Here is a 46,549-nt window from a genome sequence, read left to right as displayed (position 1 = left end):
CTCTTTGCGATGTCTCATGCCTCTATCGTGGACATAGCCAAACTTAGATTCAAGGGGGTTTTGTTAGCGGCTCTTAGGCGAAGGATCCGCCCATTCGTTGGCTGATCGCCTCGGCGGTTTCAAGCAACCGTTGTGCAGCCAAACTACCGGGCTCGGCAGAAAAGCTTTGTGCCGCCCCTACGATGGTCAATACACCTACAAGCCGATTCCCCGCGGCAAACACCGGTGCCGAAAGCGCATTGACTCCCTCCATGAGCAGGCCATGAATCGAGTGCAGTCGATGAGCACGGATAGACGCCATAGTGTCAGTCAGCACTTTTTGAGTGGGTGCGCCCGCCTGACGTAGCGCCTGCTTTCTTAACGGAGCCGTTTCGCTATCCGGCAGGAACGCATTAAAGACCAGCCCCGTAGAAGAACTCAGCAATGGAAGTACGGATCCCACCTGGGTTACCAACGTTACTGCACGGACGGCCTGCTCCACATGCACCACTGCCGGACCGTGGTTGCCCCACACCGCTAGAAAGCATGTTTCATTGACTGCATCACGTAGTGTGGCCAGCCTTGGAACACTCACTTTCACGACATCCAGACGCCCCAGGGCTGCCATGCCAACATACAACGCCGCCGGGCCGAGACCATAATGATTGGTAGCCTCGTCCTGCTCGGCAAACCCACTGGCAATCAGTGCCTGCAAGTAGCGGTGCACCTTGCTGGCGGGCATTTCAAGATGTTCTGCGAGTTTGGATAACGACGTCGCTGGCGCCAGATCAGCCAGACCCTTGAGAATATCGGTTCCGACTTCAGCCGACTGAACCTTTTGGCGTCGGGACGACTCAGGAGCCTTCGATTCGCTTGCCATTTCTATAACCGCTACTGTGGGGAGGCGGTGTTATAGCGTGACCGCCTTCAGGATTCAATTTACAAGCAAGCAACGCTTACAGAATCCTTGATGTACAAGGCAACCCTTTAGTCATGAATGTCTGCCTGGCTTGACAAGCCACAAGGTCTTGGCGCACATTCCACTAAACGTAACTGATTTACGCATTATAAAAGACTCACGGGAGTCGCTAATAAAAGCGGTGTAAGTCATGGATCTCTTTACCTATTACCGTTCCACTTCGTCCTATCGCGTGCGCATTGCCCTGGCGCTCAAGGGGCTGCCTTACGAGGCGATACCGGTAAACCTCATCAAGGATGGCGGTGAACATCGGCGTTCGGACTACCTTGCGCTCAATCCACAAGGTCGTGTCCCGCTGCTGCGCACGGATGAAGACATCCTGATTCCTCAATCGCCCGCTATCCTGGAATACCTGGAAGAGCGCTACCCCGAAACGCCTCTGCTGCCAGAAGACATACTCGCACGCGCCCGACATCGGAGCGTAGCGGCCATCATTGGCTGCGATATCCATCCCCTGCATAACGTGTCGGTACTGAACCGCCTGCGCCAGTTGAACATTGCCGAGGCAGACGTATCCGCCTGGATTGCGCACTGGATCAATGAGGGACTTAGCGCTGTAGAGGCGTTGATAGGCGATGAAGGCTTCTGCTTTGGTGAAGTAGGCCTTGCCGATGTATATCTGCTGCCACAGCTTTATGCTGCGCACCGTTTCAACGTGTCGCTGGAATCGTTGCCTCGAATTGCCCGGATTGAACGCCTGGCGTTAGAACATCCGGCGTTCCAGCAGGCTCACCCCGACGCTCAGGCGGATCGACCGCTATGAAATCCTTTGGCTTCAAGCTTCTGATGGGCGACCACTTGGCTCGCAGCACCCGTGGCCTCTCCTGCGCGCCGCCATGGTCTGGGTACTGATTTTCCTTACCTAATCCGTTTGTTTATGCAGGAGCCTGTCATGGCCGATCTATTTGAAAACCCCATGGGCCTCATGGGTTTCGAGTTCATTGAATTCGCCTCCCCGACCCCTAACGTCATCGAGCCTGTACTGGAAAGTATTGGTTTTACCCACGTAGCCAACCACCGTTCCAAGGACGTTGCGCTGTATCGTCAGGGTGATATCAATGCCATTGTCAACCGTGAACCCAAGAGCCATGCGGCCTATTTTGCTGCTGAACATGGCCCTTCCGTGTGCGGTATGGCCTTTCGTGTGCGTGATGCTCACCAGGCTTACTACAAGGCACTGGAAATCGGCGCTCAAGCCGTAGACATTCCTACCGGTCCGATGGAGCTTCGCTTGCCAGCCATCAAGGGCATCGGTGGCGCACCGCTGTACCTGATCGATCGTTTCGAGGAAGGCAGTTCAATCTATGACATCGACTTCGTTTTCCTCGACGGTGTTGATCGCAAGCCGGTCGGGGCTGGTTTAAAGATCATCGACCACCTGACCCATAACGTGTATCGGGGCCGTATGGCCTATTGGGCAGACTTCTACGAGAAGCTGTTCAACTTCCGCGAGATTCGTTACTTCGACATCAAGGGTGAATACACCGGTCTGACCTCCAAGGCCATGACTGCGCCAGACGGCATGGTACGGATTCCGCTGAACGAAGAGTCTTCCAAGGGGGCGGGTCAGATCGAAGAGTTTCTCATGCAGTTCAACGGCGAAGGTATCCAGCATGTTGCCTTTCTGACCGATGATCTCATCAAGACCTGGGATGCGCTCAAGGCCTGCGGCACCCGCTTCATGACTGCACCACCAGAGACCTACTACGAGATGCTTGAAGGTCGCGTGCCCAACCATGGAGAGCCGACTGGAGAGCTGCGCTCGAGGGGCATCCTGCTGGATGGTACTTCCGAAGGGGGTGAGCGTCGCCTGCTGCTGCAGATCTTCTCCGAGACGCTGTTGGGCCCGGTGTTCTTCGAATTTATCCAGCGTAAGGGTGACAGTGGTTTTGGCGAGGGCAACTTCAAGGCACTGTTCGAGTCGATCGAGCGCGACCAGATCCGCCGTGGCGTGCTAACTACCGAGTAAGGTCATGGGCGGCCGGTACGCCGGCTGCCCTGTCGGACATGCCCAGAATGAGAATCAAGCCATGAATGTACATGCACAGGGCCTGGAAACCCTTCCCTATCAGTCCGGCTTTGGTAACGAATTTGCCAGCGAAGCGCTTCCAGGGGCACTGCCGGTTGGGCAGAACTCACCGCAAAAGGTCCCGTACGGTCTTTATACCGAACTGCTATCGGGGACTGCCTTCACTGTTCCGCGCACGGAAGCCCGGCGTACCTGGCTCTACCGGATTCGCCCGTCGGCTAACCATTCAAAATACAAGCGCCTTGACCGGCAGCTGGCGCATGGCGGCCTCGGTGAAGTAACACCCAATCGCCTGCGCTGGAATCCAATCGCGCAGCCGCAGATCCAGACCGATTTCATCGACGGGCTGGAATGCCTGACGGCTACTCACGATGCGGCGCAGACTACGGGCGTAAGCGTCTACCGCTATGCAGCCAACAGCTCAATGTCTCGGGTCTTCTTCAATGCCGATGGCGAGTGGTTGGTGGTTCCCCAGGCCGGGCGACTGCGTCTGGCAACTGAGCTAGGCATTCTACAGATCGGACCACTGGAGATTGCGGTTATACCCCGAGGCATGCGCTTTCGCGTCGAACTGCTCGATGGCGCGGCCAGCGGGTATGTCTGTGAAAACCACGGACAGGCGCTTCGTCTGCCGGACCTGGGACCCATTGGCAGTAATGGTCTGGCCAATCCACGCGATTTTATGGCTCCAGTGGCCTCTTACGAAGAGCGTGATGAGGCAACCGAACTGGTACAGAAATACCTGGGTGAACTGTGGTCAACCACGCTGGATCACTCACCTCTGGACGTTGTGGCCTGGCACGGCAACAACGTACCCTACAAGTATGATCTACGCCGCTTCAATACTATCGGTACCGTCAGTTTTGATCACCCCGATCCGTCCATTTTTACAGTCCTGACCTCACCGAGCAGCACTCACGGAATGGCAAATATCGATTTCGTGATTTTCCCGCCACGCTGGATGGTGGCCGAAAACACCTTCCGGCCACCCTGGTTCCATCGCAACCTGATGAATGAATTCATGGGACTTATCCAGGGTGCCTATGATGCAAAGGCCGACGGCTTCTCACCGGGCGGAGCCTCCTTGCACAGCTGCATGAGTGCTCATGGGCCGGATCATGTATCGACGACCCAGGCGATCAACGCCGAGCTGAAGCCACACAAAATCGATAACACCATGGCCTTCATGTTTGAGACCGGGCCGGTATTAAGACCCACCCGCCATGCTCTGGAAACCGCAACCTTACAGGCTGACTATGACGCGTGCTGGTCAGGGTTGGGCAAGACGTTTCACCGGGAGGACCCTCTATGAGAACCGAGAATCCACGTCTGAGTTGGGTAGCCTCTGCCAACAGCCATATCGATTTTCCCTTGCAGAATCTGCCCCACGGCGTGTTCAGCCCTCCTGGCGAGACACCCAGGGGCGGTGTCGCGATTGGGGACTATATTCTGGACATGCGTGTTGCCTGCGAGGCGGGTCTGTTCAGCAGCGCGGCGCAGTGTGCCGCCGAATACGCAGCAGGTACCACGCTAAACGCCTTTTTCGCGTTGGATGCAACCGAGCGCCGTGCTTTACGCGAAGAGCTACTGGCATTACTGGACGAATCGAGCCTGCACCGCACGCGCATGCACGCGCTGGGCGATACGTTATTGCGCCCGATGAAGAGCTGCCAGTTGCATATGCCAGCCAAGGTCGGTGACTACACCGATTTTTATGTAGGAATCCATCACGCCACGAACGTGGGCAAACTGTTTCGTCCGGACAATCCACTGCTCCCCAATTACAAATATGTTCCCATCGGCTATCACGGGCGGGCATCCACCATTGACGTATCCGGAGCGCCGGTCATAAGGCCGAAAGGACAAATACTTCCACCAGGGCAGAGCGAGCCGGTGTTCGGTCCCTGCAAGCGCCTGGACTATGAGTTGGAGCTCGGCGTCTGGATAGGCCGAGGCAATGCTCGGGGCGAGGCCATCTCAATTGGCAATGCCAAGGACCATATTGCCGGGCTATGCCTGCTCAATGACTGGTCGGCTCGTGATATCCAAGCGTGGGAATACCAACCGCTGGGCCCGTTCCTGTCCAAAAGTTTTGCTACGACGGTTTCCCCTTGGGTGGTTACCGCCGAAGCCCTGGATCCGTTCCGCTGCGCGCAACCGTCCCGGCCGGCTGGTGATCCTCAGCCGCTCTCCTATCTGCTTGATCCAACCGACCAGGAAACGGGCGCGCTGAACATTGAGCTGGAAGTATTACTGCGCACGGCAGCCATGCGTGAGCAGAATCTGCCGGCTCAACGCGTGGCCTTGAGCAATAGCCTGAACATGTACTGGACTCTATCGCAGCTTGTTACTCACCATACTGTGAATGGATGTAGCTTGCAGCCGGGGGATCTTTTCGGTTCCGGTACGCTTTCAGGGGAACAACCGGACAGCTATGGAAGCCTGCTGGAAACAACCGTAGGAGGCAAGCAGCCGCTAACGCTACCCAACGGTGAAACCCGCACGTTCCTGGAGGATGGTGACGAGGTTATCCTGCGGGCCCGTTGCCACCGTGAAGGTTATGCCTCGATCGGATTTGGCGAGTGCTCCGGTATCATTCAACCGGCACGCTGAGACCAAAGGGCACTATACGGTGCCCTTCTTTTCCTAAAGCAGAGAATCCATCAGTGCCTTCAGCGCCTCGATTCGCATCGGACGAGCAAGGTAGTAACCCTGCGCCTGGTTACACTTCAACCGGGCCAGTACATCCATCTGCCGTTGGGTTTCCACCCCCTCAGCCGTGACAGTCAATGACAATGCACGGCCCAATCCGATAATGGCCTCGATGACCGCCTCCCCATTCGAGGAAGTATCCAACCCGGCGATAAAGCTGCGGTCGATCTTGATTCCATCGAAAGGATAGGTATGCAGATAGCTCAGCGATGAATAGCCGGTTCCAAAGTCGTCCATGGCCAAACGAACGCCCAAGGCCTTAAGCCGGTGCATGACTTCGCGCGCCGAATTGGCGTTATCCAAGACGACGCCTTCGGTGATTTCCAGCTCAAGCTGATGAGGCGGCAGCCCTGTTTCTTTCAGAACAGCCATGACCCGGGCAACTACATCACTGCGCTTGAACTCCAGGGGTGAAAGATTCACCGAGACAAATGTATCCGGCGCCCACTGCAACGCCTCAAGGCAGGCTTTGCGCATCACCCAGTCACTCAAGGAGACAATCAGGCCAGTCTCCTCCGCAACGGTAATGAAGTGGTAAGGCCCCAGGTAGCCCCGAATGGGATGTTCCCAGCGCACCAGAGCCTCTGCCCCTAACATTCGTTTTTGCGCTGTGTCGAAGCGGGGCTGGAACTCCAGGCGCAACTCGTCCCGTTGCAAGGCCAGCTTCAGATCACTTTCTATTTGGCGCCGGGCCAAAATACGGGTATTCATCTCCTCGGAATAGAATTGCCAGGTGTTCCGGCCGGCAGCCTTGGCTTCATACAAGGCGATATCGCCAAGCCTGAGCAGTTCATCGGTCCGCTGACCATCCTGTGGCGCACACACGATACCGATACTGCTGCCAATGATGACTTCCTGATCACCAATCTGCACGGGCTCGATAATAGCGGCTAGAATTTTTTCACAGAGCTGCTCGATAGCGGAGCGTCCGGTCACTCCTCGCAGGAGGATAACGAACTCGTCTCCTCCCATGCGTGCAACGAATGTCTCACGTCCCAGACTGCTCGTTAATCGATGCGCGATTTCCATAAGGACCCGATCACCGGCCGCGTGACCCAGCGTGTCGTTTACCGGCTTGAAATTATCAAGGTCCATGCAGAGCAGTAAGAGGGGATTGGCCAGCGTAGGCTTGGCGCCAAGCTGACTTTTCAATCGTTTGTACAAGGCACGCCGGTTTGGTAGCCCCGTCAGGCTGTCTTCCAGCGCTTCGCGTTCCCGGCGCTCCTGCTCGGCTCGGCGTTCAGAGATGTCATGCAGAAAAGCGCTGTAAAGCTTATGGTCTAGAGCATCAACAGCTGTCACCTTGAGCTCTACAGGGATACGTGCGCCGTTACGGTGGTGCACCATGATTTCAAGTGCAGCCCCCTCGCCCAGGTCCAATTCCCCCGAAAGATAACGGCTAAGACCGGCCTGGTAGTGATCACCAATGGATGAGGTCATGATGAGCCGGTCTACCGGCTGCCCGACGGCATCCTCACGGCTCCAGCCGAACAGTGCCTCCGCCTTGCGGTTCCAGTCTACGATACGGCCGGCTTCGTTCATGCTGACATAGGCATCACTGCTATTCTCAAGCACTGCACTCAGCTCGGCTTCACGCTTGCGAAGGGCCTGCTCGGACTGCTCCTTCTGTTCGAGTGTTTCGGTCAGTCGCTCATTGGCCTGCTGAAGATCCTGGGTTCGGACATTGATACGCTGCTCCAGATCATGGTGCAGTGCCGCCAGTGACAACTCAGCCTCTTTGCGGGCTTGAATATCCTGTCCAACACGAACGTAATAATCCAGCTCACCCTGCTCATTGACATGCCGGGTACACGTCAACCGCACCCAACGGTGCTCTCCGTTCTTGTGCCGGTAACGCTTCTCGATTTCGTACCGGTCGATCTCTCCGTTACGCAACTGATTCAGCAGCTCAAGGTCTTGAGCCATGTCATCAGCATGGCTGAGCTCGGCAAAATTCATGCTCAGCACTTCATCACGTTGAAATCCCAGCATGGCGCAAAACGTCTCGTTGATATCGAGCCACTGCCCTGTCGGCGTCAATAGCGAGATCCCCACGCCTGCCCGCTCGAAGATCGTGCGAAACCTGGCCTCGCTGGCCTTGAGTTGGGCAGTGGACTGCTGTAATTGCTGCCAGGTCTGAACAGCCGTTTCACGCCGCTGAATTTCTCGACTGATGACTCCGGCCAGGGCCTCAAGGGTCTCCAGCTGCTGGTCCGTCAAGACTCGCGGATAGGTATCAATCGCGCAGAGCGTACCCAGTGGATGACCGTCGATACTGTTGACCGGAACGCCTGCATAGAACCGAATATAAGGCTCTCCGATGACCAGGGGATTGTGGGAAAAGCGAGGATCTTCCAGCGCATTGTTTACAACGAGCGGGCCGCGTCGCTGGATGGCATAGGAGCAAAAGGCCCTCTCGCGAGGCATTTCGTTAATGGAAACGCCTAGTTTGGATTTGAACCATAGCCGCTCCGCATCTACCAGCGAAACAAGCGTAATGGGCAGATCAAGCGCATCAGAGAGCAGCTGCGTCACCTGATCGAATACAGCTTCGGCCTCGGTATCGAGTATTCCAAGCGCTTTGAGAACGGCGATTCGCTCAGCCTCGGCCATCAAGTCGCTGGTGTATAAATCACTCATGAGCCAATTACTCTCATCAGACGGCAAGCTCGTAGTCAGCAGCAACAGCGGCGCATTGAGCCGGAGGTATTGCTAGCGAAGTCACCACTTGGCGGTACAAATAGAAGATAGGATTGCGTCAGGTTATCGACCGCCACCGTGATAGCTTTATGCCATTCGTCCGCAAACGTCCGGCTTCTATCCATACAGGGGGTTATGACCGTGAACTCATGCCTTAAGTCCAACACAGGCGACAGATTGCAACCACTCTGTTTTAATTATCGCAATAATAGTAAAGTGCGATAAAGTTCACGTATTGATAGGTGCAATACGTGCTGGACAGACGTAGGCTAGAATAAGAATGCACCGACTGGCTCCACACGGTGCTCTATAAAGATACGGCTCGACCAGCGGTCTGATCGTACTGCGTTCAGACTGGCTCACTGTTATGCTCATCAAAGCGGCTCTAAGGAACTTGCTCACTCACGCAGCGCCTTATCCCGTTCTCCTAACCACTGATCTTTCTTTACGTGTTTTTCACGTGCAACGTGTCAAATTAAACGTTTGTTCTAGGAGGCTCTCGTCTGTGAGTGAGTCGTACCAGCCCGTATCCGAGGGCGTGGATTTAAGCGTCTGTGAGCGTGAACCTATCCATGTTCCTGGTTCTATTCAGCCACATGGATTTCTTTTGGGATGCACCCTGCCTGATTGGAAAATCATTCAGGCTTCAGCCAACACGGCTGACTACCTCAAAGGATACTCACCCGATTATCTGCTTGGGCTTGATCTTGAGCAGGTACTGCCTTTGGAAGCCGTTCACTCGCTACGTAACCTCCTGCAGACGACGATGCTGTCCGGCACGGCAGAGCGCCTGAACCGCATGTCGCTGGACAACAGCGACGTATTTTACGATATGGCCGTTCATGTCTCGGGCGGGATAGCCATCATCGAGGGCACGCCAAGTCTGGATAACACCGCGGCGGCTGACCCTGTCACGCTCGTCAAAGGCCTGATCGGGCGGCTCAAGCGCGCTCCGACCCTTGACCGCTTCCTGAAACAGGCGGCTCAGCAGATCAGGGCATTCACCGGCTACGACCGGGTCATGATCTACAAGTTTTTACACGATAACTCCGGCCAGGTCATTGCCGAGGCGGTAAGGCCCGGCATGGATGCTTTTCTCGGGCTGCATTATCCCGCCTCGGATATTCCGGCTCAGGCCCGAGCGCTCTACAAGCGTCAATGGCTACGTGTAATTACCGATACAGCTTATATGCCCGTTCCATTGGTGCCAGGCTTTGGACCGGATGGCCTGCCTATGGACCTCAGCCTTGCTACCTTGCGCAGCGTCTCGCCCGTACACATCGAGTATCTGCACAACATGAACGTGCGAGCCACGATGACCGTTTCCATTATGCGGGGGGAAGAGCTATGGGGCTTGATTGCCTGCCACCATAGCGAGCCTTATCGCTTGAGCGGTCCCATGAGCGCTGCCGCGGAACTGTTTGGGCAGGTGCTGTCGCTTCAGTTGGAAGCGAGGGAGCATCAGGATGAGCTGCGCCTGGTCAGCAGCGCGCATGAGGCGCATGACCGGCTGATCGCCAGCATGTCACCCCGTGAGACCTTATTCGATAATCTGGCCGCCTATGCCGGAAACTTGAATGACATCATCCCCTGTGACGGCATCGGGGTATGGTCGGACAGCCGTTTCACCGGCTTTGGTATCACGCCTCCACCTGAGATGGTAGAGCCGCTGATTCAGTTTCTGAGTATGGGCAGTTCCAATGCGGTACTCGCCACCCACGAACTGAGCAAACTTTTTCCTCCCGCACGGGCTTATGCGCAGGCCGTCAGCGGGGTACTGGCGATACCCTTCTCTCGCTCCCCCCGAGACTATTTGCTGTTTTTCCGTCGTGAATTCGTGCAGACCATCACCTGGGGAGGCAATCCAGACAAACCGGTCACGCCGGGCGAGCGCATCAGCCCACGTAAAAGCTTTGAGGCATGGAAACAAACAGTTGGGGGGCAGTCACTACCCTGGCGCTCCGATGAAAAACAGATTGCCGAGACCTTGCGCATCTCGCTTCTGGAAGTGATTCTTCGGCGTGCCGAATTGATTGCGCAGGAGCGGCAGGTTGCCCAGGAAAGCCAATCGCTGCTCATTGCCGAGCTCAACCATCGGGTCAAGAATATTCTTAGCCTGATTCGGGCAGTGGTCCGTCAGAGTGGTCAGCAGACCACATCCGTCAAAGACTTTACTGCAGATCTTGAGCATCGCATCAACGCCCTCGCTCAGGCGCATGACCAGATGAATCAGGTCAGTTGGGCCTCGGCGCCATTGCTTCACTTGCTGGAAGCCGAAGCCCAAGCCTGGGCTTACGGTGCGCAGGATCGTGTGATGTTTTCCGGTCCCTCGGTCATCCTGGATGCACGGGCCTATCAGACGCTAGCACTGGTTTTCCATGAAATGATGACCAATGCGGTTAAGTATGGCGCCTTGAGCCGCCCGACCGGGCATCTGCTGGTGTCCTGGTTCCTGGTAAGTGATCAGGACCTTCGGATCGAGTGGTGTGAAAGCGGAGGGCCGATAGTAAGCGCGCCTTCCCGCCGAGGATTTGGATCGGTCGTTATCGAGCGGACCATTCCCTTCGAGCTGCAAGGTGAGGCCCGGATCGAATACCGAATCGAAGGTGTCCAGGGCAGTTTTTTGATCCCGGCACGCCATGTGAGTGTGGGGAATGTTACTGAGCTGAAAACGGCGCCTACGCTGGTCACGGCGCAATCGTTGGCAGAGAAAAAACTGTTGCTGGTAGAGGACAGCATGATGATCGCGCTGGATGCACAGGCAATGCTCCAGGAAGCTGGCGCTGATGTGGAGATTGCCGGAACGGTCAACGAAGCACGCCGCGCTTTGGGCTTTACTCATTTCGACGTAGTCGTACTGGATGTGAATCTGTCGGGGGAGACCAGTCTGGCTATTGCAGACGAGCTGGCTGATGCCAAACATCCCTTCATTTTCGCAACAGGCTATGGCGAAAACACGGTGATTCCTGATCGCTTCAAGGATATCCCACTCATTTCCAAGCCTTACAGCGCCGGGTCGCTTACCCATGCGATCAATCGGTTTGATATCACCCAAGAGCTTGATCGCTTGTAATGACCAGCGCTGCGTAAGCAGGCCCCAACGTTACGGAGCCTGCTTACATCATTTAGTGATGCTGCCTGGTTGCGCTTGCAGTCAAAGCGGTTTCGATCAGATCCACCTCCCTCACCAGCTTTTGTAGCGTACTGTCATTGATATGATGACGGCTACGCAGCTTGTAATATTCAGTGCGCTCCGCCTTGAGCGCCTGCAGACGCGTTTCCCGCTCAAGATCGCGGCGCGCTTCGAGAAGCGGGGTCGGCAACTCGTGGTTATTGATCTCCATACGCTTGTGATAGTAGTCCATCAGATGGAGGGTGATCTCGTTGAACGCGACGATAATCTCTTCATCCCCTTGGTGGTCCGCCAGTACCTTCGCTTTTTCTTGGTGATAGTTTTCAATGTGCCGGATTGCCGCCTCGGCCCCACGAATACGCGCATGGCGCTCCTCTTCATATTCGCGGCTGTCTTCAGGCAGATCCAGCCCGCGCAACACCAGAGGAAGACCTACGCTTCCGGTAATCAAGGTGAACAGAATGACGCCGGTCGCCAGGAAGATCAGCAGCTCACGGGCCGGAAACGGCGTACCGTCATTCAGCATCTCTGGCAGCGACAAGGCAGCCGCCAAGGTAATGGTGCCTCGAATACCTGCCAATGTCCCGGCCAACATGACGCGAGCGGAGACAGACCGCGCTGGCTTGCGACGCAACAGCCGAGGCATATGTGCGGCACCAAATATCCAGAGAAACCGCATCCCTAGAAGCGCAATCGAAATCAGCGCGACGAAACCCAGCAACTCAATAAACGGCAGCGTAGTGCCTGCACTGGTCGTTGCGTTAAGCGCGCCGCCAATGATTTCGGGCAATTGGAAACCGAGTAGCAGAAATACCAATGCGTTAAGCACAAACTCCAGCATTTCCCAGACACTGCGCGTCTGGATACGGGACGTGGTCTGATCCTGGCGTTTTAGGTCAAGCCGGTTGATGACCATACCCGCTGCCACAGCGGAGAGAATACCGGACAGATGAAAATGCTCCGCCAGCAGAAACGCCGCAAAGGGTAGCAGCAGGAGCAGCAGTACGATCTGAATCGTCGAAGCTTCGCCAAGGTGCCGCTCGATCAGACGGGTCCGCACCACATTAAAGGCCAGCGCCAGTAAGGCGCCCACCAGTAGCCCACCCAGGGAAATCAGCAGAAATCCTACTGTTGCCTGTGCCAGAGAGAACGCACCGGTCAATGCTGCGGCTACCGCGAACTTGAATGCCACAAGACCGGACGCATCATTCATGAGCGACTCGCCCTCAAGAATGTGCATCAGCCTCGGTGGTACCGGAAGTCGACCGGAAATAGCCGATACCGCGACGGCATCCGTAGGTGAAAGAATCGCCGTCAGTGCAAAGCAGACAGGCAAAGGCAAACCGGGGAATAACCAGTGAACCACATATCCCACACCAATTACGGTTACCAGTACAAGGCCCAGCGCCAATGCCAGAATAGGCCCACGAAGCAGCATGAATTCGCGCTGCGGGAACCGTCGCGCATCGGCAAATAGAAGTGGGGCAATGAATAGGAGCATGAACAGCTCAGGCTGAAGCTCCACATGCAGCCCGCTGGCAGGCCAGGCCAGTAGCGCACCAAAAGCAATCTGTACAAGCGGTGTGGGCAGTGATGGTAGAAAGCGAGCCGCCACCCCAGTAGCCGAGGCGACAAGTAAAAGCATTAAAACAAGATAAACCGTATCCATGAATCTTTAGAAAAATCCCTGTCAATGAAGAACCATAAAGCGCTTTAGCGCTATGGAATAAGCGTTGCCGATCCCCCTCAGGCGTGTCTTCCGATGTCCCTCGGATAATGGTGTTGATTTAGCTTCTGAGGCCTTTTCAGCGTAGGTGAGGTGAGCGTTGACACCGATAACATAATCGCGACTAGGCGCTATACAGCGGCGTACCCCGTCATCACCTTCTTTTCCTGAGTCGGCCTGAAAGCATGAGGAATTCGGATACAGCCTTGAATCGCCAATATGTGTAAAAATGTTTCTGAAAGGACTGGGAAATCGACAGAAGCAGTCAGGGCTTCATGCCGTTTGATAGAAAAGCTTTCCGTGCCAGTCTCCTTATTAAAGCCGATTGGTTTTCTTACGACTGGATCAACTTGATAACGTTAGCCACTACCAAGCAGAGTGACTCTAAACAGCCACTTATATTGGCAAACTATTCTTGTTGCCAGCGATAGCGATAGCGATAGCGATAGCGATGTCTAGTCGTAAAAGGCCAGTGCTACGAACATTTTCCTGGCGACCCTGACTGTTATGAGTCCCTGTTGTGTCTTGAAACGTGGTGCATCCCTCTTTTCCAGTCATCCATTGGCAGTTGACCGAACTATCACGCTCGTTCGCCGTCCATTCTGCGTCGAGGCAAAGCGCCACGCTCTAAACGAGCGAGCCGGTCATGCATCGGATCAAGCGCTGCAGTCTGCCTTTCTATGAGCTGACCGTTGATGAGCATCTGTGTAGCTTTCTGCGCATGTCCAGTTCAACTTGTCGTGGCTGCCATACTGAGCGCCGTAAATGACTTTCTGAGAGAAGTCATCCAGTAATCGATTGCCGATTACCTCAGCTCAGGTCGCTCTTGCAGCAAGACGACAATCATTTCCCCTGCCGAGCAAACGGCGTGACAACAGGTGCCTTTTTTCACATCCATCTGGGCTAAGCACATGGTTGAGTTACTGCCCGAGCGATTTTCCGATAAGTACTCTAAAGTAGTCCTGTAACTATAGTCCGCTGTCCATTAGCCCTGATCTATCCCCGCCTGCAGCCAACAAGGAGAACATGCATGGCCCGTCTTACCGCAAAAGATTTCGCGCCCGAACTGCTTGAGCTGTATGACTATTACGTGCATGGGCGAATCAATCGTCGAGAATTTCTCGACCGTGCAGGTAAATTCGCCGTAGGCGGATTAGCCGCCACGACACTCCTTGCTGCCTTGAGTCCAGATTACACTCTGGCGCAGCAAGTCGAATTTACCGATCCTGAAATCATCCCTGAATACATTTCCTACCCCTCGCCTAAAGGGCATGGACATGTCCGTGGCTATCTCGTGCGACCTGCGCAGACCAAGGGAAAAGTTGCGGGCATTGTTGTCGCTCATGAAAACCGTGGGCTCAATCCCTACATTGAGGACGTTGCGCGACGCTTGGCAAAGGCTGGATTCGTGGCGCTGGCCCCTGATGGCTTGAGTTCCGTAGGCGGCTACCCGGGAAATGACGACAAGGGGCGCGAGCTTCAGCAAACCGTTAATCCCGAAAAGCTGATGAACGATTTTTTTGCTGCCGTCGAATGGCTCATGGGGCATGAGCTCACAACTGGCAAGGTAGGAATCACCGGTTTCTGCTATGGCGGAGGCGTAGCCAATGCGGCAGCTGTCGCCTATCCCAAACTCGGCGCGGCCGTACCGTTTTATGGCAAGCAACCCAGAGTTGAAGATGTCCCTCGCATCAAGGCACCGTTACTCATTCATTATGCCGAGCGGGATGAGCGTATCAATGAAGGTTGGCCTGCCTATGAGAGCGCCTTGAAAGCCGCTGGCAAAACCTATGAAGCCTATATCTATCCCGGCACGAACCATGGTTTTCATAATGATTCGACGCCACGCTATGACGAGGCCGCCGCAACGCTGGCCTGGGAGCGAACACTGGGCTGGTTCCGCCGTTATCTGGCCTGAGTGCAGAGCTATTGAAATAGCCTCTGCAAAGCACTATCTCAATTATAGGTGAATGCGCTGCAAGCTATCTTAACCAGGATCAGATCGCGGATGGCTTTTTTGTGTCCGGTACGGCGGAGTGCATTCCTGAAGGCCCAACCACCGGACTTCACGAGAGCAAGGCGTATACTCGCCAAACGTTTGACCCATAACGATATTTGCAACCTCTGGCCGCAGAAGCGCTGATCGAAATAGCGTAGAGTAAGCACAAACCGATTGTTACGTGTTCCGCACAGGTTTGATCAGCCAGTCATCCCAACACCATGCTTTAGGAGAATTTTATGGCGACCGAATACATGACCGTTGCAGGAGGCTGCTTCTGGTGCGTAGAGGCAGTATTCAAGGATGTCATCGGAGTCGTTTCCGTCGAGAGTGGCTATACCGGCGGCAAAACGGTCAACCCTACGTATGAGCAGGTCTGTGAGGGTAATACCGACCATGCCGAAGCCATCCGTATTGGTTACGACCCTGACGTGATCAGCTATGGCGAGTTGCTCGATATTCACTTTGCAACCCATGACCCGACCCAGCTCAACCGACAGGGTAACGACATGGGTACGCAGTACCGTACTGCCCTGTTCCCGGCAAACTCCGAACAGGAAACCGAGGCCAGAGCGGCGATTGCACGTGCACAGGGAGGCCTCTCAGCGCCCATCGTGACCACGATCGAGCCACTGGGGCCTTGGTATCCGGCAGAAGGATATCATCAGAACTATTGGGAAGAGCGCGGGCGCGCCAATCAGTACTGCATGGCGGTAATCCCACCCAAGCTTCAAAAGCTGCGCAAGAGCTTTGCCCAACGGTCCAAAACCTCGACCGAGGGCTGAGTTGTCCGGGTAGCCCTTCTTGGGGCTACCTTCTCTGCACTGGATTTTCTGCACCCAAGCTACTACTATCTGCTTCCCTTTTCTTTCTATCTTGCAAGGAGCCTGATCATGCGACGCGCTTTCACTCTTTGCAGGTCCTGCCAGGCGTAAACGCTTTTCTGCGCACCTAAGCGCACGCTTTGCCCGGCTCCGGCCTGCCTCTCCCTGAATTATTGTTTACCCATCAGGAATTGGTTATGGGCAATTGCATTCGTACTTTATCGGAACGCGTCAACCTTATCGCATCCGATAATCTCTGGATCGAAGGTACTGCGATACAGCAGTTGGAAACTACTGCCAGATTGACTGGTATGGTCCGGGTCTCCGGCATGCTGGACCTTCACCCAGGCCGTGGCTACCCAGTAGGCGCCGCGTTCTTCTCTGAAAATGTTATCTATCCAGCCCTGGTTGGAAATGATATCGGCTGCGGCATGGCGCTTTGGCAGACTGATATCCGAGCTGGCAAGCTGAATCTCGACAAACTCGAACGGCGCCTGGGCAGTATCGACGGGCCACTGGACAACAGTTGGGCCGAAGACGTACAGGCCTTTTCTCTTTCCAGAACAGGCTATGAAGCCTCTCTGGGCACGATTGGCGGCGGCAATCACTTTGCCGAGCTTCAAGCCATCGATACCGTTCATGACGAAACGCTGGTCGCTTCGCTGGGACTGGATCGAAAAACCCTGCTTCTGCTTGTGCACAGCGGATCGCGAGGCTATGGCGAGTCGGTTTTACGTAGGCATGTCGAGGCGTTCGGGCATGCTGGTCTCGACCCTAGATCACCCGAAGGGCTCGAGTACCTAGCCTTGCATGATCAGGGCCTGCGCTATGCAGAAGCCAATCGCCAGCTCATCGCCAGACGACTCCTGGCGAATCTGCGTGCAGAGGGTCGTCAGGTGCTGGATATCAACCATAACCTTGTGTCCTCAGCCAGCATTGAGGGTGTGCAGGGCTGGCTGCATCGCAAGGGCGCCACTCCGGCCGACGCGGGACCTGTCATCATTCCGGGCTCTCGTGGGTCCTATAGCTGGCTGGTCAAACCGATCCCCTCGGCAACCAGTCTCTTTTCCCTAGCCCACGGTGCCGGCAGAAAATGGCTCAGGACAGAGTGCCGCGATCGGTTATCCAACCGCTTCTCGTTCGATCAATTGAAGCGCACGTCCCTGGGCAGCCGGGTCGTCTGCGAGGACAAGGCGTTGATGTATGAGGAAGCACCAGAAGCGTACAAGGACATCGACAGCATCATCGAAACCCTGCAAGGTGCTTCACTGGTCACGGTCATAGCCCGGCTTAAACCGGTACTGACCTACAAGCGACGGGGGTGCTGCCCGTGAGACTCCTGCAACTCTCATCGGCCCAAGGCCCGGCCGAGTGCGAGCTGGCCGTAACCAAGGCGCTTCGTCTTCTGGAAAAAGAAGCCGAACGCGAGGATGTGCTGCTGTCAGTGATTGAACAGACGGATGGCGAGCACCGCGGCACCGTTAGCTCTGTACTTCTGGTATTGGAAGGCGAGCGCAGCGAGCCACTGGCCAGCCGATGGAACGGCAGTCTGCTCTGGATATGCCAAAGTCCTTACCGGCCTCAGCATGGCAGAAAGAACTGGTATTTTGGCGCCAGGGTATTTATGCCGCCTGCGTCAGCCTCCTCGGGATCGATACGCTTCGAGTACGTGCGGGCCTCAGGGCCCGGCGGTCAGCACGTGAACAAGACGGACTCTGCCGTTCGGGCTACTCATGTGCAGAGCGGGCTTTCGGTCAAGGTGCAAAGCGAGCGCAGCCAGCATGCCAACAAGCGCCTGGCAATGGCATTGATTGAGCAAAAACTTGCGCAGTACACCGAGGACGCCCAGGCAGCTCAGCGACTGGATAGACGCTTGTTCCATCATGAGATTGAGCGCGGTAACCCGGTTCGTACATTTCGCGGAATGCGTTTTACTGAAAAGTGAGGGATTGAGCGGCAAGCGTATAGCTTGCCGCTCTTGTATGAGTCCTCAAATCAAACGCTAGCCCGCAGCATGTCGGACTTTGGCTGAATTTTGCCTAATCCGAACAATGGCCCATCATTATCAGTTGGAACGCAGAGGGATGCGCTGCCAAAGGATAACGGCTCAGCAATAGCTCTGGATACCCACGACAGAACGCATACAAGAAAAGCGCAAGCCGTTAAGATGGCGCTCTGCTTCATTGTTGGCCTCGAAGGTAATGGCAAGAAAATCATCGAAAACCGCCTCCGGGCCCTCTTCTGGTACTCCCGCCCTGACCTTGATTGATGTCGCCAAGGTGGCGGGTGTCTCACCCATTACGGTTTCCCGAGCACTCCATCGCCCAGAGATCGTAAGCGAGGCCGCCCGGGAAAAGGTCTTGGCCGCCGTCAAAGCCACCGGATATGTTCCCAATATGTTGGCGGGAGGCCTGGCTTCGAATAAAAGTCGGCTGGTCGCCATCTTCCTGCCGACAATTGCACACTCTATTTTTGCCGACACGGTACAGGCCTTGATCGATCAGCTAACCGCATCAGGATACCAGACGATGATAGGTCTGACCGGCTACTCCCCTGAACAGGAAGAGCAGCTTTTGGCAGCTGTGCTCGGTCGGCGGCCTGATGGGATTGTACTGACTGGCACACTTCATACCGAAGAAAGCCGTGAACGACTGTCCCGATCCTCCATTCCGGTAGTTGAAGCATGGGAGCTGGGCACCGAGCCCATCGACATGCAAATTGGCTTTTCCCATGAAGCCGTTGGGCGCGCTATGGCCGATTATCTCTATGGCAAAGGGTATCGTCAGTTTGGACTGGTTTCGGTCGACGACATACGAGCTCTAAAGCGTGGACGTGCCCTGCTGGACCAACTGGCGTCATTAGGCATTACGGATGTACCTGTCGAGATCATGCAAACGCCTGCCACGCTGTTAAGTGGTCGTGAAGGTTTGCGCCAGCTCAAGGGGCGTGGCTCGCTTCCTGAAGTGGTGGTATGCAGTTCCGATACAGTTGCCCAAGGCATTCTGGCAGAAGCGGCCAGTCAGGGGATCAAGGTACCTGAAGAACTAGCCGTTCTAGGATTTGGCGACCTATCCAGCGCGGCTCATGTATACCCTGCACTCTCGACTGTGAATGTTGATGGTGCCCGAATGGGCAAGCTCATTGCGAAGGCCCTGCTGGCGCGCTTTCAAAATCCTGACCAACATACCGAGCCGGTACAGTTGGACACTGGGTTCACAATTGTGGAACGCTCCACAACCTGATTCAACGGCAGGCGGCTATTCGTCAGCCTCTTACACTTTAATGATTGCGCAATCACATCAAGATCGGTTATCAATAGACACAACCGATTGGTGTGATAGTGCCTTTAATGATTGCGCAATCAGACAAGGCACCATCTGATCACTATAAAAAGGACAACAACCGTGAAACATATCGAACCGCGTACTCAGTTATCCCTTCCCTCTCACTTATTGCCTGTTACCTACTCAGGCGCATAGCTCCAGCTCGCTTCCTTTCTGCCACACCGCTCTACGGGGTGAGGCTAATCATCGACAACAATAAATATCGAGGTGAACGTTATGGGCGATACACGGCAAACCCGGGTCCGCTATCTGATTCTCCTGATGCTGTTCCTGGTAACAACGATCAACTATGCGGATAGAGCCACCATTTCGATTGGCGGCTCCAGTATGCAAAAGGATTTGGGAATCGATGCCGTCACGCTCGGCTACATCTTCTCTGCTTTTGGTTGGGCCTATGTGCTGGGCCAGATCCCCGGGGGCTGGCTACTTGACCGCTTCGGTTCAAAACGCGTTTACGCCACGGGTATTTTCATCTGGTCACTGTTTACTCTGCTTCAGGGCTTTGTTGGCATGATGCCTGTAGCCTGGGCCGTGGTTACGCTGTTCGTTCTACGTTTTCTGGTGGGATTTGCCGAAGCGCCTTCATTTCCGGGTAACGCCCGCATCGTTGCAGCCTGGTTCCCCACTGCAGAGCGCGGTACCGCTTCGGCCGTGTTCAACTCTGCACAATACTTCGCAACGGCATTGTTTGCACCGCTAATGGGCTGGATCGTTTACAGCTTCGGCTGGGAACATGTGTTTGTTGTCATGGGTGTATTGGGCATCATTTTCTCCGGCATCTGGATGAAAACGATCTATAACCCCAAGGATCATCCACGGGCGAATGCGGCGGAAATTGCACACATCGAAAAGAACGGTGGTCTGGTCGATATGGATCAGGCACGTGGCACTAACAATGGTCCGAAGTGGCACTACATCAGCCAATTGCTGACCAATCGCATGATGCTGGGCGTTTACCTCGGTCAGTATTGCATCAACGCCATCACTTACTTCTTCCTGACCTGGTTCCCGGTCTACCTCGTCCAAGAACGTGGGATGACCATCCTGAAGGCTGGTTTCATTGCGTCTTTGCCGGCAATCTGCGGCTTCATTGGAGGTGTACTGGGCGGCATCATCTCCGACTGGCTGCTGCGTCGCGGCAATACACTGACCTTCTCCCGTAAATTACCGATCGTATGCGGACTGCTGCTATCTACCACCATGGTGTTCTGTAACTATGTGGATGCCGAATGGATGGTAGTTGGCTTCATGACGCTGGCTTTCTTCGGAAAGGGATTGGGTGCACTGGGTTGGGCAGTTGTATCGGACACGTCACCTAAGCAGATTGCAGGCCTTTCAGGTGGTCTCTTCAACACGTTCGGTAACATCGCTTCTATTACCACGCCCATTATCATTGGCTACATCATTGCGGTAACAGGCTCGTTCCGCTGGGCGTTGGTGTATGTAGGTGCCAACGCGCTAGTCGCAGTCTTCAGCTACCTGTTCATCGTCGGCAAGATACAGCGTGTCGAGCTGCGCGATGAGAATGGCAAGCAATTGGCGGATACGTCGGTTCCTGCACCCGCCTCGGCCTGATCCAGCAAGGACCGGCTGAATAAGCCGGTCCTCCAATCAGATCGCTATATAGGCAAAGGGCGCCGTTGGGCGCCCTTTGCTGTCTTTAGTACTTATGCCGCTTCGTCATTCAATGCAGGACGCGCTTCACTGGCAATGGTAATGCGCTTTGGCTTTGCTTCTTCCGGCACCCGGCGAACCAGATCAATATTGAGCAAGCCATTCCTTAGGCTGGCGCCTTTGACCTCAATGTGCTCATCGAGCCGGAAGGACAGCCTGAAGGCACGCTGGACAATACCTTGGTGCAGGTACGTCACACCTTCAGCGGTGTGCTCACGCCGATCGGCACTTATTGTCAGCACACCACGCTCGACCTGAATATCCAGATCGTCTTCATGCAGGCCCGCTGCCGCAATCACGATGCGATAGTCGTTTTCGCCGTGCTTCTCGACATTGTAAGGCGGATAGCCTGGTACCGAACCACGCAGCGCCGACTCAAATAGATCATTGAAACGATCAAAGCCAACAGTGCTACGGAACAAAGGTGCAAGGGATAAACCAGTCATGATGAATCTCCTGAAGATCAGCAAGTTTCGATAACTCGGGACCCGATTTCGGCATCCCGCATGACCCTACATAAGGATAGTGAAAATACTTTCAAGCGGCCTTCCGACGAACGGAAAGCCCAGTAAGCCTTTGTTTTTCAACTGCTTATTTTTATCGTCCCATTGATGTCGCAGGTTTCAGCAAGGTCGAGCTACCCTTGAGTTTGCGAAATACCAGGATGTTGCCCAGCAGTACCAGCGCTAGCCCAAACAGTGCAGGCCATGTCCATTGGTATCCTTCCATCCATGCCGAGATGTTAAGGGCAACCACCGGAAACAGGACGGTGCAATAGGCCGCCCGCTCAGCACCCAGACGGCCAACCAGGGTCAGGTAGGCGGTAAATCCGATCACTGAGCCAGGAACGGCCAAATAAACCAGCGAACTGACGTAGCGTGTACTAAGGTCGACTGTAAAAGGCACCCCCTGTACAAGGCAGATCACCAATAGAATCAAGGCGCCGTACAACATGCCCCAGGCATTGCTCGTCAACGGGCGGATACCCACGCGCTGTTGCAGACTAGAAATCATGTTGCCCGCTGAAAAGCACAGTGTTCCTAACAAGGAGAGCCCAAGCCCTAGCCAAGTCTCATGGCTTGCCGTGTGGCTGCCCAGTTCCGGCCAGAACAACAGGGCGAGCCCCAGCAAACCCAATGCGCCCCCGGCCAAAACGTTGGCCGCGATGGTTTGCTTGAACCACAGGCGTGCGTTGAGGGCATTCCAGAGTGTGGCGGTTGAAAACACTACGGCAATCAGCCCACTGGCTATGTACTGGCTGGCCGAGTAAAAGCAGATGAAGTTCAGGCAGAACAGGCAAACACCTTGAGCCATGCAGAACAGCTGGCCGCGTTGATCCAATGGCTGTAGGCGACGGGTCGGTATCAGGATTAGAAACAGGACCAGCGCTGCAAGGGCGAAGCGATAGGCAATCGAAAGCGGAATGGCTACGGATTCGATCTGAAACTTGATGGCAATCCAGGTGGTGCCCCAGATCAGAACAGTCAACAGATAAAGCGTAAGGTTCATGGTGGTCTCCAGCGGTCAGGAAACCAGTGTGGTGAATCAGTCCGTTGAAGAGTTGCACATTCTTGCGCTTTTTATTCTGGCATGCGGTTCGCGCCTCTCATAAGCCTTATGATGTAAAACCAGGAGACGTGATCATGCAGCAAGCCGACGACTTTCAAGTGTTTCGTACCTTAGACCAGGCCTCCAATGCACACCGTCTACGTCATACTGCGCTGGGCAATGGCATGGCGTTGGCGCAGTGGTATCGCAGCGATGCCGACGTGCTGGGATACAGCAGCCCGGATCATCACACTTTGTCGCTCTATCTGGAAGGTGGCTGGCAGACGTTTCGCCTCGACCAGCCGGGCCACTATGGGGCGCCTGACCGATTCTGTGTTCTGCCAGCCGGACACGACTCTGACTGGTCAGTTACGCAAGGGCTGGGTTTCATGCATCTGTACGTCACCCCTGAGCAGTTGATGCTGGAAACCATCCGAGTTCTGGACAAGGAACCCCGGGCGATCCATCTGCAGGAACGCACATACATGGAGGATCCTGCACTCGTTGCCATCTGCCGTGCGCTGGAACGCAGTGACTGGCAGGAACCTGGAGAGCGCCTGCTGTGCTCGAGCCTGGCGCACGAAGCGGTCAGCCATCTGCTGCTCAATGGGTGCGGGCCGCGCCAGGAGGTCCACTGGCGCGGCGGCCTTTCACCATCGGTCAGACGACGCATCCGCGACTATATTGACACCCACCTGGATAAACCGCTTGAGCTGTCGACACTGGCTGAAGAAGCCGCCTTGTCGACTTTTCACTTCAGCCGCATGTTCACGCTTTCATTCGGTATGCCACCTCACCGCTATGTACTGGCACGACGGCTCGCCAGGGCTCGAGAGCTACTGATCAATACCACTTTGCCACTTGCCCAGATTACGCTGGACTGCGGCTTTTCCAGCGCCAGTCACCTGAGCCGCCGATTTGTTCAGGTACATGGTGCAACACCGGGACAATACCGTACCGCCCTCTCACGCGCAGGTTGAAGTGCTAGAGGTCAGCCGTCCTGCCCAAAGACTGATTTCAAAGCCGCTCTGGCAGGCGGTCCTCCATAAAGCAGCTATGCTTTAAGTAAACCTTGATTGGATCACATCAAATGGATGTACATAATGCTGAAACATCACAGCGTTACGCCCCCATTGCGCTTGTAGCGGAAGACGAAGTCATGCTTCGTGAGCTAATGAGTGATGTGCTACAGAACGAAGGCTTTGAAGTAGCAGCGTTTGGTACGGCTGACGAGGCCCTGAACTTTCTGGAGGGCAAAGCGCTATTGGTAAGTGTGGTCGTATCGAATGTGAGAATGCCCGGACACATCAACGGCATCGACCTGGCGCATATCGTCTCAAAACGCTGGCCTTTTCTTCCAATCGTCTTGATGTCTGGCTATACCGGTCTGGAAATACAACTACCTAAGGATGTGCCTTTTCTACGCAAGCCATGGACAATCGACCAGCTGGCCACTGCTGTCAAAGAGATGAGGCGCTAAGCTAAGCAGCGCTTTCTGATTACAGCCTTTCCTGAATGATGTCAGGCTTCTTCCAGTGCTGAGTACTGTTGGTATCTGACCTCCATCCTGACTAATAGATGATTGATCCTATGCCCCTCGGTTGACGCAACTTCTGCCTGGATCGTCTGAAGCGCTTTACCTACCTACCTAGCTAGCTAGCTTTTTAGATAGGTTTCGTTAGTCTGGTCAGCACTGAGTTTTATATGCGCTTCAACAGCCTCAAAAACGGTAAAGCAAGCCGGCAAGCGGCTAACTCTTCGGGTGTAGATTGCTACCTTGGATGCTATGGGCAGCCTGGTAACGCAAGGCATAGGAATATGCCATAGCGCCTGAAGCAACATATCTCTATAGTTAGCTGAAAAGAAGCCCTCAATGGTTAAGCCTGGGCGACCCGGTTATTGTATTTATGTACCCACTGCTTTGATATCCTCTCTCCATACGCAGCCGAGCTGGCGAAGCACATTCTACTGAGCGGTAAGTCTTTCCATTGGCCAGTTTGTTACTGGCTAATGGGTCTGAGGATGACGCTCAACAATCAAGTTGGGTTATGAACGAAGCCAGGAGCGGCTCAACAATAGCAGCTGCTTTACCAAGCACTTGGGCGCCAGACAGGTAACATCCACCAAGCCCTCTTAGCGATTCACGTTGACGACAAGCCGCCCGCGTATCTTGCCCTGAAGCAAATCAGTGGACGCAGTAATAGCCTCCCCTAGCGTAATTTCGCGTGTTATTTCAGACAGCATAGATAAATCGAGATCTGTCTGCAGGCGGTTCCAGGCCTCCACACGCCGCTCGTAGACCTGGGTGACGCTATTGATACCTAGCAGACTTACCCCGCGAAGAATGAAAGGCGCTACGGTTGCGGGCAGATCCATACCTTGTGCTAGACCACAGGCGGCTACCGCTCCTTCTGCCCGAGTGGCAGCACAGACATTTGCAAGCGTATGGCTACCCACCGAATCAATAGCTCCAGCCCAGCGCTCTTTGGAAAGCGGACGGCCCGGCTCAGACAGTTCGTTGCGGTTGATAACCGATTGGGCGCCAAGCTTTTTAAGGTACTCCGACTCCTCGGGTCTCCCTGTGGCAGCAATGACCGAATAACCGTTACGAGCTAGCAGAGAAACGGCGAAACTACCAACGCCACCATTAGCACCTGTTACCAGGATGTCTCCTTTATCAGGTGTGATTCCATGTCGCTCCAGCGCCCTCAGGCAAAGCATGGCGGTGTATCCGGCAGTACCGATTGCCATGGCCTGGTGTTCGTCGAGCCCGGACGGTAGCGGGATCAGCCAATCACCCTGTACGCTGGCCTTTTGAGCCAGTCCACCCCAATGGCTTTCACCAACGCCCCATCCATTGAGCAGCACTTGGTCTCCAGCCTTGTACCGTGGATGGGTACTTTCCTCAACGATCCCGGCAAAGTCTATTCCAGGCACCATGGGAAATTTGCGCACTACAGGGCTATTCCCTGTTATAGCCAGTCCGTCCTTGAAGTTCAGCGTGCTATAGGAAACACGTACCGTTACATCCCCTTCAGGAAGCTGGTCTTCGCTCATATCAGCCAACCGAGCGTTATAGGTTGATGCATTTTTGTCGATGAGAATTGCTTTAAACATCATGTCTCCTATTTAGACCGATCGTCTTTAATTAGGCAGCAGCAGTTATGCTTTGATGCCATTCAGAAAACCCTCAATAAAACAGTCGAGAGGCTGCACCGTCTGAGACACTCGTGCACGTAGCACAGCGCCTTCCCAGCCAATCCAGAAGTAAGTAGCCAAATCATCACAATTACATCCAGACCGCAGCTGTCCTCTCTTTGCTGCCTCACGAAGGCAGTCAGCTAAACGCCGTTGCCAATCAAGCAAGGTCGCTTCTAGCTGGGAGCGAAAACTATCCGGCAGAACGAGTACTTCCTGTCCAAGATTGCCAACCAAACAGCCGCGTCGAAACTCGTACTTGGCCATACCGACTTTGGCATCCTCTACAAAGTTCTTTAGCCGCTGTATGGGATCAACGCTTTCATCCAATAACCAGCGGTCAAGCTTACGCGCGAAGTAAGCTGCGTAGCTCCTGAGCACTGCCTGCCCAAAGGCTTCCTTGCTATCGAAATAATGATAAAACGAGCCTTTAGGCACCTGTATTCGTTTAAGGACTAAGTCAATGCCTGTGGCGGCAAAGCCTTGCTCGGTAAAGATTTCCATACCCGCATGGATCAAAGCGTCACGCGTATCGGCGTGCTCTCGGGGAATCTTAGGTGGCCGACCTCGGCGGGCCGGTAAGGTACTGGTAGTCATGCCCTTATATTAGACCGATCGTCTTTAAAGTCAATTTTGAATACTGAAAGGCCATTTCTAGATGAGTAGCATCTGAATTTATGGAAAATGGTAGATAGCGGGAACTGATTTAAACAAGGAGCCTTCGAGAAAGGCCCCTTGCTATACACCCTGTTACTTAAGCCAATCCAGATTGACGGCATTAGCCATTGCAAGGAAGCCAGTCTCGTTGGGATGAATATGATCGCCCGAGTCGAACAAGGGGTTCAATCGGGTCGGTCTTTTCGGGTCGCGCATGGTTTTGTCAAAATCGATAACCGCGTCATAGGCCCCGCTCTCACGAATCCACTTGTTTATTTCCTGACGCTTGGCCTCGCCCTGCCGGGTGTAATAACTGCCCCCTTCATACGGTAGAAGCGTAGCACCAATTACCTTTAGACCATGGGTTTTTGCACGGGCAATCAGCTGCTTGTAACCTGCAATGATCTGCTTGGCGCTTACCTTTTCCCGAGAACCGGGCAAATCCGAATAGCCAATGTCGTTGATGCCTTCGAGTAATATCAGATGCGTAACGCCAGGCTGCGCGATGACATCTCGATCGAAGCGTGACAGTGCGCTTGGTCCCACCTGCTCGTGCAGGATGCGGTTGCCGCTAATGCCGAGATTAAGAACACCCTTGGTATTGATATCGGATCGGTTCAACAGGCGGCGAGCCAGATAGTCAGTCCAACGGTTGTTTGTATCTACCGCGGCATTGAGACCATCTGTAATCGAGTCGCCAAATGCGACAACAGCTGTGGTGTCCTTATGGGTCAGAATATCCACACCCGTTAGGAAGTACCATGAAGTGCTGGTCGACTTTGTTTGTAACGCGCGCGCTTTCGTATGGTTGCCGGAGGTAGAAATATAGTTGGTCTGCTTGCCCAACGTATGTACGGTTTTAGCTTCGGTCTGCTCTGGTAGATAAAGGCTGATAGCCAGATCGGCTTGTGAAGAGAACCGCATGTCTACAGGATCGCTGTACATCACCGCTCCAGGCGGGATTGTCGTCGAGGATATTCCTCCAAACGTCAAGGGCCGGTCTGTATCGGGGTTGATGGTGTTCTTACCAGCACTCAATGCAACCCGGGCCTCGCCAATCACCAGCGGAGTTTTGCCCAAGGCATTGGATAAGCGAACCCGAAACTTATAGCCTCCAATAGAGGTATGAACGATCTGGCGTATCGTCTGATTGTTCACCCTGACAACGGTCTCTTTCGAGCCGGCAGAAGCACCGTTGGCTTGTGGAGCCGCGGCCCAGCTTCCAACCCAATGAGGACTTTGCGGCTGAGCCGCCAGCGAATAATTACCCGCCATTAGAAGCGCTGCCGCCAGGGTGGACATTGACCACCGTTTTAGGGATTTCCTGTGAGCGGCTGCAAAAACATTAGCGTTATTTTTAGTATGGAACTCAACCACGTTTCGTTTCCTGCTTTTCTATAAACCCGACCAACGCTAGACGCTAAACCCGCTCCTGTCCAAAAACGCGGCTGCGCTTGTTCAATAAAGTAGTGCTATTTCAATAAATTAGCGTCGGTTTACCTGAAGCAGGCAGCTCATGCGGCATAAATAATTAATCCGCTGAGGTACAGAGGTAATCTTGGCGGTGGCAGAAAACAAACATGCGCATAAAGCAATCAGGCAGCTACTGCTATATTACCTTTTTTAGCAACATTCCGACATCCATATACATTTATACCTTTGTGTCCTCCTTTAACTTAGTGCTGAGACAAGGCCTTATGCAGTAGGACAAATAGGATACTGCTTTAAGGAATACCCTAGTGAAGCTACACCTGATTTAAGGCATTGCTCAAACAGGTCCACTCACGCCAGCAAAACACGCCAAATCGTGCATAAATTCTGACTTAATAATTACTTATTGCATGTTTATGCGTCTTTATGCATGATTGATAGATCAACTGAGTACACGATCATGCCTATTCTTAAAGATATTCTTCCTCATGAACGTCAGTCCGTGATTCTCCAGCGCCTGGATTCTCAGGGGCGGGTCATCGCAGCGGATCTGGCAAAAGAAATGAGCGTTTCTGAAGACTCGATTCGCAGAGATCTACGCGAACTGGCTCAAAGAGGACTATGCCGTCGAGTATATGGGGGCGCCTTGTCTGTTGCCCCTGACCCCGGCCCGTTAAATAAACGTATTCAAAACAGCACACCTATCCTCTCGGTGCTGGCCGAAGCAGCGGCAGCATTGGTCGTTCCAGGCCAGACGATTTTTCTGGATGCAGGCTCAACCAACCGGGCAATTGCATTGGCCCTTCCTTCACAGGCCAACCTCACAGTCATCACCAACGCGCCCGCTATTGGCGAAGCACTACTGAGCAAGCCTGGGGTAGAGACGATCCTGATTGGGGGCCGCCTCGACTCAAAAGCGGGTGGCAGTCTGGGGGCAAAAGCACTAAGGGAAATCCAGGCTATTCACGCAGACATTTATTTCATGGGGGCCTGCGCGCTCAGCTTTGAAACGGGCGTGACGGCATTCAACTTCGAGGAAGCGGAGCTCAAGCGCGCCCTGGTGAACGCGGCCAACGCCACGGTTATTACCCTGTCTGCCGATAAATTCGACACCCTGGCGCCCTATCAGGTGATCCCCAGCGAGGCGATCGATCATTTGGTGATTGAAACAAACAACCAGGTCGAGCCGCGCCTGAAGGCATTTCGAAAATCAGGCTGCTCGGTACAGACCGTACACATTCAGGAGGCGCTATGAAGATTGCACACGTTGCCCTATGGACACTTGATCTTGAGCGGGCCGCCGATTTCTGGCATCAGACCTTTAGCGCCCGCATCGGTCAGCCTTACCACAGCCAGACCAACAAAGGCTTCATTTCTCGCTTCGTCACTCTAGAGGACGGACCGACTATCGAACTGATGACGCATCCGAGACTGAACCAAGCCCCCATCTCTTCAGACACACCTGTAACAGGCTGGGCCCATATCGCCATCTCGCTGGGATCGGAAGACGCCGTCAGGAAACTTGCTGAGCATATGGACGGCGAACAGGCGCTAGTATCCGCGCCACGCTGGACGGGCGATGGCTTCTTCGAAGCGGTAATCCGGGATCCCGATGGCAATCTAATCGAAATAACGGCCTGATCGTTTGATCTTCTTGGCCGCGCTGCTGAATATCAACAATACCGCTAGCTTGTAGCTTACACATTCGGCCTCGCTTATTCAGACAGCGAGGCCGATTTCCAGAGGCCTTCTCAAGAACCTAGGCATCTCAGGATCTCTCACACCGGGTAGCCTCAATGCTTTACACAGTGGTACGTATCAACTAACAACCATCCTTTGAAAAGCAGAAATAAAAATAGTTAAGCCTTGGCGCGCAAACCGTATTCCTGCCACGGTCAGTCGGAGTATGATCCGCGCCCCGACCTGTTAATGGAACTAACATGCGCCTCAAAGGGATATTACTCAGCGCGATTCTGTGCCTACTTGCCGCCTGCGACGCCTCTCAGGATGCGCCAACGGGATCTACATCCAAGACCGCGCCTGAATCATCCGGATCGTCTGCATCTGCGACTATTGATGCTAAAACAGCCGAATCGGCACCGGTATCAAAAACTCAGGATATTGCCCAGACAGCCGAGCGATACGCTGGCCGAGCATTGACTGTGGTTGACGCCTCTGAGATTCAGCTGGACGGTGCCAGCACTTTGTCGGTTACGTTTTCAGTCCCCTTGCAACGCGAACAGGCATTTCATCAGTACCTTCATCTGGCAGACAAGACCGCCGGCCCGGTTGATGGCGCCTGGGAACTGTCGGATAACCAGATGGAGCTTCGGCTGCGCCATTTGCAGCCCAAGCGTGAGCTTACTCTGACCATTGATGCGGGCCTAAAAGCCATCAATGGCAACGCGCTGAATGCCCCTTACACCACCTCACTCAACACGCGAAACATTACCCCAAGCGTTGGCTTCGCCAGTCGTGGCTCACTCCTGCCAACACGACTGGCCGAGGGGCTTCCGGTCATTGCCCTGAACGTCGATAAAATCAATGTCGACTTTTTTCGCATCAAGCCCGATGCGCTGCCAGCCTTCCTTGCCAAGTGGGGTAATCGAGCCACAATGGGGTATTGGGAGTCGAGCGAAATACTGCCAATGGCAGAGCTGGTCTATACCGGCCGATTCAACCTGTCACCCAAGTTGAATACCCGGGAAACCGTACTGCTGCCCCTGACTGGGATAGAGTCCCTCAAAGAAAGCGGCGTTTATTTGGCCGTGATGCAACAGGCCGGCAAATACGACTATCAACAGTCGACTACGCTGCTGACGTTGAGCGATATCGGCTTGTCGGCCCATCACTATAGGGATCGGATCGATGTCTTCACTCAAGCGCTAAATGGCGGACAGCCACTGGGCAAGATTGCCATTCGGGTACTGGGTAAAGACAGTGCAGTTCTGGCTGAAACCCAGACCGATGCCCAAGGACATGCGCAGCTTACCGTCAACGGTAACGCACGTGTGCTGCTGGCTCAGCATGATGGGCAAACCAGCCTGCTGCGACTGGATAACCCCGCATTGGATCTGGCTGAATACAAGATCGATGGCCCACGGCAACAGCCTCAACAGTTCTTTGTATTCGGACCTCGTGACCTGTATCGACCCGGCGAGACCGTGCTGCTGAACGCACTGTTACGCGACGGAGACGGACATGCGCTGCCACCACACCCGGTCCCGGTCGAGGTTCGTCGGCCGGATAACCAGACGAGCCGTCGCTTCGTCTGGAAGCCTGATGCAAATGGTCTTTACCAATATGAACTGCAACTGGGCGAAGAAGCACCTACTGGCCGCTGGCAACTGGTCATGCAGGTAGACGGGGCTACGCCTCAACTGTATGAGTTTTCCGTCGAAGATTTCCTTCCAGAGCGCATGGCGCTTGAGCTCAAGGGTGAAGACGCGCCGCTGGCTCCCGATGAACCATTTGAAGTCAGCGTGACCGGCCGCTACCTGTACGGAGCACCCGCGAATGGCAATACCCTCTCCAGCCAGCTGTATGTCAGACCACTTCGCGAAGCCGTGGCAACCCTGCCGGGTTATCAGTTCGGCTCCATTACCGAGGCCGACCTTAGCCAGGACCTTGACCTGGATGACCTGACGCTGGATACCAAAGGACGCGGACTTCTTTCCCAGGATACCCGTTGGAGCGAAGCGCGCTCGCCCCTGCAGTTGATTTTGCAGTCCAGCCTGCAGGAGTCAGGCGGCAGACCGGTAACACGTCGTCTTGTCCAACCGGTCTGGCCCGCTCAACACCTTCCCGGAATTCGCCCTTTATTCAATGACGGCGAGGTCGATGCAGATAGCCAGGCGGGCTTTGAGATCGTTATGGCCAACGCGCAGGGTAAGAAACTACAGGCCAGCCAGCTACGGGTCCGTTTGGTCCGTGAACGAAGGGACTATTACTGGGGTTTTTCTGATGATGAAGGCTGGAGTAGTCGTTACAACGAAAAAGCCATCACCATGTCTGAAGAGACGATCGATATTGCGGCAAACGGTTCAGCGAAGGTTAGTTTTCCTGTGGAATGGGGTCCTTACCGGGTCGAAGTGGAAGACCCGGAGACCGACCTGGTAAGCAGTATTCGGTTCTGGGCAGGCTATCGGTGGCAGGACAACACCGACAACGGAAGCGTACGGCCTGACCAGGTCAAGCTTTCGCTCGACCGTCCAGCCTACACCGTGGGCGATCAGGCTCGCATCACTGTTACGCCTCCTACAGCAGGCAATGGTTATCTGCTCGTGGAGTCCGCCGAGGGTCCGCTCTGGTGGCAGCCTATCGAAGTGCCGGAAGGCGGCAAGACGTTTGATGTGCCCGTCGCCAAGGATTGGTCTCGTCATGATCTGTATGTCACTGCGCTGGTTATACGCCCAGGTGAGGCCAAGACAGGCGTTACCCCCAAGCGTGCGGTAGGCCTGCTCCATCTCCCGCTGGACCGTGAGGCTCGTCGCCTGAACCTGACGGTGAATACACCTGAACGCATGGAGCCGGGGCAACCATTAAAGGTCCGCCTGCAGGCACGCAACGCCGATGGATCGATTCCTCAACAGGCGCACGTTCTGGTGTCGGCTGTCGATACCGGTGTTTTGAGCATCACTCGATATATCACACCGGACCCCTTCTCAGCCTTCTTTGGCCGTAAGGCCTACACGGCCGATCAGTTCGATGTGTATGGCCAGCTGATCGAGGCAGGCCGTGGCCGCCTGGCAGCCATGGCTTTTGGTGGTGACGCGGACCTGTCGGCCGGCGGCAAGCGGCCCCCTACCAAGGTGAAAATTCTCTCTGAGCAGAGTCAGGCAGTAACCTTCGATGCAGAAGGTAATGCCGAGGTAAGCCTGCCGGTTGAAGATTTCAACGGTGAGCTGCGCGTCATGGCTCAAGCCTGGACAGAAGATCGGTTCGGGGCGGGTGAAAGCAAGGTCACTGTTGCGGCACCTCTGGTGGCTGAGTTGGCTGCACCTCGCTTTCTTGCAAGCGGTGACGAAACGACATTGGCCCTGGATGTGACAAACCTTTCCGGACGCGCTCAGCAGCTAACGGTCAAAACCGAGGTTTCAGGACGTCTGGCGCTGCAGGAAACCGTTGATAAGCCCCTTGCCCTGAAAGAAGGACAACGCGTAACACTCAAGGTACCGGTAAAAGCGCTTGGGGGTTACGGGACAGGCAAGGTTACCGTTCGGATCACGGGATTGGTGATGCCAGAGGGTAGCTCATCGCTGTCCCGCGACTGGACGCTAGGTGTTCGCCCGGCCTATCCGGCACGCCGTGACCAATTCTCTGTCGCGCTGGACGCCAGCACACCCTCCTGGAGCTTACCGGCATCGGTGCTTGAAGCCTATGCTCCAGAAACGCGGGAAGCCATGCTGGCAGTATCCAGCCAGCCACCGCTTAATCTGGCCGAGCATATCAAGGCACTTGAGGCCTACCCATACGGATGTCTCGAACAGACCACCAGTGGGCTTTACCCCTCCCTTTATGCGGACGCCGAGTCACTCAAGCGCCTCGGCATTCAGGGTGAGCAGGAGAGCGACCGCCGCCGCAAGATCGAGGTGGGAATCGATCGACTGCTAGGAATGCAACGATACTCGGGCGGCTTCGGTCTCTGGAGCGCAGAAAGTTCAGAAGAGTACTGGCTGACAGCGTATGTCACTGACTTCCTGCTACGGGCTCGGGAGCGAGGCTTTGCTGTACCCGCTGAACCTCTTAACAAGGCAACACAACGGCTGCTGCGCTATCTGCAAGACCCTAATCAGATCGATGTAGGGTATAGCGAAAACGCCACCCACGACCGCTTTGCCGTTCAGGCCTATGCGGCTTATGTACTGGCACGTAGCAAACAGGCACCGCTTGGCGCACTGCGTAGCCTGTACGATCGCCGTGAGGCTGCAGCGTCCGGCCTGCCCTTGGCCCATCTTGCCATCGCCCTGCAGCGCATGGGTGACAATGACCGGGCAATGCAAGCACTGACGGCCGGACTTGCACAGGTTCGCGCCTCAAAGGCCTGGTTCCATGACTACGGTAGTGTCTTGCGTGACGAGGCGCAGATTTTCGCACTGCTCGAAGAAAATGACCTGGCGGCAGACCAACGTACCCAACGTCTGTTTGCGCTGGCGGAAGAGTTGTCTACTCATCAGTGGCTGTCGACGCAAGAACGAAACTGGCTGTATCTCGCGGGTCGTTCGATCATGAGTAAACCGGCCCAGCCCTGGAAGGTCGAATTAACTCTCGCAGGAGTCCCGCGCGAACTGGCCGATAACCGCGACGTGACGCAGCACATCGATGGTGCCGAACTCAATACACCGCTTTCGGTACGCAACACGGGTGATGCGGTGGTGTACCAGCAAATGACTGTGACCGGTTATGGGATGCAGGCGCCGGCGCCTACCAGCGAAAACCTGAGCATCGAGCGCAGCTACCTGGGGATGGATGGCCGTCCGGTCAATCTGTCCCAACTCCATAGTGGCGAACTTGTGCTTGTGCACCTTGCCGTACGGGCTCATCAACGTGTACCCGATGCGCTGGTGGTCGACCTGCTACCGGCAGGACTTGAGCTGGAAAACCAGAACCTGGCACAAAGCGCAGCCAGCCTGGATGACGCCGGCAGCAACGTTCGTGAATGGGTAAAGGCGATGCAGAACGGTACGCTCAAGCATCAGGAGTACCGAGATGATCGTTATGTTGCCGCCGTAGATGTCAACGGCTATGGCACCACGCATCTGGTATACCTGGCGCGGGCCGTTACACCAGGACGCTACCTCGTTCCGCCACCCCAGGTGGAGTCCATGTATCGCCCTGCCTGGCAAGCGCTGGGGGCTACCCCTGATCAACTGGTTGTTCTGCCGCGTTAAGCGGCAGACCTCCCGAGTTGTGTAGCCATGAAAAAAGGCCTGCACGCCGCAAAGTACTGGTCTCGTCTCGCGCTGAGCCTTTTTTCAGTGCTTGCTGCAATGTTATGGTTGGCTGACCAGCTTTGGCCGCTACCTGTACCTGACGATGGGCTTGCCCATGTCATTCTGGCCGAAGACGGCGAGCCGCTCTACCGGTTCGCTGATGGGCAAGGTATCTGGCGCTATCCTGCTACGCCAGATACCGTTTCGCCCTACTACCTCGACGCGTTACTGGCGTATGAAGACCGTTGGTTCTATCAGCACCCCGGCATCAATCCGGCTGCGCTTGCACGTGCCGCCTGGCTGAATCTCTCAAGCGGACGGGTCGTCTCGGGAGGTAGCACGCTATCCATGCAGGTTGCCCGTTTGCTCGATCCACACTCGCGGACTCTGGCGGGAAAACTTCGCCAGCTGTTTCGGACCGCTCAGCTTGAGTGGCACCTGTCCAAACAGGAAATCCTCACGCTGTACCTCAACCGTGCACCCTTCGGCGGCACATTGGAAGGAGTCGCCGCCGCCAGCTGGACTTATCTTGGCAAGTCACCTGTCAACCTTACACGTGCCGAAGCAGCACTACTTGCGGTATTGCCACAAGCGCCCAGTCGTTTGAGGCCGGATCGCTTTCCCGAACGAGCACAGGCGGCGCGAGACAAAGTGCTCGCTCGACTGGACAGCGAAGGGGTATGGCCTGCCAAAGCGGTAAAAGAGGCGATGGAAGAACCTGTGTGGCTGGCGCCCCGGCAATCGCCTGACCAGGCACCGCTGCTGGCTCGTCGGCTGAATACGCCAGGAGAGTCGCCAGCGATCCACACGACCATCGACATTACCTTGCAACGGCGCCTCGAATCGCTGCTCCTTGATTGGCGGGCCCGTCTACCGGAGCGCACTTCAGCTGCAATTATTGTGGTTGATACCGGGAGCATGGCGGTAAAGGCATACCTGGGCTCTGTCGATATCACGGATGATCGGCGGTTTGGCCATGTCGACATGGTATCAGCCATACGATCACCCGGCTCCACGCTCAAGCCCTTCCTGTATGCCCAGGCGCTGGACGCAGGTCTGATCCACTCGGAATCCTTGCTGCAAGATGTCCCTCGACGCTTTGGCGATTACCGGCCCGGGAATTTCTCTTCAGGCTTCAGTGGCCCCGTCTCTGCCAGCGAGGCGTTACATCGGTCGCTCAATCTCCCTGCGGTGCAATTGCTCGAGGCTTATGGCTCCAAGCGGTTTTCCGGTGAACTGCTTGGTGCAGGCGTCCCACTCTTTTATCCTCGAGGCGCTGAGCCCAATCTCTCATTGATACTAGGCGGTGTCGGCGCTCGACTGGAAGACCTGGTCAGTGGTTATAGCGCCTTCGCGCGCGAGGGAAAGGTAGCCCGCCTGCGGTTTCGTCCAGAAGAGCCTGTGATGGAAAGACGGTTGATGTCGCCCGGTGCTGCCTGGATCGTTCGGCGTATGCTGGCCGACCGCTCAGATCCCCTCTTGGATGAAGCCCAACTGCCTCCAGCGCTGGCTTACAAGACGGGAACCAGCTATGGTTTTCGGGATGCGTGGTCGATCGGCATTACGCCAGGTTATGTTATTGGCGTCTGGATCGGTCGCCCTGACGGCACACCGGTAGCAGGTCAGTTTGGCCTTGCTTCAGCCGCCCCGCTGCTCTTTCAGGTCAACGATATATTGCTCAATCGGGATAATCAGCGAGGACGTCTCTCCCCCATACAGACCAGACCAGCAAGCGTCGGGGTGGAATCCATCTGTTGGCCTGGGGGACAACCGCTTCCGGCCGATGATGAAAACTGTCGAGTCCGACGTTGGGCTTTCACGCTGGACAAACAGACGCCTCCCACAATGCAAGCTCCTGACCAGCCCTTGGGTCAAGGCCTGGATGAGACCTATTGGGTCAACGAGGCAGGCAAGCAGGTGGCACCCTCATGTTCTGGCGCACGTCCGGTACGTTTCCTGGCTTGGCCTGCGTCCCTCGAACCTTGGCTGGCCGCGCGCGAGCGACGCACGTCCCGTCTGCCATCAATCGATTCAAGCTGTGCGCCTACCCTTGGCACTGCAGCCAGTCCGTTACAAATTACCGGGCTACGTGATGGTGCACGATTACAGGCGCCTGCCGGACAATCCGAACCCGTTTCCATCACCGTAACCGCGCAGGGTGGTGAAGGTTCACGCTGGTGGTTCGTCAACGGCGAACCGGTGGCAGAGCAATCGGAACAATTGAGTTACACGTTTCCCAGGCCGGGAGCTTACGAGATCAGCGTACTGGATGATTCCGGACAGACCGAGCATGTGAATGTAACTGTAGTGCGGTAGCGGCTTTATGTCTTACGCATTAAGCCTCTGATGCATGAAAGCGTTTACGGTATTCGGCTGGAGTAATGCCCACGTGTTTCATGAAGGCTCGGCGCAACGTATCGGTGCTGGCAAAGCCGACCTTGGTAGCGACTTGCTTGGGCACATCGCCCTGCTCTTCCAAAAGCAAACGAGCGGCGCTTATGCGCGCACGCTCTACCCATACCGCAGGCGTTTCACCGATTTCAGCTGAAAACAATCGCGCAAAATGTCGGGGACTCATACCTGCATGAGCCGCTAACGCGTCGACTGACAACGGTGACGACAGGTTCGCCATGGCCCACCGTTGTGTTTCCTGCAGAACAGACCGACCGCCAACACTGGACTGTCCATGCCGGCTGAACTGGAGCTGCCCTCCGGGTCGCTTGAAATACATAACCAGCTGAGAAGCCACCTGTCTTGCAATGTCCAGGCCCAAGTCTTCTTCTACCAGTGCCAGGGCAAGATCGAGACCTGCCGTCACCCCAGCTGATGTTCTCAATTTACCGTCTCGAATATACATAGCATCCTCTTCGACCTGGACGCTGGGATATGCCTGTGCCAGCGCGGGTGCGCAAGCCCAATGAGTAGTGACACGACGCCCCTCGAGCAAGCCACTGTGAGCCAAAACAAATGCACCTGTACAGACAGAACCAAAGCGCCGCGCACGCTTTGCTGCACCGCGTATCCACGCCAGAGTTATCGGGTCCGGCTTGAGATTGGAGATATGCGGTGCCCCTGCGACAAGAACAGTGTCATAGCGCTCCGGCTGTTCATTGACAACGCCGTCTGCATACAGACGTGCACCTGACGAACTTTGGACGGGACCTGACTTAAGCCCAATTACCCTGCACAGGTAGGAGGAGCCTCCTGATTCAAGGTTAGCCTGTGCGAAAACATCCAAAGGACCCGCCACATCGAGCAGCTGCACACCGGGAAGTGCCAGGATGGCGACAAGTCTGGTCATTGAAGTCCTCTACACGTCTGTCTCAGACGGATAATGGCAGGATTTAACGCAATACTGCAATTGAGGACATACCGACAACAGGTGAAACTTTGTTTTCCACCCTTTGCCGGAGAGTTTGCATGAGTATTAATATTGATGGCGTTAGCATCCCCGATACTGCATTGACTCGGGAAATTACTGAGATTGTTCGAGATACCGCCTCTCCCCTCCTCTTTCACCATTCCAGCCGGGTCTATTACTTCGCGGCGCTGGCCGGGCAAAAGCGCGGCTTAACATACGATGCGGAGCTTTTGTATTGCGGCTGCATGTTCCATGACATGGGCCTGACGCATCAGCACAGCAGCGCCTGCGAGCGCTTTGAGGTAGACGGTGCCAACGCGGCCAGGGCATTTCTGGCAAGCCACGGGATAAACCAACAGGATATCGATACCGTCTGGGCCTCAATTGCACTGCATACCACGCCGGGCATTCCCCAGCACATGCATCCGCTGATTGCCCTGGTCACGGCAGGCGTAGAGATGGACGTGCTAGGGCTAACCTACCCGGAATACAGCGATGAGCAACGACAAGCAATCGTCAATGCCCATCCTCGAGGCAATCGTTTCAAGGAAGAGATCATTCAGGCCTTTTACGAGGGAATAAAACACAAACCTCAGACTACGTTCGGCAATGTCAAGGCAGATGTTATCGCTGACAAAGACCCTCAATTCGCTCCCCTGAATTTCTGCAGCGTCATTCGAAACTCTCAATGGGCCAGTTAGTGTGACGCCTGGAGATGAAACCAGCCAGGCTGGTTTCATCTCGGTCTGATCGACTGAATCCTCAACAGCCTTTTCTGAAATCCGTACCTATAACCCTCATGTTCACGCGGCCACCAACTAGGCGCATGAGCACGTCGGCAGGAATGCCGCACGGCTTCTTCCGCTCAGCTTTTGAAGGATCTTATCCGTACCACATCGCTTTTGGGGACGATGAAATCCCTTCTACTGCAAAGTCTTTACGTTACGCCGCTTGATTTTGAGATGTATAAAAGACAGGCTAAATAGCAGGTCTAAACAGCCATTTCGATCACTCGGCGGGCATTTGCCCCTGCAATTCCTTCTCCTCTAGGGCTAAACGCTAACGTATGATGGGTAAGCAGTCTTGTCTCGTGGGAGGCGGTCAGGCAGGTGAACGATTACGGGCCGTTGATTGGCAGAACACTCCATTAGGCCCTGTCGAAGGTTGGCCCCTGTCGCTTCAGGCAGCCATCAGAATAGTACTCAGCTCCGACTTTCCCATGATGGTGCACTGGGGTCCGGATCTGATTACCTTTTACAACGATGCCTACGCTCCAAGTCTGGGTAACAAGCACCCTGGAAATCTTGGAAGACCCGCCAAGGAATGGTGGTTTGAGATGTGGGATCAGCTGACTCCGATTTTTGATCATGTCCTCTCGGGGAAGGCTTATTTTGTAGAGGATGCCCGATACACACCCAATCGCAACGGGGTACAGCAGGAAGCATTCTTCACGCACTGCCATAGCCCGTTATGGGATGACGATGGTCATGTCGCAGGTATTTTTCTGGTTGTGACGGAAACGACGGGCCGTATCGTGGCCGAGCGCAAGCTGCTTCAGGCCAATGCTGATTTGGAGCGGCAAGTGCTGGCTGCAAAATCCAGCGAGGCGCGCCTGAGCGCCTTTGTCAGTGCATCATCCGAGGGGCTGTATTCCATGAGTGGGGATTGGCAGGAGATGCACGAGCTGAAGGGACGTGGCTTTTTGAAGGATACATCCTCGCCCAATCCGAACTGGTTGACCGATTATATTCCCGTTGACGAGCAGCCCCGCGTGAAGGCAACTTTCAACGAAGCGATAACCTCCAGGAAGTTGTTTAGCCTGGAGCATCAGGTCAAGCGCGTTGATGGCAGTATAGGCTGGGTGCAATCACGAGCCATACCGTTTCTTGATGCGGCGGGTGATATTACTGAGTGGTTTGGCGCAGTAAGCGACATTACCGTTCGCCGCCATGCAGACGAAGTCCTGCAAGGACAGAAAAAGAATCTTGAGCATCAGGTAACCGAGCGAACCATAGAGCTGAATCACCTCTGGGAGATTTCGCCCGACCTTTTGCTGGTGATCGATTACGAGGGCATTTTCCGTAAGGTCAACCCCGCCTGGACACGTATCCTGGGTTATGAACCGGAAGAACTGCTCGGACAGAACGTCAGTGAACTCGTGATACCCGATACCGCTCTTTCGCCGCTGGAAGCCTATGAACGAGCTGCACGCGGCGAGCTGTCTGAAATGGAGAATCGCTATCGCCATAAGGATGGCTCCACCCGTTGGTTTTCCTGGGTTGCGGCGCCCTCTGCCGGGCAGATCTATGCAACCGGACGGGATATCACGGCAGCAAAGGCAGCAGAAGCCGAGCTGGCTTCGATGCAGGAAGCCTTGCGTCATGCACAAAAGATGGAAGCCGTCGGCCAGCTGACAGGCGGTGTCGCCCATGACTTCAATAACCTGCTGGCTGGCATTTCCGGGTCAGTGGATATGATGCAGATCCGTATACAGCAGGGAAGACTGAATGATCTAGAGCGCTATCTGGGCATGGCCCAAAACGGTCTCAAGCGTGCGGCGTCGCTTACCCACCGTCTCCTGGCTTTTTCACGGCGCCAGACGCTGGATCCCAAGCCGACCCGTATCGGACAGCTGGTTTTGGGTATGCAGGAGCTGATTCAAAGTACGGTAGGCCCTGCGACGCCCGTAAGAATGAATACCCCAGAGGAGTTGTGGTCTGCGCTGGTCGATGCACCTCAACTTGAAAACTCCCTACTTAACCTGTGCATCAATGCTCGCGACGCGATGCCTCAAGGCGGGCGTATCCTCGTTGAAATGGCCAACCATTCTCTTGATGAGTACGCGGCGCGACAGCACGATCTACCGCCGGGAGACTATCTCACGCTCAGTGTTACCGACAGCGGAACCGGGATGCCTCCCACGGTCATTGAGCGGGCGTTCGAGCCATTCTTTACAACAAAGCCAATCGGAAAAGGCACCGGCCTAGGATTGTCCATGGTCTATGGCTTTGTCCAGCAATCGGGCGGACAGGTCCGAATCAATTCACGACTAGGCGAAGGCACTACGGTCTGTGTCTACCTGCCTCGTTACTATGGCAATGCTATCACCCCCTTGACCGGCTTTGCCGAAGCTACAGAGTTTCCCCGCTCAGAGCCGGGCGAGACCGTTCTAGTAGTAGATGATGAGCCTACGGTTCGTACGTTGATCATGGAAATTCTTGAAGACCTTGGGTACATCGCCCTCGAAGCTGGCGACGGTGCAGCTAGCCTGGAGATATTGCACTCGGATAGGCGCATCGATTTGTTAATTACCGATGTAGGCTTGCCAGGTGGCCTGAACGGCCGACAGGTCGCTGATGCAGCACGGGTTTGGCGCCCTGGCCTCAAGGTTCTGTTCATTACCGGCTACGCCGAAAAAAGCCTGCTGAGCGAAGGGCAAATGGAGCCGGGCATGGCGGTGTTAACCAAGCCTTTCGCCATGGACATAATGGCTACACGCATTCGTACCATGATCGAGTCATGAAGACGTTACGTTTTGTCCGCTCGGACGACCAACAGGATTCCTCCTGCAGAAACAGCGGCACCTACCAACATAAGCCACGAGAGCGGCTCGCCGAACATCATCCATGCCCATACCAGCGTAACCGCTGGGCTCAGGTAGAGCACACTGGCTACCCGTGTGGGTGATGAGCGCCGCAGGCACACCCAATACAGACCATAGCCGCCAAGGGTAGAAATTGCCGCGGTCCAAAAGACACTCAATGCAAAACCTGCCGTTGGAATGGGCCAGAGGCTACCCTGCCAGCCTGCAAGCACAGCGAATACCACTGCAGATACCGCACACTGCAGCCACATTGTTGGCAGCAATCCAAGTGGATGAGAAAGCCTGCAATGCTTCTGCCATAACGTAGCCACCGCGAGGGACAGCATGCCTAATATGGGCAGCCCATACGCCCATAAAGGCGCATCTCCCCACGCCAGGGCGTCATAGGTAACCAATAGCACTCCGCCAAGACCAATGGCCAGCCCCAGCCATACCTTGCCCGAAAGCCGTTGCCCCAGAACGGTAACGCTAAGCAGTGCCGTACCGATAGGCAGTAGATCGGCAAACAATGCAGCCAGACCTGTCGGAACACCCAGCGCAATGCCCTGGACAACACCGACCAGATAACCCGCCATGGCCAGTAGACCGATACCCGCATGCTGCAAGAGCACGGCGGGGTGAACACATCGAAGCGTTTTGATCACGAACGGCAACAGGAAAAGCGTGACCACTACACACCGCCAGAACACGACCAGCAGCGCAGGTGCGTAATCGATTGAAAAACGGGCACCCACAAAGCCCGAACTCCACGTAATGACCATCATTGCTTCAAGCAGGAGTAAAGGCGCTCTGCTGAGAGATAGAACGCCTGAGAGAGCGCTGATAAGGGGTCGGGTCGTTCGAGTGGTCTGATTCATCACCCGACCTTACGAAAACCAGCTAATCTAATAAATCAAAACTTTATCACTTAATGGTTTACAAATATTAAATGATGAACGCAACCCTTGATATCGAGCTGCTTCGAACCTTTGATACCGTAGCTCGGATGGGAAAATTCAGGCTGGCGGCCGAGCATCTTCATAAAAGCCCTGCGGCTATCAGCGTGCATATTCAGCGGCTGGAGACCATTGCTGGGGGGCGCCTGCTTGAGCGTGATAACCAGTCGGTATCCCTGACAGCGCTTGGGCAGCGACTGCTCATGTCTGCCGCTGAGCTGCTCCGAACCCATGACAGGGTTATGGGCGAGCTGCATGGTCCACATGTAATTGGAAGTGTTCAGTTAGGTATGCCTGATGAATATGCCGCCCATGTCATTGGTGACATCCTGCCCATTTTCACAGCCTCCTGGCCAAACGTAGTACTGGAGGTAACCACCGCACCGAGTTTTACGCTACGCGATCATCTCCAACAGGGAAAGCTTGATCTGGCATTGCTGACACAACCTCGCGCGGCTGGCTCCGACGCACTGGTACTCACCTCCACGACCCCGGTCTGGGTAGGAAGCGCAGTGCTACCCGCCACGTTGAACGATCCTGTACCACTGGCGCTTTACGCAGCGGATTGCCCTTACCGCGAAGCCATGATAAGCACCCTCACAGCGGCAGGAAGGCCATGGCGGATAGTGTTGGACAGCGCCTCCAGCCAGGCGATAAAAGCCTGTGTCGAGGCCGGGCTTGCCGTTACGCTCATGGATCGTGCACGGGTAACCGAAAGAATGGTTATACGCGAGGACTTACCCATCATGCCTGACCACGAAGTGGTACTGGTCCGCCCTCCAGCCAGGGAAAGCAATGAAGCCGTAGAGCTGCTGATAGATGCCATCCAGCGATACTTCCGTCTATAGCTGGCAGAGCTACAGGGTCGCTGCAAACTGTCCTGCGTGAGATTAGGCTTTTACCTGTGAAACGGGCGACGCGGTGTGCTTGTTTCATATCATTGCACTGGCGCCTATCGACCAGGAGGCTCCTCGTCGGTTGACTTGATACACTTGTCACCTATCAGCCACTCGGTGTGCGCAGAGCGACCAAACACGTGTGCAAGCAGAAGCTTCTGGCTCCAGCGTCTGCCGTATCTGTTATTTGACCAGGATCCTTATGAGAATTGACTCCAACCTACATGATGTTCTTGAGCCTCATACCCAGAGGAAAAACACCAAGCCTCTGGATTACCACTCTCACATCACCTTTACGCATCCAGTGGTGGCAGCATGATTGAAGTAACCGAGGTTTCCATTGCCGCGCTACGTGAGGCGCTTGAGTCAGGCCGTACCACAGCAGTTGAGCTGGTTCATGCCTACCTTGCCCGGATCGAAGCCTATGATGGTCTTGATACGCCCACGGCCCTGAATGCTGTCGTGGTCAGTAACTCTGATGCCCTCAAGGAAGCGGAAGCATCCGATGCCCGTCGCGCCCGAGGCGAAACACTTGGTCCATTGGATGGGATCCCCTATACGGCAAAAGACAGTTATCTGGTGAAAGGGCTGACTGCCGCCTCGGGCAGCCCTGCCTTCAAGGATCTGGTGGCGTACCGCGATGCGTTCACGATCGAGCGTCTGCGGGCGGCGGGTGCGATCTGCCTGGGCAAGACCAATATGCCCCCCATGGCGAATGGTGGCATGCAGCGCGGCGTTTATGGTCGCGCGGAAAGTCCATACAACAGTGATTACCTGACCGCGCCTTTCGCCTCTGGCTCCTCCAACGGTGCAGGTACAGCTACCGCAGCGAGCTTTGCCGCGTTCGGCCTTGCAGAAGAAACATGGTCGAGCGGACGAGGCCCTGCTTCGAATAATGGTTTGTGCGCCTATACCCCTTCACGGGGGGTAATCTCGGTACGTGGTAACTGGCCACTGACCCCGACGATGGATGTGGTTGTGCCTTTTGCCAGAACCATGGAAGACCTACTGGAAGTGCTGGATGTGATCGTGGCGGATGACCCGGAAACACGCGGCGATCTATGGCGGATGCAGCCCTGGGTACCAATCCCGAGCGCCTCTTCGGTGCGGCCCGCCACGTATAGGGAGCTTGCCGCAAAACCTGATGCCCTTGCTGGCAAGCGGTTTGGTGTTCCGCGCATGTACATAAATGCAGACCCCGAGGCAGGGACCAGTGAAAACCCGGGTATCGGCGGTCCGACTGGGCAACGAATCCATACCCGACCTTCGGTCATCGCACTGTGGGAGCAGGCTCGACAAGCCCTTGAGGCCGCGGGTGCCGAAGTGGTCGAGGTTGACTTCCCGATGGTTTCCAATTGCGAAGGCGACCGTCCCGGCGCGCCAACGGTATACAACCGTGGACTGGTCTCGAAAGAGTTTCTTCATGACGAACTGTGGGAGCTGACTGCCTGGGCATTCGATGATTTTCTTCAGGCCAATGGGGATCCCAAACTGAACCGTCTGGTGGACGTCGATGGCCCGCAAATCTTTCCCCATGACCCGGGCACCCTACCCAACCGGGAGGGAGACCTTGCGGCCGGTATGGACGAGTATGTGAACATGGCCGAGCGCGGCATCACGCCATGGGACAAAATCGCCACGTTACCTGAGGGGCTGAAAGGGCTTGAAAAGACGCGCCGGATCGATCTGGAAGACTGGATGACCCAGTTGGGATTGGATGCCGTCATCTTCCCGACCGTTGCAGACGTAGGGCCAGCCGATGCTGACGTGAATCCCGAGTCGGCCGATATCGCCTGGAGCAATGGCGTCTGGGTCGCCAATGGTAACCTTGCGATTCGTCACTTAGGCATACCTACCGTAACGGTGCCCATGGGCATCATGGCCGATATCGGTATGCCGGTAGGCCTGACCTTTGCCGGACGTGCCTACGATGATTCCTCCCTGCTGCGTTTTGCAGCGGCTTTCGAATCAACCGGATCGCGCCGCATGATTCCCCCGCGTACTCCACCGTTGCAAACGAGCTGACCAGGAGCTGGGCGAGACTGAGGAGCTGTAACCAGTCCCGCTCAGTTGCCAATATATTCAGGGACTCGCCTGCGCCTTTGTGCAGGTTTGTCCCTGTGTTGCTAAACCAACCTCAGCCCTTACCCAAAGCGCGCTTCAACCCGGCGTTACCAATAGCAAGTGCCAAGCTGTCTTCGGCGAGTCCCAAGGCTGCGTTGATGACTGCACCGGAGCTGCCGTAACGCTTGCGCAGGCGAATGGCGATTTTTGCCGAGATGCAGGCAGCGGTTGCGCCGATCAAAGCGGGGACCAAAGCAGGCTGCCGCTGCGCCCCAGCCAAGGCTGCAGCGGTCACACCTCCTGACAGTGCCCGTACCATCATTGACGGTGCGATTGTCCGATCGGGGGCAAATGGAAGTTTGTCGCCCAACAATTCACTTGCGGCAAGCGGTATCAAGAGATGGCGTGCTCTGGGCTTAACCAGCGTACGGGTCAAGGAGTCTGCGTTGGTAGCAGCCGAACGCCTGGCAAGCGCCTCACTGACCATTGCAGGAGCCAACATGCTACGCATACCTGTTACGACGCCTAGCGCTAAAGCGCCCCATAAAAGACGATTCGATCTTGTCATGCTCATACCTCCAGTCGTTAAGCATGTCGACCGGCCGTAGCTGGAGGCAGTTCAGGCTGAACTGCAAGATTAAAGCTGTATCGCTTCCTGATGGAGCGGCTTGCCATGTTTTACCTTTGTTGCTTATAAAGGCAACAGATGACAAGCCGCTTTCTGGATGCCTATGGCTACTTTTTGCTTTAGAACCGAGGCTTTAATGCTTTCCACTCGGGATCATATTTTTGCATTTGCCGGACGTCATCACGTTGGCGAATAC

Annotated in this window: 33 protein-coding genes (1 of these 33 running past the window's edge); 21 read left to right on the top strand and 12 right to left on the bottom strand. The window is 55.2% G+C overall.

The window, feature by feature from the left end; translation table 11 throughout:
- Window positions 1-73 precede the first annotated feature (73 nt).
- Entirely contained in the window at window positions 74-859 is a 786-nt protein-coding gene (locus tag GM154_RS21830) for an IclR family transcriptional regulator (protein ID WP_010798719.1), read from the bottom strand.
- A gap of 229 nt (window positions 860-1,088) precedes the next feature.
- Between GM154_RS21830 and maiA the strand changes: the two genes are divergently transcribed.
- The 4 genes from maiA to fahA all read left to right on the top strand — a co-directional run bounded on the left by maiA (window position 1,089) and on the right by fahA (window position 5,600).
- Entirely contained in the window at window positions 1,089-1,721 is a 633-nt protein-coding gene (gene maiA, locus GM154_RS21825; RefSeq protein WP_219653337.1) for a maleylacetoacetate isomerase, read from the top strand.
- A gap of 129 nt (window positions 1,722-1,850) precedes the next feature.
- Window positions 1,851-2,927, top strand: coding sequence for a 4-hydroxyphenylpyruvate dioxygenase (hppD, locus tag GM154_RS21820; RefSeq protein ID WP_019366113.1), 1,077 nt, complete (start codon window positions 1,851-1,853; stop codon window positions 2,925-2,927).
- Window positions 2,928-2,988: 61 nt separating this feature from the next.
- Window positions 2,989-4,299, top strand: coding sequence for a homogentisate 1,2-dioxygenase (gene hmgA / locus GM154_RS21815; protein WP_219653336.1), 1,311 nt, complete (start codon window positions 2,989-2,991; stop codon window positions 4,297-4,299).
- On the top strand, window positions 4,296-5,600 hold the full coding sequence (fahA, locus tag GM154_RS21810) for a fumarylacetoacetase (RefSeq protein ID WP_219653335.1): 1,305 nt from the start codon (window positions 4,296-4,298) through the stop codon (window positions 5,598-5,600). Before hmgA ends, fahA begins: the two co-directional genes overlap by 4 nt.
- Before the next feature lie 33 nt (window positions 5,601-5,633).
- Here fahA and GM154_RS21805 read toward each other — a convergent pair whose 3' ends face one another.
- The gene (locus GM154_RS21805; RefSeq protein ID WP_219653334.1) at window positions 5,634-8,339 is read right to left on the bottom strand and encodes an EAL domain-containing protein; all 2,706 of its coding nucleotides are present in this window, start codon (window positions 8,337-8,339) and stop codon (window positions 5,634-5,636) included.
- 565 nt (window positions 8,340-8,904) lie between these two features.
- Between GM154_RS21805 and GM154_RS21800 the strand changes: the two genes are divergently transcribed.
- On the top strand, window positions 8,905-11,472 hold the full coding sequence (locus tag GM154_RS21800) for an HWE histidine kinase domain-containing protein (protein WP_219653333.1): 2,568 nt from the start codon (window positions 8,905-8,907) through the stop codon (window positions 11,470-11,472).
- Between the two features lie 52 nt (window positions 11,473-11,524).
- On the opposite strand, the gene GM154_RS21795 is transcribed toward GM154_RS21800, so the two are convergent.
- Complete coding sequence (locus tag GM154_RS21795) at window positions 11,525-13,201, bottom strand: Na+/H+ antiporter (protein ID WP_219653332.1); 1,677 nt, start codon at window positions 13,199-13,201, stop codon at window positions 11,525-11,527.
- Between the two features lie 1,087 nt (window positions 13,202-14,288).
- Between GM154_RS21795 and yghX the strand changes: the two genes are divergently transcribed.
- The 6 genes from yghX to GM154_RS21765 all read left to right on the top strand — a co-directional run bounded on the left by yghX (window position 14,289) and on the right by GM154_RS21765 (window position 21,000).
- The gene (yghX, locus tag GM154_RS21790; protein WP_219653331.1) at window positions 14,289-15,176 is read left to right on the top strand and encodes a YghX family hydrolase; all 888 of its coding nucleotides are present in this window, start codon (window positions 14,289-14,291) and stop codon (window positions 15,174-15,176) included.
- Between the two features lie 320 nt (window positions 15,177-15,496).
- Entirely contained in the window at window positions 15,497-16,042 is a 546-nt protein-coding gene (gene msrA / locus GM154_RS21785; protein ID WP_125889098.1) for a peptide-methionine (S)-S-oxide reductase MsrA, read from the top strand.
- A gap of 236 nt (window positions 16,043-16,278) precedes the next feature.
- A complete protein-coding gene (locus tag GM154_RS21780) occupies window positions 16,279-17,415 on the top strand; it encodes an RNA ligase RtcB family protein (protein ID WP_219653330.1) in 1,137 nt (378 codons plus the stop codon).
- Window positions 17,412-18,026, top strand: coding sequence for a peptide chain release factor H (gene prfH / locus GM154_RS21775; RefSeq protein WP_219653329.1), 615 nt, complete (start codon window positions 17,412-17,414; stop codon window positions 18,024-18,026). The genes GM154_RS21780 and prfH overlap by 4 nt, the downstream gene beginning before the upstream one ends.
- 256 nt (window positions 18,027-18,282) lie before the next feature.
- Window positions 18,283-19,323, top strand: coding sequence for a LacI family DNA-binding transcriptional regulator (locus tag GM154_RS21770; RefSeq protein WP_074828987.1), 1,041 nt, complete (start codon window positions 18,283-18,285; stop codon window positions 19,321-19,323).
- Between the two features lie 318 nt (window positions 19,324-19,641).
- Window positions 19,642-21,000, top strand: coding sequence for an MFS transporter (locus tag GM154_RS21765; protein ID WP_125889102.1), 1,359 nt, complete (start codon window positions 19,642-19,644; stop codon window positions 20,998-21,000).
- A gap of 92 nt (window positions 21,001-21,092) precedes the next feature.
- Here GM154_RS21765 and GM154_RS21760 read toward each other — a convergent pair whose 3' ends face one another.
- Both GM154_RS21760 and GM154_RS21755 read right to left on the bottom strand, forming a co-directional pair.
- Window positions 21,093-21,545 carry an Hsp20 family protein gene (locus GM154_RS21760; RefSeq protein ID WP_258019975.1) on the bottom strand — a complete coding sequence of 151 codons (453 nt, stop codon included), beginning with the start codon at window positions 21,543-21,545 and terminating at the stop codon, window positions 21,093-21,095.
- Window positions 21,546-21,696: 151 nt separating this feature from the next.
- Window positions 21,697-22,608: a DMT family transporter gene (locus GM154_RS21755; protein WP_219653328.1), complete on the bottom strand. Its 912-nt coding sequence runs from the start codon at window positions 22,606-22,608 to the stop codon at window positions 21,697-21,699.
- A 134-nt stretch (window positions 22,609-22,742) separates the two neighbouring features.
- Here GM154_RS21755 and GM154_RS21750 point away from each other — a divergent pair, with 134 nt between their 5' ends.
- Together GM154_RS21750 and GM154_RS21745 are read left to right on the top strand one after the other, a co-directional pair.
- Window positions 22,743-23,627, top strand: a complete 885-nt coding sequence (locus GM154_RS21750) for an AraC family transcriptional regulator (protein ID WP_074828991.1) — start codon at window positions 22,743-22,745, stop codon at window positions 23,625-23,627.
- 110 nt (window positions 23,628-23,737) lie between these two features.
- On the top strand, window positions 23,738-24,127 hold the full coding sequence (locus GM154_RS21745) for a response regulator (protein WP_074828994.1): 390 nt from the start codon (window positions 23,738-23,740) through the stop codon (window positions 24,125-24,127).
- Between the two features lie 653 nt (window positions 24,128-24,780).
- On the opposite strand, the gene GM154_RS21740 is transcribed toward GM154_RS21745, so the two are convergent.
- The 3 genes from GM154_RS21740 to GM154_RS21730 form a co-directional block, all read right to left on the bottom strand.
- On the bottom strand, window positions 24,781-25,764 hold the full coding sequence (locus tag GM154_RS21740) for an MDR family oxidoreductase (protein WP_219653327.1): 984 nt from the start codon (window positions 25,762-25,764) through the stop codon (window positions 24,781-24,783).
- 45 nt (window positions 25,765-25,809) lie between these two features.
- Window positions 25,810-26,442 (bottom strand): TetR/AcrR family transcriptional regulator, encoded by a 633-nt coding sequence (locus GM154_RS21735; RefSeq protein WP_219653326.1) that lies wholly within the window; start codon window positions 26,440-26,442, stop codon window positions 25,810-25,812.
- A 153-nt stretch (window positions 26,443-26,595) separates the two neighbouring features.
- Window positions 26,596-27,804 (bottom strand): SGNH/GDSL hydrolase family protein, encoded by a 1,209-nt coding sequence (locus tag GM154_RS21730; protein WP_219653325.1) that lies wholly within the window; start codon window positions 27,802-27,804, stop codon window positions 26,596-26,598.
- A gap of 589 nt (window positions 27,805-28,393) precedes the next feature.
- Here GM154_RS21730 and GM154_RS21725 point away from each other — a divergent pair.
- The 4 genes from GM154_RS21725 (at window position 28,394) to pbpC (ending at window position 37,181) form a co-directional block, all read left to right on the top strand.
- Window positions 28,394-29,188: a DeoR/GlpR family DNA-binding transcription regulator gene (locus GM154_RS21725; protein ID WP_125889108.1), complete on the top strand. Its 795-nt coding sequence runs from the start codon at window positions 28,394-28,396 to the stop codon at window positions 29,186-29,188.
- The gene (locus GM154_RS21720; protein WP_125889109.1) at window positions 29,185-29,574 is read left to right on the top strand and encodes a VOC family protein; all 390 of its coding nucleotides are present in this window, start codon (window positions 29,185-29,187) and stop codon (window positions 29,572-29,574) included. Before GM154_RS21725 ends, GM154_RS21720 begins: the two co-directional genes overlap by 4 nt.
- Window positions 29,575-29,873: 299 nt before the next feature.
- Entirely contained in the window at window positions 29,874-34,823 is a 4,950-nt protein-coding gene (locus GM154_RS21715; protein ID WP_219653324.1) for an alpha-2-macroglobulin, read from the top strand.
- Window positions 34,824-34,850: 27 nt separating this feature from the next.
- Window positions 34,851-37,181, top strand: coding sequence for a peptidoglycan glycosyltransferase PbpC (gene pbpC / locus GM154_RS21710; RefSeq protein ID WP_219653323.1), 2,331 nt, complete (start codon window positions 34,851-34,853; stop codon window positions 37,179-37,181).
- Between the two features lie 19 nt (window positions 37,182-37,200).
- Here the strand turns inward: pbpC and GM154_RS21705 are convergent, their stop codons facing one another.
- Entirely contained in the window at window positions 37,201-38,166 is a 966-nt protein-coding gene (locus GM154_RS21705) for a GlxA family transcriptional regulator (protein WP_219653322.1), read from the bottom strand.
- A gap of 119 nt (window positions 38,167-38,285) precedes the next feature.
- Here GM154_RS21705 and GM154_RS21700 point away from each other — a divergent pair, with 119 nt between their 5' ends.
- On the top strand, window positions 38,286-38,927 hold the full coding sequence (locus tag GM154_RS21700) for an HD domain-containing protein (RefSeq protein WP_219653321.1): 642 nt from the start codon (window positions 38,286-38,288) through the stop codon (window positions 38,925-38,927).
- A gap of 365 nt (window positions 38,928-39,292) precedes the next feature.
- Window positions 39,293-41,749 (top strand): PAS domain S-box protein, encoded by a 2,457-nt coding sequence (locus GM154_RS21695; RefSeq protein WP_219653320.1) that lies wholly within the window; start codon window positions 39,293-39,295, stop codon window positions 41,747-41,749.
- A 5-nt stretch (window positions 41,750-41,754) separates the two neighbouring features.
- On the opposite strand, the gene GM154_RS21690 is transcribed toward GM154_RS21695, so the two are convergent.
- Complete coding sequence (locus GM154_RS21690) at window positions 41,755-42,606, bottom strand: DMT family transporter (RefSeq protein WP_074829123.1); 852 nt, start codon at window positions 42,604-42,606, stop codon at window positions 41,755-41,757.
- Between the two features lie 155 nt (window positions 42,607-42,761).
- Here GM154_RS21690 and GM154_RS21685 point away from each other — a divergent pair, with 155 nt between their 5' ends.
- The gene (locus GM154_RS21685) at window positions 42,762-43,613 is read left to right on the top strand and encodes a LysR substrate-binding domain-containing protein (RefSeq protein WP_125889147.1); all 852 of its coding nucleotides are present in this window, start codon (window positions 42,762-42,764) and stop codon (window positions 43,611-43,613) included.
- A 363-nt stretch (window positions 43,614-43,976) separates the two neighbouring features.
- Window positions 43,977-45,686, top strand: a complete 1,710-nt coding sequence (locus GM154_RS21680; protein WP_219653319.1) for an amidase — start codon at window positions 43,977-43,979, stop codon at window positions 45,684-45,686.
- A gap of 112 nt (window positions 45,687-45,798) precedes the next feature.
- Here GM154_RS21680 and GM154_RS21675 read toward each other — a convergent pair whose 3' ends face one another.
- On the bottom strand, window positions 45,799-46,293 hold the full coding sequence (locus GM154_RS21675; RefSeq protein WP_074829032.1) for a DUF4126 domain-containing protein: 495 nt from the start codon (window positions 46,291-46,293) through the stop codon (window positions 45,799-45,801).
- A 179-nt stretch (window positions 46,294-46,472) separates the two neighbouring features.
- Window positions 46,473-46,549: the 3' portion of a glucarate dehydratase family protein gene (locus GM154_RS21670; protein WP_125889115.1), read on the bottom strand. 1,201 nt of this gene lie beyond the right edge of the window; 77 of the gene's 1,278 nt are visible here — the last part of the coding sequence; the start codon falls outside the window, past its right edge — the gene reads right to left on this strand; the stop codon is at window positions 46,473-46,475.

The organism is Pseudomonas sp. MAG002Y, from assembly GCF_019400845.1.
GTDB classification, from domain to species: domain Bacteria; phylum Pseudomonadota; class Gammaproteobacteria; order Pseudomonadales; family Pseudomonadaceae; genus Chryseomonas; species Chryseomonas luteola.
Note: the sequence above shows the minus strand (reverse complement) of the source record. Positions and strands in the feature narration are given on the sequence as shown.

Excerpts from the sequence above, each read along its gene's own strand:
- GM154_RS21705 (WP_219653322.1), bottom strand. The coding sequence starts at position 38,166 with ATGACCAGACTTGTCGCCATCCTGGCACTTCCCGGTGTGCAGCTGCTC.
- fahA (WP_219653335.1), top strand. The coding sequence starts at position 4,296 with ATGAGAACCGAGAATCCACGTCTGAGTTGGGTAGCCTCTGCCAACAGC.
- GM154_RS21700 (WP_219653321.1), top strand. The coding sequence starts at position 38,286 with ATGAGTATTAATATTGATGGCGTTAGCATCCCCGATACTGCATTGACT.
- GM154_RS21795 (WP_219653332.1), bottom strand. The coding sequence starts at position 13,201 with ATGGATACGGTTTATCTTGTTTTAATGCTTTTACTTGTCGCCTCGGCT.
- msrA (WP_125889098.1), top strand. The coding sequence starts at position 15,497 with ATGGCGACCGAATACATGACCGTTGCAGGAGGCTGCTTCTGGTGCGTA.
- maiA (WP_219653337.1), top strand. The coding sequence starts at position 1,089 with ATGGATCTCTTTACCTATTACCGTTCCACTTCGTCCTATCGCGTGCGC.
- GM154_RS21830 (WP_010798719.1), bottom strand. The coding sequence starts at position 859 with ATGGCAAGCGAATCGAAGGCTCCTGAGTCGTCCCGACGCCAAAAGGTT.
- GM154_RS21735 (WP_219653326.1), bottom strand. The coding sequence starts at position 26,442 with ATGACTACCAGTACCTTACCGGCCCGCCGAGGTCGGCCACCTAAGATT.
- yghX (WP_219653331.1), top strand. The coding sequence starts at position 14,289 with ATGGCCCGTCTTACCGCAAAAGATTTCGCGCCCGAACTGCTTGAGCTG.
- GM154_RS21770 (WP_074828987.1), top strand. The coding sequence starts at position 18,283 with ATGGCAAGAAAATCATCGAAAACCGCCTCCGGGCCCTCTTCTGGTACT.
- GM154_RS21720 (WP_125889109.1), top strand. The coding sequence starts at position 29,185 with ATGAAGATTGCACACGTTGCCCTATGGACACTTGATCTTGAGCGGGCC.
- GM154_RS21675 (WP_074829032.1), bottom strand. The coding sequence starts at position 46,293 with ATGACAAGATCGAATCGTCTTTTATGGGGCGCTTTAGCGCTAGGCGTC.
- GM154_RS21725 (WP_125889108.1), top strand. The coding sequence starts at position 28,394 with ATGCCTATTCTTAAAGATATTCTTCCTCATGAACGTCAGTCCGTGATT.
- GM154_RS21760 (WP_258019975.1), bottom strand. The coding sequence starts at position 21,545 with ATGACTGGTTTATCCCTTGCACCTTTGTTCCGTAGCACTGTTGGCTTT.
- pbpC (WP_219653323.1), top strand. The coding sequence starts at position 34,851 with ATGAAAAAAGGCCTGCACGCCGCAAAGTACTGGTCTCGTCTCGCGCTG.
- GM154_RS21780 (WP_219653330.1), top strand. The coding sequence starts at position 16,279 with ATGGGCAATTGCATTCGTACTTTATCGGAACGCGTCAACCTTATCGCA.
- GM154_RS21695 (WP_219653320.1), top strand. The coding sequence starts at position 39,293 with ATGATGGGTAAGCAGTCTTGTCTCGTGGGAGGCGGTCAGGCAGGTGAA.
- GM154_RS21750 (WP_074828991.1), top strand. The coding sequence starts at position 22,743 with ATGCAGCAAGCCGACGACTTTCAAGTGTTTCGTACCTTAGACCAGGCC.
- GM154_RS21805 (WP_219653334.1), bottom strand. The coding sequence starts at position 8,339 with ATGAGTGATTTATACACCAGCGACTTGATGGCCGAGGCTGAGCGAATC.
- GM154_RS21755 (WP_219653328.1), bottom strand. The coding sequence starts at position 22,608 with ATGAACCTTACGCTTTATCTGTTGACTGTTCTGATCTGGGGCACCACC.
- GM154_RS21680 (WP_219653319.1), top strand. The coding sequence starts at position 43,977 with ATGATTGAAGTAACCGAGGTTTCCATTGCCGCGCTACGTGAGGCGCTT.
- hppD (WP_019366113.1), top strand. The coding sequence starts at position 1,851 with ATGGCCGATCTATTTGAAAACCCCATGGGCCTCATGGGTTTCGAGTTC.
- GM154_RS21715 (WP_219653324.1), top strand. The coding sequence starts at position 29,874 with ATGCGCCTCAAAGGGATATTACTCAGCGCGATTCTGTGCCTACTTGCC.
- hmgA (WP_219653336.1), top strand. The coding sequence starts at position 2,989 with ATGAATGTACATGCACAGGGCCTGGAAACCCTTCCCTATCAGTCCGGC.
- GM154_RS21685 (WP_125889147.1), top strand. The coding sequence starts at position 42,762 with ATGAACGCAACCCTTGATATCGAGCTGCTTCGAACCTTTGATACCGTA.
- GM154_RS21745 (WP_074828994.1), top strand. The coding sequence starts at position 23,738 with ATGGATGTACATAATGCTGAAACATCACAGCGTTACGCCCCCATTGCG.
- GM154_RS21730 (WP_219653325.1), bottom strand. The coding sequence starts at position 27,804 with ATGTCCACCCTGGCGGCAGCGCTTCTAATGGCGGGTAATTATTCGCTG.
- GM154_RS21765 (WP_125889102.1), top strand. The coding sequence starts at position 19,642 with ATGGGCGATACACGGCAAACCCGGGTCCGCTATCTGATTCTCCTGATG.
- GM154_RS21740 (WP_219653327.1), bottom strand. The coding sequence starts at position 25,764 with ATGTTTAAAGCAATTCTCATCGACAAAAATGCATCAACCTATAACGCT.